The 46,789-nt window shown below is 65.3% G+C and carries 39 protein-coding genes; 9 read left to right on the plus strand and 30 right to left on the minus strand.

All coding sequences use genetic code 11. The features are described from left to right. The 3 genes from JaAD80_RS06930 to JaAD80_RS06940 all read left to right on the plus strand — a co-directional run. The coding region (locus tag JaAD80_RS06930) for a FecR domain-containing protein (RefSeq protein WP_102293501.1) at window positions 1-724 on the plus strand (724 nt) is incomplete at its 5' end. Window positions 725-816: 92 nt separating this feature from the next. Further along, window positions 817-3,291, plus strand: a complete 2,475-nt coding sequence (locus JaAD80_RS06935) for a TonB-dependent siderophore receptor (RefSeq protein WP_102293502.1) — start codon at window positions 817-819, stop codon at window positions 3,289-3,291. Beyond that, window positions 3,291-4,505 (plus strand): PepSY domain-containing protein, encoded by a 1,215-nt coding sequence (locus JaAD80_RS06940; RefSeq protein ID WP_102293503.1) that lies wholly within the window; start codon window positions 3,291-3,293, stop codon window positions 4,503-4,505. The genes JaAD80_RS06935 and JaAD80_RS06940 overlap by 1 nt, the downstream gene beginning before the upstream one ends. Here the strand turns inward: JaAD80_RS06940 and JaAD80_RS06945 are convergent. Further along, window positions 4,494-5,051, minus strand: a complete 558-nt coding sequence (locus JaAD80_RS06945) for an RNA 2'-phosphotransferase (RefSeq protein ID WP_102293504.1) — start codon at window positions 5,049-5,051, stop codon at window positions 4,494-4,496. The genes JaAD80_RS06940 and JaAD80_RS06945 overlap by 12 nt on opposite strands. A 17-nt stretch (window positions 5,052-5,068) precedes the next feature. Further along, a complete protein-coding gene (locus tag JaAD80_RS06950; RefSeq protein ID WP_102293505.1) occupies window positions 5,069-7,147 on the minus strand; it encodes a TonB-dependent receptor in 2,079 nt (692 codons plus the stop codon). Window positions 7,148-7,278: 131 nt separating this feature from the next. Here JaAD80_RS06950 and JaAD80_RS06955 point away from each other — a divergent pair, with 131 nt between their 5' ends. Next, window positions 7,279-8,505 (plus strand): response regulator, encoded by a 1,227-nt coding sequence (locus JaAD80_RS06955; RefSeq protein WP_102293506.1) that lies wholly within the window; start codon window positions 7,279-7,281, stop codon window positions 8,503-8,505. On the opposite strand, the gene JaAD80_RS06960 is transcribed toward JaAD80_RS06955, so the two are convergent. Next, window positions 8,490-8,870 carry an immunity 22 family protein gene (locus JaAD80_RS06960; protein WP_102293507.1) on the minus strand — a complete coding sequence of 127 codons (381 nt, stop codon included), beginning with the start codon at window positions 8,868-8,870 and terminating at the stop codon, window positions 8,490-8,492. The genes JaAD80_RS06955 and JaAD80_RS06960 overlap by 16 nt on opposite strands. A 2-nt stretch (window positions 8,871-8,872) precedes the next feature. Beyond that, the gene (locus JaAD80_RS06965) at window positions 8,873-11,566 is read right to left on the minus strand and encodes a polysaccharide deacetylase family protein (RefSeq protein ID WP_102293508.1); all 2,694 of its coding nucleotides are present in this window, start codon (window positions 11,564-11,566) and stop codon (window positions 8,873-8,875) included. 161 nt (window positions 11,567-11,727) lie between these two features. Between JaAD80_RS06965 and JaAD80_RS31385 the strand changes: the two genes are divergently transcribed. Then, the gene (locus JaAD80_RS31385; protein WP_255206395.1) at window positions 11,728-11,850 is read left to right on the plus strand and encodes a hypothetical protein; all 123 of its coding nucleotides are present in this window, start codon (window positions 11,728-11,730) and stop codon (window positions 11,848-11,850) included. Between the two features lie 22 nt (window positions 11,851-11,872). On the opposite strand, the gene JaAD80_RS06970 is transcribed toward JaAD80_RS31385, so the two are convergent. From JaAD80_RS06970 to JaAD80_RS07005, 8 genes are read right to left on the minus strand one after another with little or no spacing between them, the layout of a single operon-like run. Then, window positions 11,873-12,937, minus strand: coding sequence for an ABC transporter substrate-binding protein (locus tag JaAD80_RS06970; protein WP_180979330.1), 1,065 nt, complete (start codon window positions 12,935-12,937; stop codon window positions 11,873-11,875). A gap of 48 nt (window positions 12,938-12,985) precedes the next feature. Further along, window positions 12,986-14,044 (minus strand): ABC transporter substrate-binding protein, encoded by a 1,059-nt coding sequence (locus JaAD80_RS06975; RefSeq protein WP_102293510.1) that lies wholly within the window; start codon window positions 14,042-14,044, stop codon window positions 12,986-12,988. 39 nt (window positions 14,045-14,083) lie between these two features. After that, window positions 14,084-14,980 carry an ABC transporter ATP-binding protein gene (locus tag JaAD80_RS06980; RefSeq protein WP_102293511.1) on the minus strand — a complete coding sequence of 299 codons (897 nt, stop codon included), beginning with the start codon at window positions 14,978-14,980 and terminating at the stop codon, window positions 14,084-14,086. Beyond that, window positions 14,977-16,245, minus strand: coding sequence for an MFS transporter (locus tag JaAD80_RS06985; RefSeq protein ID WP_146012284.1), 1,269 nt, complete (start codon window positions 16,243-16,245; stop codon window positions 14,977-14,979). Before JaAD80_RS06985 ends, JaAD80_RS06980 begins: the two co-directional genes overlap by 4 nt. A gap of 4 nt (window positions 16,246-16,249) precedes the next feature. After that, entirely contained in the window at window positions 16,250-17,014 is a 765-nt protein-coding gene (locus JaAD80_RS06990; RefSeq protein ID WP_102293513.1) for an ABC transporter permease, read from the minus strand. After that, window positions 17,011-17,871, minus strand: coding sequence for an ABC transporter permease (locus JaAD80_RS06995; protein WP_102293514.1), 861 nt, complete (start codon window positions 17,869-17,871; stop codon window positions 17,011-17,013). The genes JaAD80_RS06990 and JaAD80_RS06995 overlap by 4 nt, the downstream gene beginning before the upstream one ends. Continuing rightward, window positions 17,868-18,941 carry an ABC transporter substrate-binding protein gene (locus JaAD80_RS07000; RefSeq protein WP_102293515.1) on the minus strand — a complete coding sequence of 358 codons (1,074 nt, stop codon included), beginning with the start codon at window positions 18,939-18,941 and terminating at the stop codon, window positions 17,868-17,870. The genes JaAD80_RS06995 and JaAD80_RS07000 overlap by 4 nt, the downstream gene beginning before the upstream one ends. A gap of 22 nt (window positions 18,942-18,963) precedes the next feature. Further along, window positions 18,964-19,713, minus strand: coding sequence for a class II aldolase/adducin family protein (locus tag JaAD80_RS07005; RefSeq protein WP_102293534.1), 750 nt, complete (start codon window positions 19,711-19,713; stop codon window positions 18,964-18,966). 260 nt (window positions 19,714-19,973) lie between these two features. On the opposite strand from JaAD80_RS07005, the gene JaAD80_RS07010 reads away from it, so the two are divergent. Further along, window positions 19,974-21,026 carry an ABC transporter substrate-binding protein gene (locus JaAD80_RS07010; protein WP_102293516.1) on the plus strand — a complete coding sequence of 351 codons (1,053 nt, stop codon included), beginning with the start codon at window positions 19,974-19,976 and terminating at the stop codon, window positions 21,024-21,026. Window positions 21,027-21,141: 115 nt separating this feature from the next. On the opposite strand, the gene JaAD80_RS07015 is transcribed toward JaAD80_RS07010, so the two are convergent. The 4 genes from JaAD80_RS07015 to JaAD80_RS07030 form a co-directional block, all read right to left on the minus strand. Beyond that, a complete protein-coding gene (locus tag JaAD80_RS07015; protein WP_102293517.1) occupies window positions 21,142-23,514 on the minus strand; it encodes a TonB-dependent receptor in 2,373 nt (790 codons plus the stop codon). 222 nt (window positions 23,515-23,736) lie between these two features. Then, the gene (locus tag JaAD80_RS07020) at window positions 23,737-24,891 is read right to left on the minus strand and encodes an LLM class flavin-dependent oxidoreductase (protein ID WP_102293518.1); all 1,155 of its coding nucleotides are present in this window, start codon (window positions 24,889-24,891) and stop codon (window positions 23,737-23,739) included. 28 nt (window positions 24,892-24,919) lie between these two features. Continuing rightward, window positions 24,920-25,999: an LLM class flavin-dependent oxidoreductase gene (locus JaAD80_RS07025; RefSeq protein ID WP_102293519.1), complete on the minus strand. Its 1,080-nt coding sequence runs from the start codon at window positions 25,997-25,999 to the stop codon at window positions 24,920-24,922. 233 nt (window positions 26,000-26,232) lie between these two features. After that, the gene (locus tag JaAD80_RS07030) at window positions 26,233-27,441 is read right to left on the minus strand and encodes a sigma-54-dependent Fis family transcriptional regulator (RefSeq protein WP_102293520.1); all 1,209 of its coding nucleotides are present in this window, start codon (window positions 27,439-27,441) and stop codon (window positions 26,233-26,235) included. Between the two features lie 179 nt (window positions 27,442-27,620). On the opposite strand from JaAD80_RS07030, the gene JaAD80_RS07035 reads away from it, so the two are divergent. Next, window positions 27,621-28,958 (plus strand): LLM class flavin-dependent oxidoreductase, encoded by a 1,338-nt coding sequence (locus JaAD80_RS07035; protein ID WP_102293521.1) that lies wholly within the window; start codon window positions 27,621-27,623, stop codon window positions 28,956-28,958. A gap of 3 nt (window positions 28,959-28,961) precedes the next feature. Here the strand turns inward: JaAD80_RS07035 and hmgA are convergent, their stop codons facing one another. The 13 genes from hmgA to JaAD80_RS07095 form a co-directional block, all read right to left on the minus strand. After that, entirely contained in the window at window positions 28,962-30,263 is a 1,302-nt protein-coding gene (gene hmgA / locus JaAD80_RS07040; protein ID WP_102293522.1) for a homogentisate 1,2-dioxygenase, read from the minus strand. After that, the gene (locus JaAD80_RS07045) at window positions 30,260-30,445 is read right to left on the minus strand and encodes a hypothetical protein (RefSeq protein ID WP_102293523.1); all 186 of its coding nucleotides are present in this window, start codon (window positions 30,443-30,445) and stop codon (window positions 30,260-30,262) included. Before JaAD80_RS07045 ends, hmgA begins: the two co-directional genes overlap by 4 nt. Continuing rightward, window positions 30,442-32,214, minus strand: coding sequence for an FAD-dependent oxidoreductase (locus tag JaAD80_RS07050; RefSeq protein ID WP_102293524.1), 1,773 nt, complete (start codon window positions 32,212-32,214; stop codon window positions 30,442-30,444). Before JaAD80_RS07050 ends, JaAD80_RS07045 begins: the two co-directional genes overlap by 4 nt. Window positions 32,215-32,244: 30 nt before the next feature. Then, window positions 32,245-33,573, minus strand: a complete 1,329-nt coding sequence (locus JaAD80_RS07055; RefSeq protein WP_258002847.1) for an MFS transporter — start codon at window positions 33,571-33,573, stop codon at window positions 32,245-32,247. Between the two features lie 175 nt (window positions 33,574-33,748). Beyond that, window positions 33,749-34,567: a helix-turn-helix transcriptional regulator gene (locus JaAD80_RS07060; RefSeq protein WP_102293525.1), complete on the minus strand. Its 819-nt coding sequence runs from the start codon at window positions 34,565-34,567 to the stop codon at window positions 33,749-33,751. 9 nt (window positions 34,568-34,576) lie between these two features. Then, a complete protein-coding gene (gene msrA / locus JaAD80_RS07065) occupies window positions 34,577-35,086 on the minus strand; it encodes a peptide-methionine (S)-S-oxide reductase MsrA (RefSeq protein ID WP_102293526.1) in 510 nt (169 codons plus the stop codon). 33 nt (window positions 35,087-35,119) lie between these two features. Next, complete coding sequence (locus JaAD80_RS07070) at window positions 35,120-36,487, minus strand: MBL fold metallo-hydrolase (RefSeq protein WP_102293527.1); 1,368 nt, start codon at window positions 36,485-36,487, stop codon at window positions 35,120-35,122. Between the two features lie 114 nt (window positions 36,488-36,601). Beyond that, window positions 36,602-37,576 (minus strand): porphobilinogen synthase, encoded by a 975-nt coding sequence (gene hemB / locus JaAD80_RS07075; RefSeq protein WP_102293528.1) that lies wholly within the window; start codon window positions 37,574-37,576, stop codon window positions 36,602-36,604. 87 nt (window positions 37,577-37,663) lie between these two features. Then, complete coding sequence (locus JaAD80_RS07080) at window positions 37,664-38,623, minus strand: DUF535 family protein (RefSeq protein WP_102293529.1); 960 nt, start codon at window positions 38,621-38,623, stop codon at window positions 37,664-37,666. Window positions 38,624-38,802: 179 nt separating this feature from the next. After that, window positions 38,803-39,717, minus strand: a complete 915-nt coding sequence (locus tag JaAD80_RS07085; RefSeq protein WP_146012285.1) for an acyltransferase — start codon at window positions 39,715-39,717, stop codon at window positions 38,803-38,805. Further along, window positions 39,701-40,009, minus strand: a complete 309-nt coding sequence (locus JaAD80_RS30160) for a hypothetical protein (RefSeq protein WP_146012286.1) — start codon at window positions 40,007-40,009, stop codon at window positions 39,701-39,703. Before JaAD80_RS30160 ends, JaAD80_RS07085 begins: the two co-directional genes overlap by 17 nt. A 175-nt stretch (window positions 40,010-40,184) precedes the next feature. Then, window positions 40,185-41,537 (minus strand): cell wall metabolism sensor histidine kinase WalK, encoded by a 1,353-nt coding sequence (locus JaAD80_RS07090; RefSeq protein ID WP_102293531.1) that lies wholly within the window; start codon window positions 41,535-41,537, stop codon window positions 40,185-40,187. Further along, a complete protein-coding gene (locus tag JaAD80_RS07095) occupies window positions 41,530-42,216 on the minus strand; it encodes a winged helix-turn-helix domain-containing protein (RefSeq protein WP_071077124.1) in 687 nt (228 codons plus the stop codon). The genes JaAD80_RS07090 and JaAD80_RS07095 overlap by 8 nt, the downstream gene beginning before the upstream one ends. A 364-nt stretch (window positions 42,217-42,580) precedes the next feature. On the opposite strand from JaAD80_RS07095, the gene JaAD80_RS07100 reads away from it, so the two are divergent. Together JaAD80_RS07100 and JaAD80_RS07105 are read left to right on the plus strand one after the other, a co-directional pair. After that, window positions 42,581-43,357 carry a YdiY family protein gene (locus JaAD80_RS07100; protein ID WP_102293532.1) on the plus strand — a complete coding sequence of 259 codons (777 nt, stop codon included), beginning with the start codon at window positions 42,581-42,583 and terminating at the stop codon, window positions 43,355-43,357. Window positions 43,358-43,371: 14 nt separating this feature from the next. Beyond that, window positions 43,372-45,252, plus strand: coding sequence for a triacylglycerol lipase (locus tag JaAD80_RS07105; protein WP_102293533.1), 1,881 nt, complete (start codon window positions 43,372-43,374; stop codon window positions 45,250-45,252). 422 nt (window positions 45,253-45,674) lie between these two features. On the opposite strand, the gene JaAD80_RS07110 is transcribed toward JaAD80_RS07105, so the two are convergent. After that, window positions 45,675-46,670, minus strand: coding sequence for an HD domain-containing phosphohydrolase (locus JaAD80_RS07110; protein ID WP_102293536.1), 996 nt, complete (start codon window positions 46,668-46,670; stop codon window positions 45,675-45,677). Window positions 46,671-46,789: the final 119 nt, after the last annotated feature.

Below are 46,789 nucleotides of genomic sequence, written 5' to 3' on the forward strand. Positions count from 1 at the left end.
GCAGCTGCTGGGCCTGATCGCGGCCGGCGGCGGCACGGCCCTGCTGGGACACGAAACGGGCCTGTGGCAGCGCGTCAGTAGCGACCATCGCACGGCAGTGGGCGAGACGCGCGCCATCGTGCTGGCCGACGGCACGCAAGTGGTGCTCGACACGGCCAGCGCCATCGACGTACGCTACAGCGCCGGCGAACGGCGCATCGTGCTGCGTGCGGGCGCCATCCTCGTCACCAGCGCGCATGAAACGGCGCCCGTGTACCGTGCGCTGCTGGTGGAAACGCCGCACGGCACGGCCACGGCGCTGGGCACGCGCTTTTCCGTGCGCATCGAAGACGGCGCCAGCCAGGTCGCCGTGTTCCAGGGCGCCGTGGCGCTGCGCCCATCGCAGGACGGCGCCACGCCAGTGCGGCTGCAGGCGGGCCAGCGCGCCGGTTACACGCGCCATGCCGTGCAGGCAGTGACGGGCGTGGAAGACAACGCCGCCGCCTGGACCCAGGGCAGCCTGGTGGCCGAGCGCATGCGGCTGGACGCGCTGCTGGCCGAACTGGGCCGTTACCGCCATGGCGTGCTGCGCTGCGACGCGGCCGTCGCCGGACTGCGCGTGACGGGCGTGTTTTCCTTGCGCGACACGGACCGCTCGCTGGCCAACCTGGCTGCCAGCCTGCCCGTGCAAGTGCGCTACCGCACGCGCTACTGGGTCGGCGTGGGTCCGCGCCCCGCCGCCTGAAAAATAAATGAAAAAAAGTTGAGGGTTTTGGCGTTTCGTTCGGAATACGGGAAGAAGCGATTTTTTCCCGCCACTTTCCAAGGATTTGCACCATGCCTCCTCGCCTGACCGCACCCGCGCGCAAACTGCGCCCGTTTCCCCTCGCCGCCGCCATCCAAGCCCTGTTCCTGGCTGGCGTCGCCGTGGGCAGCATGGCAATCACCGCCACCACAGCCCACGCGCAGACGGCTGGCAATGCGCAAACCAAGCGCCCGTACGCGATACCCGCCGGACCGCTGGAGCGCGCCTTGACCACGTTTGCCAGCGCGGCCGGCGTGGAACTGTCGGCCGACGCGGCGCTGTTGCACGGCAAGCGCAGCGGCGGCCTGGCGGGCAGCTACACGGTACGCCAGGGTTTCGAGGAACTGCTGCGCGGCCAGGGCGTGCGCCTGGTGGACGGCGCCGACGGCGCATATGCGCTGCGGGCGGCAATGGAAGCGACAACAGCGCCGGCAGGCACGCCGGGCCAGGCCAGCGCCACCCTGCCCGCCATCACCATCAATGCCAGCAGCGAACGCGAAACGGCGATCGGACCCGTGCGCGGCTACGTGGCACGGCGCGCCGCCTCGGCCACCAAGACCGACACGGCCCTGAAGGAAAACCCGCAGTCCGTTTCCGTCGTCACGGCCGATGAAATCAGCGACCGCAATGCCGAATCGCTCGATGAAACCCTGCGCTACACGGCCGGCGTGACGCCGAACCAGCGCCCGCTGGGCAGCGACGACTCCTCGCTGCTGCGCGGCTTTACCATCGAGACGAATGGCATCCTGCAGGATGGCTTGCGCAATTCGGGCCGCACCTTTGGCGCCTCGATCGAACCGTATGGGCTGGAACGCCTGGAAGTGCTGCGCGGCCCCGCCTCGGTGCTGTACGGGCAGATTCCACCGGGCGGCATGGTCAACGCCGTCAGCAAGCGTCCCAGCGCGGACGCCGTGCACGAAGTTGGCGTGGAATACGGCAGCTACCAGCGCCGCCAGCTGAAAGCGGACGTGGGCGGCGTGCTGGACGCCCCAGGCGCGTGGACTTACCGGGTCGTCATGCTGGGCCGAGAAGCCCATACGCGGCTGGACCGCGACCGCGACAACCGCCTGTACTTCGCTCCCTCGCTGACGTGGCAGGCCGGCCCCGCCACGCGGCTGACCCTGCTGGCCCGCTACGAGCAGGACAACCAGCAGTACGCGTTTCCCAACCAGCTGCTGGTGCCTGGCCCGCGCGGCCAGGTCGACCCGCGCGTCAACCTGATGGGTGACGATAACCGCTTCAAGCGCCGCAATACCATGCTGGGATACGAGTTCGAGCATCAATTCAACGATACCTGGTCGCTGCGCCAGAATCTGCGCTACACGCGCCTGAAGAACGACCGCACGGACATGTTTCCCGGAAGCCTGAACGACGATGGCACGGTGGAGCGCTATTTCATGCCTGTCGATACGGCCTCGAAAAGCCTGTTCGCCGATACGCAGCTTCAGGCGCGGTTCGCCACCGGCGGCCTGGTGCACCAGGTGCTGCTGGGCGTCGACTACGCGAATATCCGCAACACGGACGACTACCGCCACCAGAAGGGTTTTATCGAACCGATCGACCTGTACCAGCCCGTGTATGGCAAGCAGCCGCTGATCCCTGCCAAGGCGCCGACCCGCGCCAGCGCACCGTCGCGCCAGCTGGGCCTGTATGCGCAGGATCAGTTGAAATGGGACCGCTGGGTGGTCACGGCCGGCCTGCGTCGCGACAAGGCCACGCAGTCGCGCGACGTCACGGACCTCAATACCGGCGCCGTCAAACCCGACTTCCACCAGTCGCCTTCAGCCACCACGGGCCGCGTGGGCGCCGTCTACCTGTTCGATGGCGGCTGGGCGCCGTATGTTAGCTACGCCACCTCGTTCTCGCCCGAACTGGGCATCACGGCCAACGGCGACGCCTTGAAACCGTCGCGCGGCAAGCAGTTCGAAGCGGGGATCCGTTATGAACCCGTGGGCCAGCGCGCCAGCTACACGGCGGCAGTGTTCGACCTGGTGCGCGACAACGTCACCACCTCCGACATCGGCAACCCGGGCCGCCTGCAGCAAACGGGGAAAGTCGGTTCGCGCGGCGTGGAACTGGAAGCGCGCACGGAGTTCGCCAGCCGCCTGAGCCTGATCGCCCAGTACACCTATCTGGATACGGAAGTCAGGAAGAGCAATAACGGCGACCTGGGCCTGCAACAAGCGGGGGCGCCGCGCCACAGCGCCTCGGCCTGGGCGCGCCAGTCGTTCAACCTGGGTACGGCACTGCCCGCGTATGCGGCGCTGGGCATGCGTTTTCTCGGCGCCATGCGCTCGAACTCCGACGGCGAAAACCTCAACATCCGCAATGGCGGCATCACGCAGTGGGACGCGGCGCTGGGCGCGTCGCGCGGGCCGTGGCAATTTTCCCTCAACGTCAACAATGTGCTGAACAAGCAGACGCTGTATGACTGCGGCTACCTGCCGAACCTGTGCTACCGCAATGCGGAACGCACGGCCAATGTCAGCGCCATGTACCGCTTCTGATGCCATCGTTGCAAGTTCGGCCGGCATTGGCGGCGCTGCACCGCTATGCCGGCCTGCTGATGGCCGGCTTCCTTATCGTCGCCGGCGTGACGGGCAGCGCGCTCGCGTGGAAAGATGAACTGGAGGCAGCCATGCTGCCCGCCGTCTTCCGCGCCGCGCCGCCCACACCGGGCGCGGCGCCGCTCGACGCCCTGCTGCTGCGCGAGACGATCGCCGCGCGCTTTCCCCAGGCGCAGGTCAGCTATGCGCCGCTGTCGACGCCACAAGGCCACAGCATGGTGTTTTACCTGCGCCAGTCTGGCGACGTACCGCTGGCCAGCGACGAGGTGTTCGTCAATCCCTACACGGGCGCGTTACTTGGCCAGCGGCGCTGGGGCGAGATCAGCCAGGGCGCGATCAACCTGCTGCCCTTCATCGAGCGCCTGCATTACGCGCTGGCGCTGGGCGACACGGGCTTGCTGGTGTTTGGCCTGGTCGCCATCGTATGGAGCATCGACTGCTTCATCGGCGCCGCCCTCACCTTCCCCGCACTCTTGAAAAAACGCGCGCCGGGCACGAAACCGTGGCTGCTGCGCTGGCGCCCGTCCTGGCTGCTGCGCCGCCATGGCGGCAGCTATAAACTCGTATTCGACCTGCACCGCGCGGGCGGCCTGTGGCTGTGGGCCATGCTGCTGGTGTTTGCGTGGAGCGGCGTCGCCTTCAACCTGTACGGCGCCTATGCGGCCGTCATGCATCCGCTGTTTGCCCACCAGGGTGCCGAGGAGATCGTCGCGCAGCACACGCCGTCGCCGGGGCCGCCGCTGGACTGGCCAGCGGCCCGCGCGCAGGGCCGCCAGTTGATGGACGCGCTGGCGCGCCAGCACGCATTTTCCATCATCGAGGAAAACGCGCTGGCGTATGAACGCGCACTGGGCGTGTACAGCTACAACGTGCGCAGCAGCCGCGACGTGCGCGCCCACAAAGGCTTGACCACGGTCTTTTTCGACGCGGCCAGCGGCCGGCAACTGGCCGCCTGGCTGCCCACGGGCGCGGCCAGCGGCGACACCATCCGCAGCTGGATCAGCGCCCTGCACATGGCCTCGATGTGGGGCTGGCCCTTCAAGCTGTTCATCTGCGCCATGGGCCTGCTGGTGGCGGGCCTGAGCGTGACGGGCGTGCTGATCTGGCGCCGCAAGCGCCAGGGCAAAGCGAAGGCCAGGGCGCTAAGCCACTAGGCACGGAAAGCCGATGAATGCCACGGGCACGGCATCGGCCAGCCACACGCCATTGTCCGCCAGGTAAAACACGTGGCCCTGCGCCTGCATGGCGGCCGCGTCCACCGTCAGCACGACGGGCTTGCCATGGCGCGCGCCGACGCCTACGGCCGTTTCGCGGTTGCTGGACAGGTGCACATGGTTGCGCGAGCCGGGCAGCAAGCCGCCGGCGCGGATCGCGTCGACAAAGCGGCTGGCCGTGCCGTGGTACAGCACGGCCGGTGGCGTGGCGGGCGGCAGAGCGATATCGACGGCGGCCAAGGAGTGGCCCTGGTTGGCGCGGATGCGCAAGCCGTCGCCGCTGATGGCGTAGCGCGTCTTGCTGTCGCGCGCCACCACCTCGTCCAATTGTTCACGAGAAAGGCGGCGGCCATGTCGGGCCGATTGCACCAGCAGCTGGCCGATGTCGGCCCAGCCGTGTGGATCGAGCGCCAGGCCGATTTTCTCGGGCGAGTGGCGCAGGATGAGGGAAAGGAATTTGCTGGTTTGTACTAAATTATCGCTCATGCCACAGTGTAGCCTTGTCAGAAAGCATACGCCAGGCTCAGGCGCACGGAACGCGGTTCGACCGGATGGAAATGCCGGTCATTCACGCCCTCTGCCGCTTCGCCCGGCAGGCGCGAAGCATAGTAGTAATCGATGTCGCTGGCGCGCTTGTCGAACAGGTTGAACACGTCGAGCGAGACCCGCGTCTTGCGGTTCAGCTGGTAGGCCACCCGCGCATACGCCAGTGTGGTCGAGGCGGAGCGCACGCTATTGTCCTCGATCAAGGGACGGGGGCCGAAGTAGCGCAGCTGGAAGGCGCCCGACCATGGGCCCTGGTCCGTCACGGTCACGCCGAACGACGCCACCTTGTCGATCGAGCCGGGTATATAGTTGCCGGCAGGGTCGTTTTCCGCGTAGCGCGAGCGCGAAGCGGCCAGGTCCAGGTCGAACAGCAGCCACGGCGCGGCAATATAGTGATTGTTCCACTCGATGCCGTGGCGGCGGCTGGTGCGGCTGGCCTCCGTCTCGCCCGCGTCGCCGACGAACAGCAGCTCCGAGGCAATGTCGAGGCGCCACAGGGCCAGCGAGCTTTGCAAGCCCGGCAGCCATTCCGTGCGCGCGCCCAATTCCATGCCCTTGGTCGGCACCAGCGGCGTCACGGGCGTGGAAGCTGCGCCGTCCGGCAGGCGCGTCTGCGTCGTGCCGCGCGCGTCGTTGCTGTGGAAGCCCTTGCCGTAGTTCACGAAAAACTCCGTCTTGCTCCATGGCCCAAAAATCAAGGACAGTTTCGGCGACACCACGTGGTCGTTCGCCGTGCCGCTGTTACCCTCGATACTGCTGGCCACATTGAAACGGTAGGCGTCATAGCGCAAGCCCGCCACCGAACGCAGCCACGGCAGCCATTGCAGCGTGTTTTCGCCATACAGGCCGACGCTGCTCTCGCGCACCCGGTCTTCGCGCACCGTGCTGTGGCGGATGCGCTCCACCGTGTTGTACAGGCCCACGGGCGACAAGCGGTCGAAACGCGCCTGCACGCCCAGCTTGTTGCGCATGGCCAGGCCCGCCAACTCGGTGGTCCAGCTTTCGCTGGCGTTGACGCCCGCCACCGTGCGCCGCTCGCTTTGCTGGAACTGGTCGCCCTGTTGCGCATCGGCGAGGAAATACGTGAAATCGCTGTTGAGTTCCAGCTGCGAGCGGATCACGTAGGCATCGAATTCAAACAGGCGGTTCTGCGTGCGCTTGCGCATGGCATACGACAGGCTGTAGCGCGAGGTGTCGCCGCCATCGCTGGGCGCCAGGCTGCCAAAGCGGCCGATCAGGCCGGACTCCACGGCCCGCAGCGGCACCTGGTCGGTGGCGTTCCAGCTGTTTTTATACGCCATGCCCGTCACGCTGAACCCGTCGTCTTGCGTGCCCTGGCTATAGCGCAGCACGCCGCTATACTTGCGCACGCTCTCCGGCACGTCCCACGGACCGTTGTTGCGGTTCATTTCCAGGCCGAACAGCAAGGTGCCAGGTCCCGCATCAAGCGAATCGGCCACCACGCCGCGCAGATAACCGTGCTGGCCGATGGACAGGCTGGCCTGGCCCTGCGGCAACTTGTCGGCCAGGCGGATGCGGGCGCTGCCTGCCGAAGCGAAGTCGCCTTCGCCGGCGAAATACGGCCCCTTCTTGTAGTCGATGCGCTGTACCAGTTCGGGAATGAGGAAATTGAGGTCGGAATAGCCTTGTCCATGCGCATGCGTGCGCATGTTGACGGGCATGCCGTCCACATAGGTGGCGAAATCCGTTCCATGGTCGAGATTAAAGCCGCGCAAAAAATACTGATTGGCCTTGCCGTCGCCGCTGTGCTGCGTGACGATCAGCCCGGGCACGAATTCCAGCAGTTCACCCGTGCGCAAGGCGGGCCGGTTGACAATCAATTCAGTAGTGATGACGCCCTGGCTGGCCGCATCCGAGGTGCCGACAGCGTTATCGTAGTGGCCCGCCACGCGCACCGTACGCGACTCGTCGTCAGCCGGTGCCGCCGCATCTGCGCCTTGCGCCAGGGCCTGGCGCCCCACGCTCAACAATGCAAAGGCACAAGCTGCCACCCGTTTGCTTTTTATCAATCGCATCGCGTCTCCAGTTTTTATGATGTCAGTACGGGCCACTGGCCTGCTTACACCCCAGTACAGCCTATCCGATATATACGCGAACGGATAGCGTCCCGGATTCAGCCTTTTTTGCAAAAACAAAGGAACGCATCGTGGACCTGAGCGACAGCGCCGGCAAGACAAGGAAAACCGTGGCCGCCGCCGTGCGCAAGCGCGACGTGCTGCCCTACATCCTGCTGTTCATCCTGCTGGCCGGGCTGCTGGCCGTGCTGGCGGGTGCCATGCTGCCGCCCTACTACCACGCCGTTCCGGCCCTGCTGTGGAGCCTGGGTTTTTGCGTCAGCGGCATGCTGCTGGGCTTTTTGTTCGGCATCCCCCGCACCCTGCCTTCGGGCACCGTCAACATGGCGCCGCCCGAGGACCGGGGCAACGGCAAGAGCCGTGCCACGGACGATACCTCCGCCGCCCCCGGCAATGCAGATACGAATGCGGCCACCTCCAGCAATACCCTGTTCCTCGGCACGCCCACGCCCATGGAAATCAATTCCAACCTGGTGGAAGTGTCCGACTGGCTGACGAAAATCATTGTCGGCGTGGGCTTGATCGAACTCAAAAGCCTGCCTGGCAGCGCGCGCAGCATGGCCGCCTTCATCGCCCCCAGCCTGGCCACGGACACGCCAACGGCCATGGCCGTGGTGGGCGGCATCATGCTGTTCTTTTCCGTGCATGGTTTCCTGATCGGCTATTTGCTCACGCGCATTTATCTCTCCATCATGATCAAGCGCGCGGACAGCCTCGTGAAAAACGAGTCCGTACGCCTGGAAAGCGGCAAGGAAATCGAAGTGACGGAACTGAGCCGCTTGCAGCAAAAGTCGCTCGACGACATGCAGGAAGCCGTCACCCAGCTGCTGCTGGCCCATCCGCCGGACGGTGGCGCCGTCACGGCCCTGGCCGGCATGCCAACGGCGCAAAAGCCCGCCAGCCTGGTGCTGTGGCTGGACGACCACCCGCGCAACAATACCTTGCTGGTGGAACAGCTGGAACGGGACAATATCAAGGTGGACCAGGCCGTGTCGACGCGGCAGGCGCTGGCCATGCTGCAGCGCCGGCACTATGCGCTGCTGATCACGGACATGGCGCGCATGGAAAACGGGCGGCGCATCATGGATGCGGGCGTACGCACGGTACACGAAGTGCGCCAGGCCCAGCCAACACTACCCATCATCGTGTATTGCAGCAAGGATACGGTGGCCAGCTACGGCACGGAAGCGGAAGCGGCCGGCGCCCGCTTCATCACCACCTCGGGCACCAGTTTGCTGGCCACGGTCAACAAGCTGGTGCAAGAAGAGCGCCAGGACGGCGATCAGTCGACGCAGTAACAGTAGCTGCCCACGTGGCGCAGCGAGCTGCGCTCGGGATGCGCCAGCTGATTCGGTGCAAACACGCAGACGGCCGTGTCGGCCAGCAAGTGTTGCCCATCCGCGTCCGCGCACGCCTGCGCCAGCCAGCTGTCGGGATACGACACGCCATCGAGCAATTGCGCCAGCGGGGCCGGCGACGCCAGCATGGCACTTTCAAAACAGGCAGGCTCATAGTGCGTGAGCCCCGTTTCCACGAAGAATGGCGACGGCACGGCATCGCCATCTTCCGTGTACGCGGGCGACAAATATGCCTGCAGCGCTTCCCAGCTGGCGAAGCGCCCGCTGCAGGCAAACACGTGGACGACAGGCAAGCTGTTGCCCACGCTTACAGCTTCTCCATCTTTTGCCGCACGGTGGGCGCCATCGAAGCCGTCGGCGCCAGTTCCAGATACGTCTTGTACGCCGCCTTGGCCTTGGCGGCATCGCCGGCCTTGGCATAGGCGTCGCCCAGGTTCAGGTAGGCAATGGCGCGCGACGGGTCCATCTTGACGGTGTTTTCAAACCAGCGGGCCGCTTCGCGGTATTTTTCCTGCTTGTAGAAAACAAAGCCCAGGTTGTTGGCCGCCAGCGCGAAGTCGGGACGCAGTTTCAGCGCTTCCGTAAATTGCGCTTCCGCCTGCGCATACTGTTTCTCCTTGTACAGCTGCAAGCCGCGGTCGTTGGCCCGCTGCGCCAGCTGGCGTGCCGAAGTGGGCACGGCGCCCGGCGTGACGATCTTCTGTTCGCCCCCCTGCAAGTCCTTCACCGTCACGCTGGCGGTGGCCGGCTTGGCGTCCAGCTTGCTGTTCAGGGCGATGGCTTCCGTCGACAGTTGCGCCGTGTTCGGGCTGAGGAATTCCGTCTCGCCTGGCAATTCAAAGACGAAATCCCCCCCTTCCGAACCAGGCAAGCTGCCAAACGCGGGGGTCTGGTTCGATACGCTGGAGACGGCCGGCGCCACGTAGGCGGCCAGTTCCGTCGCCGTGATGAGGCCGTCGCCGTTCAGATCGCCCTTGCCCGCCAGGCCTTGCAGCAAGGTCCACGTAAACACGGAATGGCCGTTCGGCCCGCCGTCGGCCACCAGCTGGTCGCCGCCGCCCGCCGTCAGCATTTGCCGGCCGATGCGCTTGGCGTTGTCTCGCAGGAAAGAGCTGGAACCGGCGCCGCGCGTCAGGCCCAGGCCGCTGTAACAGGCATCCATGACAAAGAACGCATGCTTGGCCGTCAGGGACTCCGCGATATTCTGGATTTCCGTCATCGGTATCGCATCCGTGGCGAACTGGTCCGGGTCGGAATCGACGGGCACGATGTAGCCGAGGTCGCGCCCCGAACTGAGCTTGCGCGTGGCGCCGTGGCCGGCGAAAAACACGAAGATGCGGTCATTCTTTTGCACGCCGCCATGCGCCAGCTTGTCGTGGAAGGCGGCCAAGATGTTGTTGCGCGTCGCTTCGCCATTCTTCAGCGTCACGACCCTTTCGGGCGCAAAGGCGAATTTCTCGATCAGGGTTTCGCGGATGCCCTGCGCGTCGCGCACCGCATACTGCAGTTTCGGCCACTTGGCATAATCGTCGATGCCGATCACCACGGCCCAGGAATTGGCGTAGCCGGTGGTGACGGGCACTTTTTCCGGCGCAGGCGCCGTGCTTTTCGCCACCTGGAAACTCGTGCCATCCCAGCCAGCGAATTGATAGCCTTCGGCGATCAGCTTGTCCAGCACGGCCGGCAAGGCCTTTACCGTGCGTTCATGGATGTCATGGAACAGGATGATGCCGCGCCCCGCCTTGTCGACGGAGGCCAGCACCCGGTTGGTGATCGAACTGGGCACGGGGTCGGCCCAGTCCAGCGAATCGATATTCCACATCACGGATTTCAAATGCGCATCGGCCAGCGCGGCCATGCCTTCGCTGTTGCGCGCGCCATACGGGAAGCGGAACAGCGCGGCCCGTTCGGGGCTGATGGCTTTTAATAAAGTGTCGGTGCCGAGGATTTCGCCTTTCAGCTTGTCGCCCGTCTGCTTGGATAACTGTGCATGGCTGAAACTGTGGTTGCCCACGGCATAGCCCTCTTTCATCAGCTTGCGGCTCACTTCCGCGCCCGCGTTCAGCTTGGCGTGGCCTTCCGCGTCGAGCGATCCAAGGTTGCGGCCCACGTTGAAGAACACGGCCGGCACGCCATACTGTTTCAGGATGGCGCTGATTTCTTCCGTGTAGCGGCGGTGCGGGCCGTCGTCAAAGGTCAGCACGATGGTTTTCTTCGGCAAGCCCAGGCCGAAGATTTCCGCTTCCTCTTTCTTTGGCACGGGCTTGGCTTCGGGTACAGAACCGGCCGGGGGCACGGCATACGGCACGACAATGCCGTTTTCCTTCAGAATCTGTTCGCGGCTGTAGAGCTTTTTCAGCTGCGCCACGTAATCGTCCCACCGTTCGCGCTTGAGTTCGATGGCGCGCTGGCCCAGGTTGCCGAAGATTTGCCGGATTTCCTTCTCGTAATTGCGCTCGATCTCGCCCAGCGCCTCGAGGTCTTCGGAAATGCGCTTGTGCAGCTTGATGGCCGGCAAGGACGAGTCCTTCGCCACGTCGGCCAGCATGCTTTGCAGCAGCTCGCGGAACGCCAGGCGATCCGCGTCGTACAGGCCGGGATCGGATTCGATATACGTCAATAAAGTGTCGAGCGCTTCGAAGCGGCCAGGATTGGTGGGCGCCGTCAGCTGGTCGAGCGCCGCATCGAGCCTGGCGATGCGTTCCTGGTTTTCATGGAACAGCGCCTGCCCCACCTTGCGCGCTTCGTCGCGCGCCCCTTCCGGCAAGCTTTGTTCGTCGGCCAGCAGCACGATGATCTTGCGGAAATTGGCCAGCAAGTCGCGGAACTGGGCGGCCACGGCGGCCGTGTCGGCTGCGCCCTGCGGCGTGGCGGCTGGCTGGCCGGCGCCGGACGCGGGCGGCGTCGCCGTGGCGGCGGAACGCGTGTACGTATAAATGCCGGCGCCAGCGGCGAGTGCCACGACAACGGTGGCGGCGATCTTGAGCGGCTTGGAAGTCACAGGCTTGTCATTCCCTTCACATACTATGCATAAAATTCGATGGCGCCGAAGCGCGGTATGCATAATTGTAGAGCACGCTTGGCAAAATGCTCATCCCGCACGGTGAATTTGAGCAATAATACGGCCGCAAGCCTCAGAATGAAGTGAAAACAGGAAAGACGATGCACAAGAAACTCTGCGCCGCGGCGCTGATGCTGGGCGTGGCCCTGATGCTGCTGCAACTGCGCGCGCATGCGGGTGATGACGTGATCAATGTGGCGGGACGCGTGTGCCTGCCGCACTGAGCCACGCGACCACCTTCCTGCACTACACCTTGGCCGGTTCCCAGTAATTGCCCAGACCCAGCTTTTTCAAGCCAGCCGCGACAAAACGCGGTTCCAGCAACTCTTCCGCCGTCAGTGGCTGGCGGATCAGCTTTTGTTCCTGCGCAAACGCCAGCACCCGGCGGTAATGCCGGTAGACGGCGTCGTCGTACAGGGGCGACCAGCGCTCCTTCCACTGCAAGCCCGGATCGTCGTAGCTGCGCCTTACCACGCTGTCGGGTGTGCCGTTGCGCGTGCCATCCTTGATGATCGCCTCGCGGTTGCCATCGAGCGCCGCCCAGTGCTGGGCCCGCAGCCAGGCTACGGCCACCAGTTCCGCGATGTCGGGATGGGCTTGCGTAAAGTCGCGGCGGGCCCATAGTTCCGCCCGCATTTTGCGTTCCGGCAAACCCTTGCTGGACCAGATGATGCGGCCGATGCCCTTGTCTTCCAGCGGATAGCCATTGATCATGAACAAGGCATCGACGGCGCCCGTGGCCAGCGCAGCCGTGCCAGGCTTCAAATCCATATTGATCAAGCGAAAATCCGTGGGCGACATGCGCTGGTCGGCGATCAGCTGGCGCAAGCCCAGTTCCCACGGCCGGCCCCGGTGCACGCTGATGCGCTTGCCCTTCAGGTCGGCCAAAGAGGTGGCGCGCGAACTGGTGGGCACCAGCAGGAACTGGTCCGTGCCCCGCCCCGCCGGCACGATCACCTGCGTGCGCACGCCGCCCGCGTTGAGGATGACGGACGGCAAATCGCCGTACGCGGCCATGTCGATGCGCCCGCTGGCGAAGGCCTCGTTCATGGTCGCGCCCGTGTCACCCGTGACGGGCAGCCATTCCAGCCGCACGCCCCGTTGCCTGAGTTCACGTGCCAGCCAGCCTTCCTGCTGCACCCGGTAAGCGATGCCGCCCAGTTCCGCCTTGCCGTTTTCCGCAAAGCCCGTCGAGGCGATGCGCAGGGCCGCCAGCGGTGCCCCTGCCCCTTTTGCTGTCGACACTGCCGACACTGCCTGTCCCGCCAGGGGCAGCAAGGCCAGCCCTCCCATCAGCGTACGTCGCCGCATTGCATTCTCCTCATCATCAAGCATGGCCACTGTTGACGTGCTTCCCGCTCAAGCCGCCCGGCGCGTCTGCGCCAGCGCCACCTCAAACGGACGGGGATCGATCCAGGCGCGCACGTCGACCTTGCTGGGCAGGAAGTTCCAGCGGAACAGGAAATCGCTGAAATCCTGCAAGCCGGCGACCGACGTTTCCGCCAGGTCCGTGTCCAGACGCAGATGCGCATCCTTGCCGTAGGCCACTTGCACCCAGTGCTCGCTGGCATTCGATTCGCGCGCCAGGAAACGTCGCGTCTCGTCCGCGTGACCGCGTGCCCACGCTTCGGCCCGCAGCACCTGGTCGACCAGGGTCACAGCGGAATTGAAATGGTTGTCGAGCAGGTGCGCGTCAACGCTCAAGGTGCGCGGCGTGCCATTGTTGGCACGGATCAAGGGTTCCGGATGGATGCCCGTATCGATCACCGTGTGCAAGCCGAACTGCTGCGCCAGCTGCGCGGCCGAAGCGCCTTTCAGGAAGATGGCATCCACCTCGCCCCGCAACAGTCCCAGCAATTCCGGGCTTTGGCCGCCGCGCCGCGCGCCGCTAAAAAGATTCGTTGCCGCGCCCTTCTCCGGCGGCGTTTCGCTCTGGCCCGTGTTGACCACATAATCGACCAGTTCCACGTCAGCAACCGCCAGCCCTTCCAGGCTCAGGGCGTTTTCCAGCCCCCGCAAGGCTTGCGCGCGCGCAAAGTCGATCTGCGCCCTGGCCCACAGGGGCAAGCCGAAACGCCGCCCCTTCAAGTCGCGCACCGTCTGGATGCCGCTGCCAGGCAAGGTCAGTATCAGCTGGGTTTCATCCGACCACGACAGGCCGATGACGCGCGTTTCGCGTCCCGCCGCGCGGGCCCACAGGGCGGGAATATTGCCGCCGTGCCGTACGGAATTTTGCAGGGTATGGTCGAAATGCGATTCGCGCACGGCTTCCTGGTCCGACTCGCGCAAGGAGCGCAAGCTGGTGCCGTCGGCGCGCAGGGCATCTTCCAGCCATCCCTGCTGCAGAGAAATTCCCAGGCCCGTCGGGACGGGGCAGCGCGTGTACCACAGGGTGTCGAGTGCGTTGTTATTGCTCATCGTGTATCTCCAGAGTGGGTGAACCGGTCAAAAAGGAAACTACAGCGCCATCCTGCGCGCCCATTCATTGCCATCCCACAAGCTGCTGGGGTGTTCTTCCTGCGCCACGGGCGCGTTCGACTCGTCGAGGTCGCTGAAATCCGCATGCAGACCATCGCGGATGGCAACAAAACCAGCCGAACCGCGCTGGCGCGGGTGGGCCAGAGGCACCTCCTGCACCCGGCGCACCTTGCCGGGGCGCGCGTCGAGCACGACGATGCGGTCGGCCAGGTAGACGGCTTCATCGATGTCATGCGTGACCATCACCATGGTGATGCCCTCGTCCTGCCACAAACGGCGCAGTTCTTGCTGCAAACGCAAGCGGGTCAGCGCGTCGAGCGCGCCCAGCGGTTCGTCCAGCAGCAGCACGTCGGGCCGCCCGACGAGGGCGCGGGCAATCGCCGCCCGCTGCGACATGCCGCCGGATAACTGATGCGGATAGGCATCCGCATAGCCGTCGAGGCCCACGCGCGCGATTTCCGCCGCCACGCGGGCATCGCGCTCGGCCAGCGGCACCTTGGTATTGCTGAAGGCCACGGCCACGTTCTGCTGCACCGTCAGCCACGGGAACAGGCGGTGGTCCTGGAACACGAGACCCCGGCGTAGATCGGTGCCACGAATCGGCACGCCGTCATGCAACAGCAAGCCCGTGTGATCCGTGTCCAGGCCTGCCAGCAGGCGCAGCAAGGTGGACTTGCCGCAGCCCGAGGCGCCCACGATGGCAACGAATTCGCCCGGTGCGATGGTCAGCGCAATATCCTCGAGCACGGGCAGCGGCGCGCCTTTCAGCGCAAACGACTTGCTCACGTGCTGCACCTGCAAGCCGCCGCTCAGGTGCTGCTTGTGCGGCGACAGGGCTGAAGGAGACAAGGCCGAAGGAGAAACGAAATCATTCATGGCGCACTCTCTGAGGTTGGGGCGAGGGAAGAAACGGCGGCGGGCGGCGCCCGGCGCAGCCAGCGGCTGCAGTGGAACACCAGCCAGGCGGCCAGCCAGGGAGCCAGCCAGATCAGAAACACATTGCGCAAGCCCGTCAGGTCGGCCAGGCGGCCCGCCGCCAGCGCGCCGGCCGTGCCGCCGACCATGCCGAACAGGGTCAGATGGGCCGAGACCCTGGCCTTGTCGACGGGCGCGCGGGCGATATTGTCCGTATTGACGAGGTTATTCACGCCCAGGCCCAGGCCCAGCAGCACGGAGGCGGCCAGGTAGGCGATACTGCTGGGCCACAAGCCGAGGATCAGCAAGGCAGCCATGATGGCCAGGTGCGCGCCAGCGTACAGCTGCGCGCGGTAGCTGCTGGCCAGCACAAATTGCCCCAGGAACAGCAGCACCAGCACGCAGCTCAGTCCCTGCACGGCCATCAGCCAGACGGCGTGATGCGCAGGCCAGTGCAGCACGCGGATGGCCAGCAAGATGGAAAACACGCCCACACTGGAGGCCGTGAAGCTGGCGAGTATCTCGAACAGATACGTGGTGCGCACGATGGGCAGGCGCAGCAGTTCGCCCAGGCTGGCGGCGCCGGGCACGCCAGCATGTGCTGCGTGCTTGCGCGGTGACGTACTGCTCGGTAAAGTACTGTTGGGTAATACGTGCCAGCCCAGCACGGCCAGGATGGCGAACATCAGGGCCGAGATCAAAAATCCCGCTTTCAGGCCCAGCTGCGCGATCAGATAATTGCCGCACAAGGGTCCGAGGAACTGCATGCCGAGGATCAAGGTTCCCTTGTACCAGCCCGCCTTGCCCTGCCCCAGTTCCGGCAGGCGCACGAGAAACACGGTGCTCATGGCAACGATGCGCAGGGAAATGCACAGCCCTACCAAAAACATCAGCAGGGCCACCCATTGCCAGCCGGGCAGCCACGGCAGCACGCAAAAAGCCAGCGCCAGGCTCAGGCTGACACAAGCATACAAATGCCTGGGGTTGCCGCGCGACAGAATGTAGCCAGCCGGTATGGTACCGAGCGCCATGGCCAGGGTTTCCGCGCTGCTGATCGCGGCCAGCTGGAAGTTGCTCACGTGCAGATGCAAGCCCAGCAAGGTGGCCAGCACCTTGTTCATGCCGATGGTCACGCCGGACAACAAGGTCAGGCCGATAAAGCGCAGCAAGAAGGCGCGCAGTTCTCCTTCTCGGGCGCTGATGGCCGCGTCTACGGTCAATGGCAACGATTCACTCACTGCTGCGCCCCTTCACCAGCAGGCGCGCCAGACGCGCAAACGCCACGTTCATCGCTTGCGCCAGCAGCGCAATCACGAGCACGGCCAGCAGGACGACGTCCATGCGGCCCGATACTTCGCCATTGAGCAGCAAGGAACCCATGCCGGGGCCGGCTGAAAACAGCAGTTCGCCGCCCAGGCACGCGAGCCAGGCAAACGCCAGCGCATGCGTGACGCCCGTGACAATGGCCGGCATGGCGCCCGGCAACAGAATCTGGCGCAGTGTCTGCCAGCGCGTCAGGGTCAGCACCTGCCCCACTTCGCGCAAGCGCCCTTCCACCTGGCGCATGCCCGCATAGGTGTTGAGCACGGTGGGATAAAAGGCGGCGATGGCGATCACCAGCAGCTTGGCGCCGTCGCCATTGCCTACCCACAAGCCCAGCAACGGTATCAGGCCCAGCAACGGTACCTGGCGGATGCTGTGGAACAGCGGGCCGATGAGCCTATCCGCCAGCGGCGACTGCGCCATCAGCGCCCCCGTGACGATGCCGGCGCTGCCGCCCAGCAGCAAGCCGGCCAGGGTGCGGCCCAGGCTGGCGCGCAGATGCACCCACAGCTCACCCGTCAAGACCAGGTCGCGCAAGCTGTACGCCAGGTCGCCCAAGGAGACAAAAATGTAGGCGGCGGCCGCGCCTTGGCCGGAAGCCCATTGCCAGGCTCCCAGCAAGGCCAGCGGCAGCAGCGCGCCCTTGAAGATCAGTATCAGACGCTGCTTCATTTGGACTCCCCACCGCGTTTCCAGCGCATCAGCCGCGCTTCCAGCGCATGGCAAAGCCGGTCCAGCCCAAAGCCGATGACGCCCGTCAGCACCACGCCCACCATCACCACGTCGAGGCGGAACATTTGCCGGCCCATTTCCATCATCTGCCCCAGGCCGCTGTCGGCGGCCAGCAATTCCGCGCCTACCAGCACCATCCACGAACGCGACAGGGCGATGCGCATGCCAGTCAGCGCGGCCGGCACGATGGCGGGCAAGACGATCAGGCGGATGCGCTGCCAGCGCGAGAAGCAATACACTTGCGCCACCTCGAAGTAACGCGCAGACAAGTTGCGGATGGCGTCATGCACGGCCAGCGCGACGATAAAGAAACTGGCCTTGGCAACAATAAACACCTTGAAACTCTCGCCTATGCCGAACAGCAAGATAAACAGGGGAATCAGGGCCACGGTCGGCAGCTGGCGCAAGACATTGAACGTGGGATCGACATAGCTGCGCAAGCCAGGAGACAGACCCAGCAAGACGCCAAACGCCAGGCCAACACTGGCGCCCAGGCCGAATCCGGCCAGCAGGCGGAACAGGCTGATGCCCAGGTGCTGGCCCAGTTCGCCGCTCTCGGCCAGGTCGCGGGCCGTCAGCAGCACTTGCCATGGCGACATCAATATGTGCGCGGGCATCCACTCGAACGTGGTGGCCGCCGTCCACAACAGCAGCAAGGCGAGCGGCGACGCCCAGACGGACCAGGGCGAGCGGATAAAGCGCCGCAGCCATGGCGTGCGTGCGGCCGCCGCTGGCGCCGGCGGGTGCTGCTTGCGCTGGGCGCGCGGCAAGGCAATGGCGTTGACGATGGAACTCATGGCGTCCAGTAAGTTTGCAATTTCAGCTGCGCCAGCGCCTGGTTGACGAACTGCGGCGCGAACAGGCTGTCCACTTGCAGGGGCCGCGCGATCAGGCCCGCGCTCTTTGCGTATGCCGCCTCGCCCACATAATGCTGGCGCAAACTGGCCGTAAACAACGGCGACCAGCGCGCCTGCCACGGCGTATGGTCGCCCGCCAGTTCACGCCGCACCACGCTTTCCACCTGGCCCGCCGCCGCCTCGGTGCGCACATATTCGTCTTCGCCGCCGGCGCCGGCAGCGCGGTGGTGCTCGCGCACATAGGCTGTGACCACCAGCTGGGCCAGTTGCGGATAGCTTTTCAGGAAACCGCTGTCGGCCCACAGCTCGGCGCGCATCTTCCAGTCCTGCGGCGGCGCCTTGCTGGACCAGATGATCTTGCCGACCTTTTTATCTTCCAGCAGGAATGCGTCGCTGAGGGTAAAAAAGGCGTCCGCGCCGCCCGTCGCCACGGCCGCCGCGCCCGCCTGCGGATTGAGGTTGAGGATTTTCACATCGCGCAGGCTCATGCCATTGGCTTCCAGCAGGCGCGCGAACGGGTATTCCCACGGCCGGCCCCGGTGCAAGGCGATCTTCTTGCCTTTCAGGTCCTTGATCGATTTCGCCGTGGAACCGTTCGGCACCACCAGGTAGGTATTGTTGGCGCTGCCGCCCGGCAAAATCAGCCGCGTCTGCAAGCCCGAGGCATTGGCGATAATCGAAGGCAAGTCGCCATACTGGGCCAGGTCGATCGAGTGGTTGGCAAACGCCTCGTTGACCTGTGTCGCCACCGAATTGGTGGTGACAGGCACCCATTCCAGCTTCACGCCCAGCTTGCCCAGCTCGGCCGCCAGCCAGCCTTGTGACGCCACCTGGGCGGCCGAACCGGCAAACACGGTCTTGCCGGACGGCGCCGTGCGCGCCACGACGGCGATGCGCACGGCGGCCGGCAATGGCTCGGCCGCCGCCGCGATGGCTGGCGCCAGCAGGCTGGCTGCCAGGGCGCTGGCGAATATTTTGCGCCAGTTCACACGTAAGAATTGCAATGACATCGTGGGCCTGTTCTTGAAAGGGTTACACCAGGTCGGTGGCAGGTAACAAAGACAGCGCGCGCGCAGTGTCGATCAGCTTGCTCATCTTCCATTGCTGCAGCAGCACGCCGGGTCCGAAGTCGCGCGAGCCGCCGATGGCTTCGGCCGCGATCTGGATTTTTGCCCCCTCTTCCAGCAGCAGGATGAATTCGGCCAGCTTCAGCAAGCCCTGCTTGCCCCACACGGTGGCGCCGCCGTTCGCTTCCAGGATGGCCGTGGCATGCGTGTTGCGGGCGATTTCACCGAGGATGAAATCGACTTCCGGCTGGCGGCGGTCGATATAGATGGGGATTTCGCGGATCAGCTGGAAGCGCTGCACGGGCACGTAGCGGATCGGCAGCGTGCGGTGCGTCTGTGCCCAGGCGCCCAGGGAGGGCGAATGCACGTGCGAAATCGACGTCACTTCCGGCCGCTCGCGGAACAGTTTCAGATAACGCGCGCCGCCGTTGTTGGCGTCGCCCACGATCACCGTGCCATCGAGCGCCAGCACGGCCGCCTTCAGCGGCTGGCCGCGACGGAACGGCCCCGGATCGTTGACCACCACCACCTTGTCGCCGCCAGGGGTGCGCTCGACAAAGCCCACCGTGCCGTTGGCCGTCAGGCTGCCCGTCTCGCGCAAGCCATCGAAGGCCGTCTGCGCATCGCGCCGCACCTGCTCCACGAAGGCCAGTTCGGCCGCCGTCAATTCCTGCGCCAGTACTTGTTGTGCTTCCGCTTGTGCCACGTCCGTCATGTCATGCTCCATTCTTTGGGGTTGAGGTTGGGGTCAGTCCTGCCTCTACTTTCGCAAGACGCGTGCCAGCGCTGGCACCGGGGAAATGCTGGAGCGCTGCTGCCTGCGCAACAGCGGCTGCTGGCGTGGCAGCAGTGTTGCGGACGCCCGCTGTCGGCCAGCCAGCACGCGGCGTCCGCAGTCTGACCCGGCGGGCCAGACCCCGGCATCAGGCATGTTTCGTGCAGCGTTCGGTCTTCCTCCCACCACCAAGGAATTCCATGACCACCGCAACATCCCCCGCCGTCGATACCGTCTGGTTCACCCGCTGCCCCGTGCCCACGGCCACGGGCCTGGCATACAAGCTGGGCTGGCTGGACGAAGAATTCGCCCGCGACGGCATCGCCCTGAAAACCCTGCAGGAAGTGGGCGGTGAACTGGCGCACCATCATTACGACCACGGCCTGTCCACGCTCGTGCGCGAAGGCGGCAACCTGCTGGCCCTGCCCGCCCGCGCGCAGGGAGCGCCGACGCGGCTGATCGGCCTGACCTGGATCGACGAATGGCAAGCCATCCTCGTGCGCCCCGGTTCCGGCATCACGACGCCCGCGCAGCTGCAGGGCAAGCGCCTGGCACTGCCTGCATTTCGCGCCGAGGATTTGCGCGACAACCGGCGCGGACGCAGCATCGCGCGCGGCATGAGCCTGGCCGGCTACAAGGGCGTGCTGGCGTCCGCCGGCCTCACCCTCGACGATGTGCAGCTGGTGGAAGTGGGCGCCGACGCCCAGGCATCCGCCAAGCTAGGCGCGGGCCTGTGGCAAGGCATCGCGCCGCTGCTGCGCGGCGAAGTCGATGCCGTGTACGTCAAAGGCGCGGCGGCGGCCGAGGCGGCCCGCGCGGCGGGGCTGCAAGTGGGCATCGACATTGACGCCCTGCCCAACCGGCGCTTCCGCGTGAATAACGGCACGCCGCGTCCGATCACCGTGCATGCATCCATGCTGGGACAGCATTTCGAACTGGTCGTGCGCTTTCTCACGCAGACCCTGCGCGCCGCGCACTGGGCCCGCAGCCACCAGGCCGAGGTGCTGGCCATCCTGCAGGGCGAGACGCGGGCCGGCGCCGATGCCGTGGCCGAAGCTTATCGGGACGGCTTTCATCTGGCCCTGGCGCCCGACCTGTCCGAGGACAAAGTGGCGCTGTTCCGCCAGCAAAAGAACTTCCAGCTGCAGCATGGTTTTCTCGACCACGACGTGGATATCGATGCGTGGATCGACGGGCGGCCTTTGGCCGAGGCGCAGCGGCGGCTGGAGGCGCTGCTGCGGGTAGCGGCCTAGTTTGGTGTTGTCGGCTTACGCTGCGCTAAGCCGACCTACCGCTGCGTCAAGCCGGCCTACGGGAGAACGCAATGGCCGGCGAGTACGCCGGCCTTTTCACATCAGTCAATCGCCATCAGAACTGCACCGTGTACGACGCCCCCACCGTGCGGCCCTGGCCGATGATGACGGTGTCGCCATTCACGGCACCGGGCACGAAGCTGGTCAGGGTGTGGTTGCGGTAAACCTTGTCGGCCAGGTTGTTCGCATATGCCGTGATCCGGTGCTTGCCGCCCGCGAACACATACGACAGGCGCGCGTTGGCCAGCGCGAAGCCGCCCTGGTTCAGCAAGTCGCGCGCGGCGCTTTGCGGGTCGACATAGTAGAACTGCTTCGACGTGTAGCGCACGTCGCCGCTGAAGACCAGCTGCGCGCCATTGCCCAGCGGGTAGCGGTAGTCGGCCGCCAGCAGGGCTGTCACATGGGGCGAGCGCACGAATTCATTGCCGGAGCGGTCGCCGCCATTGTTCTGGATGGCGAAATCGTCGAATTCCGTGCGCAGCAGGCCGATATTGGCGTTGATGTGCAGGTTGTCCGTCGGCTGCGCCTCGAGCTCGAATTCCGCACCATTCACGTGGGCCTTGCGCACGTTTTGCAGGTAATTGACGCTTTGCGTGGGGTCGCCGTTGTACACGCCCGTGATATTGACTTGCACGTTCTTGTAATCATAGTGAAAAACGTTGGCGTTGAAATTCAAACGCCCATCCAGCCACTCCGACTTGATGCCCGCTTCGAAGGAGTTCAGGGTTTCGGGCTTGACCGTATTGAGCGCCCGCACGTCCGTCGCGCTGGTGTTGTAGCCGCCCGACTTGATGCCATGCGCGTATTTCAGATAGCCGCGCAGGGTGCGGCTGAAACGGTATTCCGGCGTCACATCATAGGTCAGCGCATTCCAGGTGGTCGACGGCTTAGACGTGAAGTTGTTGTTGGCGACCGAGGCGGCCGTGTAATTGCCGCCCTGGACCGTGTTCCACCAGTTGGCCGGGTCGCCGAACGTCACCGTGTTCGATGCGGCCTGCACGCGCCGCAAGTCCAGGTCCTTGGTTTCCGTCGTCCAGCGCAGGCCGAACGTGGACAGGAACTGCTCGCTGAAGTTGACGGTGGTGCTGCCGAAGATGGCCGCGCTGCGCGCCTTGTGCTGATAAATGCTGCGGTTGTAGCCGACGGGTTGCGTGCTGCCCGCCAGCGCCGGCACCGTGCCGTTGGGCAGGCGCGCGCCGGCCGAATCGGAATCGATCTTTTCATTGAAGTAAAACAGGCCGGCCACCCAGCTCACGGCGCCGTTCTGCGGCGACGTCAGGCGCAGTTCCTGCGACACTTGCCGGCTGCTTGCCTTGGAACGGCTGCGCCCCACTTCCAGCGGCGTGTTGTCGCTGTCACCCGTCGCTTCGTTCCTGAAATTTTCATAGCCGGTGATCGACGTCAGGGTCAGCTCGCCCAGTGCGTATTCCAGGTTCAGCTGCGCACCGCCCTGTTGTACGTCGCTGTCGGCCGGCGCGTTCGTGCTCACATCATCCGGGTTGGTACTGGGGATGTAGCCGTTGCGGTAGACGCCATTCGCGCCATAGCTGGCCACCGTGGTGGTGGCACCTTTGGTGGTGTAGTCGCGGTAATGCAGGTTCAGATTGGCCGTCAGGTCGCGGCCAATCAGCGCCTTGAGCTGGCCGCGAATGGCGCTGTCCTTGAGCTTTCCATCGCGCTCGCCCGTAAACTGATTGTGAAAGCGGCCCTTGTCCTGCTGCTCCGTGTGGAAGGACAAGCGCCCCGCCAGCACCTCGTCGACCAGCGCACCGCCGATGGCGCCTTCGGCCAGCTTGGTGTCGTAGCTGCCGTAGTCAAGCTTGGCGTAGCCGCTGGACTTGAACGAAGGCTTGCGCGAAATGACGTTGATGGCGCCGCCCGTCGTGTTCTTGCCCCACAAAGTGCCTTGCGGACCGCGCAGCACTTCCACCCGGTCCAGGTCGAACAGGGGAAAGCCCGTGGCGCTGGAATTGCTGATGTAGACATCGTCGAGGTAAAAGCCGACGGGATTCGGAAAGTCGATCTGCTGCTGGCCCGCACCGACGCCGCGTATCCACCAGCGCGGACGGCCATGCTGCTGCGTGCCGGCCGAGGCGTTCGGCACGTAATTGAGGATTTCGCTGGCCGAGCGGCCGATGCCCGTGTCGAGCAGCTCCTTGCCGCCCAATACCGTGATCGCGCTGGGCACCTTCTGTGCCGATTCCTCGCGCTTTTGCGCCGTCACCGTCACCGATTGCAATGCGGCACCCTCGCCCCCGCCATTCGCGTCGGCCGTGGCTACGGCATCGGCGGCAGGCGTTTCGGCGCAAGCCAGACCGGGGGCAAGCAGCAGGCCGCCGATGGCAAAGGCCGAGCGCAGCGCGCGGCGCACTGGCGTCAAATGAAGAGGAGATGGGAAGAAGGCGGCGGGTGCAGTCGAACGGCGCATGGGTAATTATCCTTGAGTAAAGTCAAAACGCGAGATGGTGATGACTTACATTGCAAGGCGCATGCCCGCTGCCGCAGCGCAGCAAAAGAGAACATAAGTGCTTGATTTTAAAGGAAGGCTATCATGTTGATAGTGCTGTTGATTTGGCAGCAGCGGCAGTGCCGCGTGCTGCCTGCGCGACAGCAGGCGGTGGTCCTGCTGTCGCGGCAACAGGTGTGAAGCTCAGGCGGCGCGCAACAACGCCGATGTATGCCCGCGCACCAGCGGCAGCACTTCTTCGCCTACGCGGTAGGCTTCTTCCAGGTGCGGCGTGCTGGCCAGGATGAAGGCGTCGGCGCCCAGTTGCACCAGTTCGTCCAGGCGTTCGGCCACCTGCTGGTAGCTGCCGACAATGCCCTGCGTCTGGCCGCCGCGCAGCAGGTTGAAGCCCGACCAGATGTTCGGCGCCGTGATCAAGTCCTTGTAGCTGTTCAAGGTGGTCGGACGGTTGCCCCGCTGGCGCGCCGCGCCCACCGAGTCGCCGCCATCGGTGCCGAGGAACTGGCGCAAGATAGCGGGGTCCACGGCGTCAAAACCCTTGCGCACTTCATCCCACGCTTCTTCTTCCGTGGCGCGGGCTACGATGTCGACGCGCACGGCGCACTTGATCTTGCGGCCCAAGAGCGCCGTTTTTTCATGCACGCGGGCGAATTTCTCGCGCAGCTGCTCGAACGGTTCCAGCCACGTCAGGTAGTAATCGGCATGCTTCGAGGCGGAACCGAGGGCCGCGTCGGAGGAGCCGGAAAAATAAATCTCGGGGAAATCCTGCTCCGACAGCGGTGTGGCCAGGCCCGCGTCTTCCACCTGATAGAACTTTCCCTGGTAGGAAAACGGCCCGCCGCGCCACACGCCGCGCACCACGTCGAGAAACTCCGTGGTGCGCGTGTAGCGGTCGTCGTGGCCGGCCGAATCTCCCCACCACAGCTGCGCCGGGCCGCCGCCGCCCGTGATCACGTTGTACAGGGCGCGGCCGCCCGTGGCCCGCTGCAGGCTGGCCGTCATGCGCGCGGCCACCACTGGGTTCAAAAAGCCGGGCTGGAACGGGATCATGAAGCGGAAGGTGCGCGTCTCGCGCGCCAGCAGCGCGGAGATGGCCCACGGTTCGTCCGTCATCGGGAAAGACGGTATCAACCCGCCCTGGAAGCCCGATAGTTCAGCGGCGCGGGCGATTTCCGCCAGGTAGTCGATATAGCTAAAACCGTCGGCGCCGCCGCCACCGAGGCCGGCCTGGCGCAAGTTGTCATTGCCGGGAAACCAGTCGCCGCGAAACGGTGTGCGAGCGCGGTGCGAACTCGGTTCGCCATGCGTGGGGATGCGCCAGAAAAAATCGATTGCCATGTCGTGGTACTCCTTCAAATTAGGGGATTCAGGCCGCTTGTCGTTGCGTGTTCAACGCTGCCCGCACCAGCGGCAGCACGTGTTCGCCGACGCGGTAGGCTTCCTCAAAATGGGGGATGGCTGCCAGCACGAAGCTGGAGACACCCGCCTGCGCATACGCTTCCAGCGCCGCAGCGACTTGCCCATAGCTGCCGACCAGGGCGCCGTGGGCACCCGTCTGCGCTTGCGCAAAGCCGGGCCAGAAGGCTGCGGCACCGGCATCGAATGGCGTATCGTCGGGCAATCCTGCCCCGCTGCGGTAGCGGCGTGCATCGCGCAGGGCTTCCTCGAAGGTTTCGCGGGCCAGCACGTCGATGCGCAAGCCCGCCGCCACGTCGTGGCCCAGCTGGCGCGCCTGCGCTTGCAGACTGTCGATGACAGGCTGCAGATCCGCCAGCGGCGCCGCGTCGAACACATGCACGTCGGCCTGGCGCGCCGACAGGGCCAGCGCCTCCTGGCTGTCCCCCGTCAGATAGATGCCGTTGACGGGGTGGTTCGCCAGCGGCCCCTTGAAGCCTCCGCCCTGCACCTCGAAGAACTTGCCCTTGAAACTGAACGGCGAAGTACCTTGCACGCCGCGCGCCACCGTAATGAATTCATCGATGCGCGGCAAGATGTCAGCGTCCGGAGCCACATCGCCCTGGCGCCGGCGCGCTGCCGCATCGCCGCCATGGCCGATCTGCCAGGCGAAGCGCCCGCCCGTGAAGCGCTGAAAGCTGACGGCGTTCTTTGCCGCATACACGGCCGAGCCCCAGGCCGCATCGAATTCCGCGATCAGTTTCACATGCCGCGTGCTGCGCGCCAGATAGCCGGCGACGATCCAGCTTTCATCGCCCTGCGTATCGTGGCGTATCTGGATGCCGTCGAAGCCGGAAAGGTCGGCCGCGCGGGCGATCTGGTGCAGGTAATCGAGATAATTGAAGGGCGGACGCGCGCCGCGCGGGTCGCTCACGCCCGCCTGCAAGGGACTGGGCGCGCCGGCAGCGCGTTCGCCACGGCGCGTGATGCCGGGCGCCGCGTAGCGGCCGTCCCCGCCGGTGGGCAATTGCCAAATGAATTCGATGGTCATGCATGGACTCCTGTCGTGGGTCGAGAAAAAGGCCGCCGCGCATCGTGCGTAGCGATCTGCCCTTCTCTCCTCGCAGAAAACATGCCATGCGCAGCAGGCCCGCCAGCACCCTGCGCTGTTGATTTGGCAGCAATTGGCTGCACCCATGGCAGCAGCGTGCTGCGCGCGCAGCAGGCATAAAAAAGCCGGAGCCCGCATCGCTGCGGGTCCGGCTGCACAAGGCGCAAGGGCGGCTAGTCGATGGCGCCCGCCTTTTTCAGGAAGGTGCGCAGGATGTTGCGGCTGACGTTCAGGTGTTTGGCCGTGCGCACCTGGTTACGCTCGTTGCGCTCCCACGCGGCGCGTACCAGTTCCTGCTGCAAGGCCTCGAATGCCACGACTTCACCCGAGTCGAGCAAGGCTTGCCAGGCGCGGGCGAAGCGCTCGGCGGCGAGCATATCGTCCTGCACCGCCGCGCCATGGGCGGCATAGGCGATGTCGGCGCCGCCAGCCCAGGCGTCCGGTACGGGCACCGGGGCAGCAGCGGGTACGGCAACAGCAGACGAGAGCGGCGCGCGCTGCCAGCCCGACAAGCTCAAATCATCGGCCCGCACTTCGCCGCTGCGGCACACGAGCAGCGCGCGGTGGATGACATTTTCCAGTTCGCGGATATTGCCCGGCCAGGGGTAGGCCAGCAAGGTTTGCTGCGCGTCCGGCCCCAGTTCCACCTCGCCCAGGTGCAATCGCTGCGCGTAGATGGCCATGAAGTGGCGCGTCAGCGGCATGATGTCGCCTGGACGTTCGCGCAGGGGGCGCAGCGGCAGGCCGATCACCTGCAGCCGGTAATACAGGTCTTCGCGGAAGCGCCCCGCACGCACAGCTTCGGCCAGGTCCACATTGGTGGCAGCGATCAGGCGCACGTCGATGGGAATGGCGCGCCGCGCTCCCAGGCGCACCACTTCGCGCTCCTGCAGCACGCGCAGCAGCTTGACCTGCATCGCCAGCGGCAAGTCGCCGATTTCATCGAGAAACAGGGTGCCGCCACTGGCCGTCTCGAACCAGCCAGGTTTGCCCTGCTGGGCGCCCGTAAAAGCGCCTTTTTCATAGCCAAACAACTCGCTCTCGACCAGGGTTTCGGAAAATGCGCCGCAGTTGATCGCCACAAAGGTCTGCTCGGCGCGCCCGCTCAAGCCGTGCACATGGCGCGCAATCAGTTCTTTTCCAGTCCCCGTTTCACCCGTGATCAGCACCGTCGCCTCGCTGGGCGCGATGCGTTCGATCAGCTCGTGCAGCTGGCGTGAGCGGGGGTCGGCAAAGACAAAGGCCGTGGCGCGCACCAGCAAGCTCATTTGCTGCGCGTCACGGAAGGCGACCAGCGCGCCGTCATCGCCGGCACTGGCGCCACGGGCAAGGTGGGCGCTGCGCGCGAAATCGCTGCTGAAGTTGTGGGCTAAGAGTTCCATGGGCCGACTATACCGCGCGCCATCTCCGGGCGTGAACGAATCGTGCCGCGCTAGCTTATCCGGATTTTGCATATGTGGCTGCGGCTCCGCTTCTGCTCCACTCCCGCTCCAGTGCTGGCCCGAAGCTTGCATATAAATAGGGAAACGCCATGTCGCCAACCCACCACGGAGCTTCTGCCATGCCAGCACGCCAGCTTGTCCTGAATGTTTTTTTACAACGCCACGGCCACCATCCGGCCGCCTGGCGCCATCCGTCGGCCAGCGCCAGCGGGCGGCCCGACCTGGCCTGGTGGCTGCGCGCGGCCCAGCTGGCCGAGGCGGCCAAGTTCGACAGTTTCTTCATCGCCGACTTCATTGGCCGCGCCGGCGACGTCACGCCCGAGACAGGCCGCGCCGCCATCGGCCTGCCCTTCGAGCCCTTCACCCTGCTGTCGGCGATTGCCGCCGTCACCCGGCATATCGGCCTGATCGCCACCGTCAACACCAATTACGAACACCCGTACCACGTGGCACGCAAATTCAGTTCGCTCGACCACCTGAGCGGCGGGCGCGCAGGCTGGAACGTCGTATCCTCGTTCGGCGAACACACGGCGCGCAATTTCGGTATCGGTGAAGCACGCAGCCACGGGGAGCGCTATGCGCGCGCCGATGAGTTCGTCGCCTTGTCCAAGGCCTTGTGGGATAGCTGGGACGACGACGCCTTCGACCGGCCGGACCGCGCCAATGGCCAGTTCTACCAGCCGGCAGCAGGCCATCCGCAGGACTTCCGCGGAGATTACTTCGCCTCGCAAGGCTTGCTGGACTTGCCCCGCCCCGTGCAGGGCCACCCCGTGCTGGTCCAGGCGGGCAATTCCGAAACGGGCCGCGAGTTTGCCGCGCGGCTGGCCGAGATGGTGTACTGCTCCGCCACCTCGCTGCCCGTGGCGCAGGCGTATTACACGGACGTGAAGGGCCGCATGGTCAAATACGGCCGCGCCGAAGAGCAATTGAAGGTCACGCCGGGACTATCGGTGGTGGTGGCTGGATCGGACCAGCAGGCGCAAGACCAGTTCGGCGAGCTGCAAACGCTGGTAGACTTCAGCAAGCTGGAATTTGGCGGCTTCGATTTGTCCGGCTACCCGCTCGATGGGCCGCTGCCCGACCTTCCCTACCAGGCGGCAGAAAACGGCAAGGGGCGTTTCCAGCAGCAGCTGGAACTGGCCCGCCGCGACAATCTCACTTTGCGCCAGCTGGTGCTGCGCTTTCAGGTCGCGCGTGGCCATTTGCAAGCGATCGGCTCCGTCAAGACGGTGGCCGACCTGATGGAGCAGTGGTTCGTGGAACGGGGCGCCGACGGTTTCAATGTCGTGCCGCCGCTGCTGCCGCAAGGCTTCGAGGACTTTACGCGGCTGGTGGTGCCGGAACTGCAGCGGCGCGGCCTGTTCCGCACCGAATATGCCAGCAGCACCCTGCGCGGCCACCTGGGACTGGCGCGGCCCGCCAACCCGCATACGCTGGCGCGAGCACGGGCCGCGTAACCATTACTGCTGCGGATCGAAATGCTTGCGCAAGCCTTGCCAGCACTCGAAGTAATCCGGTTGCAGCAGGCCGCTGTTCATGGCGAACGCCGTGGGCTTGATGATGGTGCGCGTCTCGAACATGAAGGCCATGGTATCGCCCACTTTCACGGGCGTGGCCGTATCACTGTGCGATGCCTTCTCGAACGTCTGCGCATCGGGGCCGTGGCCGGACATGCAGTTGTGCAGGCTGGCGCCGCCCGGCACGAAGCCGGCCGCCTTGGCGTCGTACACGCCGTGGATCAGTCCCATGAATTCGCTGGCCACGTTGCGGTGGAACCAGGGCGGCCTGAACGTGTGCTCGGCCGCCAGCCAGCGCGGCGGGAAGATGGCGAAGTCGATGGCGCCGAACAGCGGATTTTCGCTGGGCGCCTGCAGCACGAGGAAGATCGACGGGTCGGGATGGTCGTAGCTGATCGAGCCGATGGTGTTGAAGCAGCGCAGATCGTATTTGTACGGCGCGTAATTGCCATGCCAGGCCACCACGTCCAGCGGCGAATGGTCGAGGGTCGTGCGCCACAGGTGGCCGCCGAACTTGGCCAGCAGTTCGCATGCGCCGTCGATATCCTCGTAGGCCGCGTGCGGCGTGAGGAAGTCGCGGCTGTTGGCCAGGCCGTTCGAGCCGATGGGGCCCATGTCCGGCAGGCGAAAGGCCGTGCCGAAGTTTTCGCACACATAGCCGCGCGCCGCGCCATCGGGCAGGGTCACGCGGAAACGCACGCCGCGGGGGATCACGGCGATTTCCTGCGGCTCCAGCTCGATCAAGCCCAGTTCCGTGGCGATCGCCAGCCTGCCCTCCTGCGGCACCACCAGCAGTTCGCCATCGGCCGAGTAAAAGTAGCGCTGCATGGAACGGTTGGCGGCATACACGTGGATGGCGCAGCCGCTCATCGCTTCCGCGCTGCCATTGCCCGCCATGGTGTGCCAGCCATCGATGAAGTCGACCGGCGTGGCACTGTCGGGCAGCGGCAGCGGGTTCCAGCGCAGCTGGTTTGGCGGCGTCGGCGGCATGGCATGGAAATCGCTGACGATGCGCGTGTTGTCGGCCAGCGTGAATGGCGGATGCTGGCTGGCGGGACGGATGCGGTACAGCCACGAGCGGCGGTTCTGTGCGCGCGGCGCCGTGAAGGCCGTGCCCGACAATTGTTCCGCATACAGGCCCAGCGGCGCCTGCTGCGGCGAATTCTGCCCCTGCGGCAAGGCGCCGGGCACGGCTTCCGTGGCAAATTCGTTGCCGAAGCCGCTCTGGTAGCCGGCGCCTATCATGCCCGCTCCGCCAGGCCGTCGGCCGCGTCGCGCAGCAAGCATTGCACCACGTCAGCCTTGCCGATGGCGCCCATGGCCAGCAGGGCAAAGCGGGCCAGGAACAGGGGTGAACGCTGCTCGCCCAGGCCGCCCATGGTGTGGCACAGCTCGGTGTACAAATTATCCAGTTCGATGTCGGTCATGCTGCCTCCTTAATAACTTTTATTAATCCGCTGCGCAAAGTGCCGGGGTCAGACCCGCCGGGGGGGCACACCCCAATGGGGCATGTCCCGATCCCGAAGGGACTGACCCCGGATTTAGCCAGCGCTGCCGCCACCTGCCCCGCCTGCACCTGCCGCCAGCGCGCCAGCACGTGCCCGTCCGGGCGCACCAGGTAATAGCTGCCGGGCTGCGCATCAAACAGCGAGAATACCTGCGCCGTGTGGTCCCAGGCGCCCTCTTGCGCTCCACTGCCGGCGATCGCCACGGTCGTCAGTGGCAATGCATCGCCCAGCGCCAGCAGTTCGGCTGGCACGGCGCCGTCCTCGCTGAAGTACAGGCCCGTGAAATCGCCATCCGGGCGTTTCAGCAAATCGGTAATATACCCCGCCTGCTGCACGCCGTCTTGCAACAGCGCCAGCGGACATTCGGGCAGGACCGTGCCCGGCGCGGGGCCGGCAGAAAACGCGTCCACGTCCGGCGCGTTCAGGGCTGACTGCGCATACGCGATGGCGCTCGTCTGGCGCGGGTTGATCAGCGAGCGCACCTGCGCATGCTTGCCCGCCAGGCCCAGCACGGCTGTGCGCATCAGCTCGAAGGCAAACGTGGGCGGCGCCATGAATTCCGTGCTTTTGCCACCGTGGCGCAGGTTTTCATGGGCAGCGAATACGCGCTCGTCGGAATAGCTGTCCAGCAAGCCGTGCGGCGCCTGGCCCTTGACGACATACGCGAGCTTCCAGGCCAGGTTGTCCGCATCATCGATGCCCGAGTTCGCCCCGCGCACGCCAAAGATGGGGACCAGATGGGCCGCGTCGCCCGCGAACAGCACACGGCCGTGCCGGTATTTCTCCAGGGTCAGCGCGTTGGCTTTGTAGATGGTGATCCACACGGGATGCCACGGCTGTGTTTCCCCCATCATGGCCAGCAGGCTGTCGACGCGGGGCGCCACGTTTTCCAGCAGCACGGCCGCCTGCGCATCCTCGTCGTCGCGCAGCTGGTAATCGACGCGCCAGATGTCGTCCGGCTGCTTGTGCACCAGCACGGTCGAGCCGGGATTCGACGGCGGGTCGAAATACGCGAGGCGCTCCGTCGGGCGCGCGCTCTTCAGGTGGATGTCGACGATGACATAGCGCCCTTCATAGCTGGTGCCCTGCAGTTTGAGGCCCAGCGCCTCGCGCACCACGCTGCGCCCGCCATCGGCCGCCACCAGCCAGTCCGTCTCGATCTGGTAGGTCTGCTCCGGCGTGGCCAGGCTGACCGTGGCGCCATCGGCGCGCTGCGCCACGCCGGTCACGCGCGTCTGCCAGCGGATATCGATCAGCCCGGACTGGCGTTCGGCCGCGTCGAGCAGGAATTGCTCGATATGGTATTGCGCCAGGTTGACCATCGGCGGCAGCTTCTGGTTCGCGTCCTGCGGCATGCTGAAATGCAGCACTTCTTCTTCGCGGTAAAAGCTGCGTCCGCCTGCCCACGGCAAGCCCTTTGCCAGGAAGCCGTCAAGCGCGCCCAGGCGTTCGATGATTTCCAGGCTGCGCCGCGAGATGCAGATGGCGCGGCTGCCCGTGCAGACGCCATCGTCCGCTTCGATCAGCACTGAAGGCACGCCGTGGCGGGCCAGGCCCAGGGCCGTGGCCAGGCCCACCGGGCCGCCGCCGACTATCAGCACGGGCACGTGCTGCGTGGCGGCGCCGGCTGGTTTGCCGGGCGGATAAACCTTCGGCACATGGGGATAAGGGTGGAATGTAGCGCTCATGATGGTTCCTTTCGACAATATTCGACTAGCTTATTTGCCGCTGCGCGCGATGGGCAGGGTCAGCACGATGGCCGCGCCCGCCACCAGCAGCACGCTGGCATACAGCAGGCCGGTGGAAAAGCTGTGTGTCAAATCCTTCAGCCAGCCTACCACGACAGGGTTCAGCGCCGAGCCGATATTGCCGGTGGCATTGATGACGGCGATGCCGATGGCGCGCGCGCCCAGGCTCAATGCGCGGTCCGGCGTGGTCCAGAAAACGGACATGGCGGTATAGGCGCCCGTCGAGGCCATGCACACGCCCAGCAGCTGCAGCACGGGATTGCCGGAATACGCGGTCAACAGCCAGCCAAAGGCCGACAGCAGCATGGGCCAGACGATGTGCCAGCGGCGCTCCTGCAGGCGGTCCGAACGGCGGCCCCACACGATCATGCCGATGACGGTGCACACTTGCGGGATGGCCGCCAGCAAGCCGATCTGCGTGTTGCTGGCATTGCTGTTAAAACTTTTCACGATCAGCGGCGTCCACACGGCCACCATCGCCAGGGTGTTCACCAGGCAAAAATAGGCGATGCCGAATTTCAATACCGTGGGAGACAGCATTTCCGCCAGCACAGAGACCTTTTTCTGCGGTGCGCCGTGCGCCGCAGCCGGCTTGTGCTCGGCGGCCAGCATGCGCGCCAGCACCTGCTGTTCCAGCTTGCTCAGCCAGTTCGCCCTGTTGGGAGAATCGTCGAGGTAGCCGTACACGGCCAGGCCCAGGAATACGGACGGCATGCCTTCGAGCAGGAACAGCCATTGCCAGCCTTTCAAGCCCCAGTGGCCATCGAGACCCAGGATCAGGCCCGACAGGGCCGAACCGATGGCGGCCGTCACGGGCATGGCGATCATGAACAGGGCATTGGCGCGCGCGCGGTAGGCGCTGGGAAACCAGTATGTCAGGTACAGCAGCATGCCGGGCAGAAAACCCGCCTCCGTCACGCCCACCAGGAAGCGCAGCGCATACAGGCTGGCCGGGCCGCTGGCGAACAGGGTCGCCGTCGAGGCCAGGCCCCAGGCAATCATCATGCTGCCTATCCATTTGCGGGCGCCGATGCGCGCCAGCACGATGTTGCTGGGAATGCTGCAGGCGATGTAGGCGATATAAAACAGGGTGGTGGCAAAGCCGAACTGGGTGCCGGACAGGCCCAGATCCTGCATCATGGTCAGGCCGGCGAAGCCGATGTTGATGCGGTCCAGGAAGGAAAACACGAACAGCAGGAACAGAAATCCCAGCAGATGGCGCGATACCTTGCGCATTACCTGCTGTTCCAGTTGGTAGGCGGCCGCGTCGGGAACGGGCGCAGTGGTGGCGATGGTCATGCTGGTCTCCATAGGGTGTCGCCCTCCCCTTGCTGTTTTTATTGGGTGAGAGCGGCCGGGTGATCCCGGCTTGAAACACAGTATGCAGACGGCGGTGCCGGCGGCTGTCCCCATTTTGGGGACATTTTGCGGGCAAAACAGTCAAAAAGGCGCAGTCGTCGCTACGCCAAAGGAACTAGGCCGGTGCTGGCGCCATGCACAGCGCAAACAGCTGCCGCTGGCTGGAAACGCCCAGGCGCTTGTACGCGCGCTTCTGATAGGTAATCACGCTCGATGGCTGCACGCCCATGATGTCGGCGATCTCGGCTGCGGTGAGTCCTTCGAGCACGCAACGCAGCACATCGAGTTCGCGCTTGCTCAGGGCGGGACAATGCTGGCGCAGCCGTGCCAGCATCATCGGCGCGACGCCCTGCGTCGCCTGCCCCTTCAAGCCGTAGTGGTGCTTGACGGCATGCGCAAACAGCGGCGACAGCGTTTCAATGGCGGCGATCTCGCCGGGCTGGAACTGGCCCTGGCTGCTATCGCGGTAAAAATTGACGGACAGCCAGATATCGCCGGCCGGCTGCACCAGTAGCGATAGCCGGTCCGAAACATTCGGTTTTTGATAGCAGGCGGCGCGGTAGCCGGGATGGTCGATTTCGTCGCTCGCTTGCTGGTGCAAGACGATGGCGGGATCGATTTTCAGCCCCGGCACCGGCGCGATCACGCGCTGGTTGCCATCGAGCGCATAGTAGTGACGCGCGTAGCTCTCGGCAATATCTTGCAAAAAACGTCCGCCGCGCCGGTCGGCCACGGCCACCGTGCGGGGGCGGTTGCCGAATTCATAGGCAAAGATGGTGCACTGGGCAATGGGCGCGGCCGTGCTGACCGTCTTCAGGATGGCCCCGGCGACGGCATTCACGTCCGCATGGCCGATGGCGGCCATCAGCTCCAGGGTACGCCCGAAGTCCAGCAGGCCTTCCGCAGGCCGCCGTTCGACGCGCCAGTAACGCATGCCTGCTCCTTATTGCGCGCGCTGCGGCAAGACCCAGTCCGGCCGGATGTAATGGCAGGTGTAGCCGTGCGGCAAGCGCTGCAGATAATCCTGGTGCTCGGGTTCCGCTTCCCAGAACGGGCCGGCCGGCGCCACTTCCGTCACCACCTTGCCGGGCCACAGGCCGGAAGCGTCGACATCGCGGATGGTGTCTTCGGCCACGCGCTTCTGCGCGTCGCTGGTGTAGTAGATGGCCGAACGGTAGCTGGTGCCGCGGTCGTTGCCCTGGCGGTTTTCCGTGCTCGGGTCATGGATCTGGAAGAAAAATTCCAGGATCTTGCGGTAGCTGATGGTTTGTGGGTCGAAGACGATCTCGATCGCTTCCGCATGCGTGCCGTGGTTGCGGTAGGTGGCATTGGCCACGTCGCCGCCGCTGTAGCCCACGCGCGTGGCGATCACGCCCGGATAGCGGCGCAGCAGGTCTTGCACGCCCCAGAAGCAGCCGCCGGCCAGGATCGCGGTCTCGTTGTCATGTGCCATGGTGTCTTTCCCCTTGATTCAGAAGCAGCTATCTTACCGCGTCGCGCCATTTCCTTCAGGACGGGCCACAAGCCGCTGCAGCTGCGCCGCCTGGTAGGCGCCGATGGCGTCGTTGAACAGGCAGCGGATCAGCGGGTCGTCAACGATGTCGGCCTCTTCCAGTTCGGCACGCGTGGCGGCGTCGAAATCGCCATCGTTGATGCGCATGTACATCGACGTCAGCGATTCGCCCAGCACCAGCGCCGCATGGCATTTCACCAGCGGCACCTCGGTGGTCCATCCTGGCGCCTCGCCCGTGTCCGGCACGAGGTCGATCAAGTCGCCATGCGTGCGGTAATGCAGGACGGTGGCCGCGCCGTCGTGGCCGTACAGGGCCAGGCGCCACAGGCGCGGTGGCTGGAAGTAGCTGTCGTCTGGCAGCTCCATGGCGCGGTAGCGTTCGAGCAAGCCATGACGGCAAAAGTCCAGCACCAGCGCCGTGTCGGCCTCGCTCAAGGGCGCGAAATGGCGGGCGATATCGGCCGTGGCCGGCGGCGGCGCGTCCGGCCGGTAGTCGAAATCGACATCCTGCGGCCCCACGGGAATGACCCATGGCAGCGGCGCGGCCGGCGTGATGCCGTGCGCATCGAGCAGCACGGCCGTGCCAGGATCGAGACGGAAGATGTGCGCCTCGGGCATGGCCTTGCCGATTTCCTCGGCAAAGCGCCGGTAGCTGATCGGGAACATCGCATGGTTGTACCAGGACCAGTCTTCCTGCACGAACTGGCAGGAGCTGGGCACGAGGTAACGGGGTGCCAGCGCGCGCAGCTGCGGCACCCAGTCGTCCGGCAATTCCACCGGGCCGCGCGTTGCCAGCGACGGCGCGATGACGGCGACCTCGCGCATGGTCTGGAATGGCCACAACACCATGTCCCACGGTCCCAGGGCGGCCAGCTGCTCCAGGGTCTCGGGGCCGATCCAGGAATCGACCACGTTAAGCACATGCATGCCCGCCGCGCGCACCTGGAACAGCGAGTCGACATCGTCATCGAGCGCCCGGCGCGGCGTCACCTCGATGGCGCCCACGCGCACCGGCACGTCGACATGCAGCCGCTGCACCTGCGTAAACCCCAGCGCGCGCAGCATCGCGAACAGTTCGTCGAAGACGCAGTACAGATAGATCGGCGTGGCGCGGTCCAGCACATCAAGGCTGTCGAGCGAGCAGTGGTCGTCGTGGAAGTGCGAGATGAAGACGGCATCCCAGCCCAGCCGGCGCACGGCATCGAGGTCGAAACGCACGGCCGGAAACGCGTGGCAGTTGCGGCTGAACGGATTTTCAACGATGGGATCAAAGGCGATGGCCGTGCCTTCGCATTCGAAGACATAGCCGGCGTGCAGGATGCGGGAGATTTTCAGGGGCATGATGAGGGCTGAATAAACCCAAATGCGAGTACCGGGGTCGGACCCTGAGGGTCCGACCCCAGAATTTGCTTCTGGGGTAAAGATTGACACTAAAGCTACGCCACCGGCAGAAACTTAATACGGATTATTCAGCACATCCATCGCAAAATACGTAAAGATCATGTCCGCGCCCGCGCGCTTGATGGCGCCCAGGGTTTCCTGCACCACGCGGCGCTCGTCGATGGCGCCGGCTTGCGCGGCGAACTTGATCATCGCGTATTCGCCGCTGACCTGGTAGGCGCCGATCGGCAAGCGCGTCACTTCGCGCAGGTCGCGGATGATGTCCAGGTAGGCGCCGGCCGGCTTGACCATCAGCGCGTCGGCGCCTTCGGCTTCGTCGATCAACGATTCGCGGATCGCTTCGCGGCGGTTCATCGGGTCCATCTGGTAGGTCTTGCGGTCGCCCTTCAGGGTGCTGCCGGCGGCGTCGCGGAACGGGCCATACAGGCCGGAAGCGAACTTGGTCGAATACGCCATCACGGGCGTGTCCTGGAAACCGGCCGCGTCGAGCGCGCTGCGGATGGCCGCCACCTGGCCATCCATGGCGGCCGACGGGGCGATGATGTCGGCGCCCGCCTGTGCCGCGATGACGGCCTGCTTGCCCAGGTTCAGCACCGTGCTGTCATTGTCGACCGTGTCGCCATGCAGGATGCCGCAATGGCCGTGGTCCGTGTATTCGCAGAAGCAGGTGTCGGACATGACCACCATTTCCGGCACGGCGTCCTTGATGATGCGCGACATGCGCGCCACCAGGCCGTCCGGGTTCAGGGTGTCCGTGCCGTGGCTATCCTTGTGGTGCGAAATGCCGAAGGTCATGACGGAACGCAGGCCGGCGCGCGCATAGCGTTCCACTTCCTGTGCCAGCTTCGCTTCGGGAATGCGGCGCACGCCGGGCATGGAGGTGATGTCGATGAAATCGCTGGCGCCTTCGTCGACAAAGATCGGCAGGACCAGGTCGCGCGGGTTGATCTCGGTCTCGCGGAACAGCTCGCGCAGTTGCGGGGTCGCGCGCAGGCGGCGCATGCGCGAAGTGGGGAATTGTGCTGGCATGGTAACTGGCTTCAGGTTAAGGACGCCCGCAAGTATACGCCGATCAAGGCGCTTGCGCCGGGCCGCCCGGCAAAAAAGCTGCCCAGGTCAAGAAACGCCGGCCCGCAGCGGCGCCCGATGGCCATGCGGCGCGACCGCCGGCTGGTTCAGCAAGGCAGACAGTTGCCGCCGCATGTCGGCCGCCAGCTGCACCAGCATGGCGCCGCGGCGACGCGCATCGGCGCGTTTCTTCGATGGCAGCAGCTGCAGATCCGGCATGCGGCATGGCCCGCACGGCAGCCGGTAATTGCCGTCGCTGGTCGGCAGCGCGTGCAGCTCCTGCCACGCCTGGTCGTAATCGCAGGAGATGTGGCGGCGCCGGCGCCAGTTCAGCGCGATGCGGTTGGCATTGCTGACCAGGCCAAGGTGGTCGCAGCCAAAAAAATCGCCGAGGTCGCGCAAGGCGGCCACCATCAGGTTTTTCGGCCGGCAGCCGTGCAGCGCCCGCGTGGCATCGCGCACGGCCTGCGCGCCGGCGGGCGAACGCAAGCCCTGCAGCGCGCCCAGCGCAATGGCCACGCCGCCAGGCTGGCCAGGCTGCGAGCGGAACAGGAAGCTGGCCAGGTACAGCGGCACGCCGTCGCGCGTCAGGCGCAAACACAGTTCGCCTTCGCGGTGGCTGTCGTGGATGGCCGTCAGCTGCAGGCGGTACGTGGCGCCATCCTTGCCCTCGACGCTGGCCAGCACCAGGGCGCGGCGCGCCACGTACTCCACCAGCGGCCGCGCACCCGCCTGCCACAGGAAGCGGTAATGCCCGCGCAGCAGGTCCACCCTGGCCGCGCACCCAAGGCGGCGGTTCGCGTAGGGCCGGTAGATTTTATACAGCAGGCTGGGATGGTCTTGCGCCAGCGCCGCCAGGCCCGGCGTGGCGGCGATGAAGGCCTGCCAGCGCGCGCGCTGCACGGGAAAGACCAGCGCGCCCAGCGCGGCCTTGAGACGGTGGCCATGCTGGCGCGAAGGCGGCTGCGGCAGCGCTGCGGGTTCCCCGGTGACGGTAAAAGTAGGCATGCGAACGGCTCTGGGACGGATCTGGCAAACAAGACGCGACCGTGGCCGCGGACTGCCCGGCGCAGGCGGCTGCACGCATGCAGCCGCTCTGCGACGGGTAGAGCGGATGATAGGGTGGGGTCTCGAGGAAGGGGGTTACAAGTTGGTAATGTGCCGGCAAGCGGGCGGGCGCCGGGCATTTACGTGGGGGTGACCTGCCCCAGGACCACGGGCCGCCGGCCGTAGCGCTGCACCAGCCAGCGCCGCGCCGGCACTTCCAGCAGACGGTAGCTGAGGCTGCTGGCGATGATCAGCACGAAGCCGAACACGCCCGCCTTGAGCAGCACGGACAGCAAATCGGTACCGGGAAATGCCAGGCGCAGCGGCTTTTGCAGCAGCAGCGACAGCGGGATGTGCAGCAGGTAGACGGCATACGAAATATCGCCCAGGAAAGCCGACACGCGGCCCTCTAACAGGGCCGGCCGCCAGCGCGCAAACAGCCAGATCAGCATCGGCAGCACGCCCATGACGGTGAACGCCAGCGGCGCTACCCTGTCCGCGCAGCCATGCAGGCCGATGGCGGCCAGGGCCAGGGCGGTCAGCGCGGCAAAGTACAGCAGGATGCGCGCATCCTGCCTACACTGGAACAGCAGCAAGCCGCCAGAAAAGCCCAGCACGCCGCGCAGCATGCCCTCCAGTAAATCGCTGTTGTTAAACCCATGCAGGTAGCGGTCCATGCTGATCGCCATGCTCCACAGGCAAATGCACGAGAGCAGGTGGATGGCCATTTTCCAACCCAGGCTGCGCAAGCCCTGACGCACGGCGCAGTACCACAGCACGTTCAGGACGACCTCGACAAAAATTGTCCAGCCCGGTTGATTCAGGGGAAAGCCCAAGCCATCGTTGAACAGGCATGGCAGCATCAGCGCATTGGGCACGACGCAGCGCAATTCGGCGATGCCGTCACCCTTGCCGAACCACATTTTCGACAGGAAGACCAGGAAAGCCAGCGCCAGACAAACGATATACAAGGGGTACAGGCGGGCCATGCGCTGCAGGATGAAGGCCGGCGCCGGCATGCCCTGGCCGATGCGTGCCTCATAGCTGTAGGCCATGACCCAGCCCGACAGCAGGAAGAAAAAAATCGACGGCCAGGTCGGCGTGCGGAATGGCAAAACCAAACAGTCCGGGCAGGTGGTAGACCACCACTGCAATGGCGGCGATGCCGCGCAAGCCGTCGAGCGACACGATGCGCGTGCTGGCCGCGCCCTGACCTGTGCCCTGGCCTGTGCCCTGACCTGTGCTATGACCTGTATTGCCTGCTGCAAGCATGTGACGTCCCTGCCTGGTGAAAGAGAACGGCAGCAATGAAGCGCCTGGCAACGGACGCATGGCAATGAAGGACACGCATCCGGCACAGGTCGAAACAGTGCCAAAAATGCATTGTAATGTCTTTTTTATAATTTCTGTGATTTAATTTTTTGACAAGCTGGCAAGTACAAGAAAATACCGGCAAACACAGGCGTGCTGCTGCCGGCGACAACACCGGCAGGAAGCGTTTGCAGGAGGGAAATGGCGCGAGCTAGCGGCGCAAGCGCAGCCGTACGCGCAAGCCCGGCGCCGCATCCTCGATCTGCAGCTTGCCGCCATGCAGCGTGGCAATGGCGGCGACGATGGACAGGCCCAGGCCATTGCCGGGCAGATGGCGGCTCTTGTCGAGCCGGTAAAAGCGCTGCGTCAGCTTCGGCAATTCGCCGCCCGGCACGCCGGGGCCGTTGTCGCGCACGGCCAGCCAGCGGCCATCGGCATCGCTGCCGGCCGACACTTCCACCGTGGCGCCCTGCCCCGCGTACTTGATGGCGTTGTCGACCAGGCTGGCCAGCGCGCTGCCCAGCAAGTTGCGGTCGCCGCGCGCCGGCACGCCCTCGCCATACATCTGCACCAGCAGCACGCCCCGTTCATCGGCCGTGGCCTCATACATTTCCACGATGTCGGCACCGATCTGCTGCAGGTCGATGTCGCTGAAATTCTCGGGACGCATGCCCGATTCGGCCGCCGCGATCTGCAGCAGCTTGTCGAACACGCGCGTCAGGTCGTCGATATCGTCGATGGCCGCCTGCGCCGCGCTTGCATGGCCGGCCAGCGTGCGCTCCTGGCGCAAGGCGCCATCGAGCTTGTTGCGGATGCGTCCCAGCGGCGTGCGCAAATCGTGGGCGATGGCGTTCGACACATGGCGCACGCCTTCCATCAGGTGTTCGATGCGGTCGAGCATGCGGTTGATGTCGCGGCTCAGCAAGCCGAATTCATCTTCGCTGGCGACGGGAATGCGCCGGCTCAGGTCCCCCGCCTCGATCTCGCCCGCCGTGCGGCGGATCTGCCCGATGCGCGCTTCGAGCTGGCGGCGGAACAGCCAGGCGCCTGCCACCACCAGCAGGATGGCCACGCCGCCGCCATACGCCAGCGAGCGCAGCACCAGGGCGCGGATCGACTTGCCCTCCTCCATGTCGCGCCCGACGAACAGGCGCGCGCCGCCCTCGAGGTCGCGGATCAGCAGGCGTGCAGGCACGCGCCGCCCTTCGCGCGTCACGTCGCGGTGCAGCAGATGGCCCACGGGACTGTCCGCGTCGGGCCAGGACGACAGGTTGCCGGCCACGCGCCGTCCATCGGCGTCCGTCAGCAGGAAGATCTCCGTGTCGCTGTCGGTGCGGTCGGTCAGCAGATGGGCGATTTCCGCCATCGTGCGGCTGGCGTCGTCCGGCTGGTACAGGGCGGCCAGGCGCTCGGAGAGCAAGGTCAGCTTGCGGTCCACGCTGCGATCGAGCACGCCGATGGTGCCAAAATAGAAGACGGCGCAGACGATGCTGATCGAGACGACCACCAGCACGCCGTAGCCGAGGGCCAGGCGCGCCGCGATCGAGCGGTGCAGGCTACGCACCGTCAAGCACGCCCAGGGTGTAGCCGACGCCGCGCACGGTGTGGATCAAGGGCGGCGAAAATTCCTTGTCTACCTTGGTGCGCAAGCGGCTCACCTGCACGTCGATGACATTGGTCTGCGGGTCGAAATGGTAGTCCCACACGGCTTCGAGCAGCATGGCGCGGGTGACGGACTGGCCCTGGTGGCGCATCAGGTATTCGAGCAGGCGGAACTCGCGCGGCTGCAGCGCGATCTGCCGGTTCGCGCGCGTCACGCGCATGGTGCGCATGTCGAGCACCAAGTCGGCCACCTGCAGCTGCGTCGATTCGGGCACGGGCGCCGCGCGCCGCAGCAGCGCCTCGATGCGCGCCAGCAGTTCGGCGATGGCGAAAGGTTTCGACAGATAATCGTCGCCGCCGCTGCGCAGGCCGCGCACGCGCTCGTCGACGCTGGACAGGGCCGACAGCACCAGCACCGGCGTATTGCGGCCCATGCCGCGCAGGCGCGCGACGATGGCCAGGCCGTCGATCTCGCCCGGCAGCAGGCGGTCGAGCACCAGCGCGTCCCAGTCTTCGCCGCAGGCCAGGCGCATGCCGTCGATGCCATTGTCGCAGGCCGTCACGTCGTGGCCCGCCTCGCGCAGGCCGGCACAAATATAGCGGGAAGTTTCGGCTTCGTCTTCGATGACCAGGCAGCGCACGGTGGTTCCTTTACAAATCGGGGCGGCAAATATGCGCAGCATACGCCAGGCGCGCGACACTTGCCAGTTCCGCGGCCCGGCACAGGCAAGAGCGCATTTGCCAGGCAGTTCGCAGGGGCGGCGCGCGGACATGCCAGGCTGGCAAGATTGCGCCCGCTCCGGCAGCATTCCTGCGCGCGAGCGCGTGCGGCGAACGATGGCAGGGTCGGGTACAATACGGCCTCGACAATGATGATTGGCCGCGCACCCGCGCGCATTCCCAGCGCTTTCCGGCACGCTGCGGCCGGCATCGACACCACTGCCACTACACGCGACTAACGAACAGCAGGCACGCCCGGCGCGCGCCACAGACAAGCATACAGCCATGAAATCGACCCACTCTCTCGCACTGGCGCTGGCCATGGCCATCACCTGCGGCGGCGCCGCTGCCAAAGATACCAAGCAAAGCCTGCTGTTCGATGAAATCCCCATCGGCAGCTGGAGCACCTCCGCCGAACTGGGCGCCATCACCACCTCGGGCAATACGGTCGGCACCTCCGTCACCGGCAAGATCGACGCGCGCCAGGAACTCGATGACTGGAGCAACCAGTACATCTTCAGCGGCTACTTCAAGGAAGACGAGACGACAAACGACGATGGCACGAAGATCCGCGAACGCTCGGCCGAACGCTTTTCCGCCTCCGCCAAGGCCGCCTACAAGCTGATGTCCGACAATGAAAAACTGTTCGTGCTCGCTTCGCACGTGAACGACAAGTTCGGCGCCTACACCAAGTACTCGACCCTGGCCGTCGGTCACGGCTCGCGCTGGTACCAGTCGAGCGACAAGAGCGTCGACGTGGAAATCGGTCCAGGCTATTTCAGCGGCACCAACGATGCGGGCGAATCGGAACACGGCCTGACGGTGCGCGGCGCGGCCGCCATGAAATGGAAGATCAGCCAGTCGGCGATGTTTACGCAGACGGTCAGCGTGGAACGCGGCACCTCGAACACCCACTCGATCGCCGAAACAGCGCTCAGCACCAAGATCAACGGCACCATGCAGATGAAGGCCGCCTTCAGCGCGCGCAACGACACGCGCGTGCCGGACGATAAAAAGAATACGGATACACAGACCTCGCTGACCCTGGTCTACTCCTTCTGAGGCGCGCCACCACCATGCTGATGCCGATGCGGCGCCTGCGCCTGTGCGCCCTGCTGTGTGCTGCGGCGCTGCTGAGCGGCTGCGCCGCCGTCACCGTCAGCGCCATCTCGCCGGCCGACTACCTGCAGCAGCGCCGCGGCGATATCCTCACGACGGGAAAATTAAGTGCCGCGGCCAGCGAAGTGCTGCGCATCATCGGCAGCGACATCGCCGCCTGCGAAGCCAACACGGGCAGCTGCCGCGCCGACCTGGCCCGCTCAGAACTGCTCAGCGACGAGCAGCGCCTGGCGACCCTATCCGAGCTGTGGCTGGAAAGCGCCCTGGCCGAGGAAAAACAGGGTGGCCACGCCAGCGCCGAGCTGCTAGCCGCCTGGCTCGAATCGGCCCGCTACGCGTATGCCTACCTGTTCTACACGGCACGCACGCCGGGCCAGCGCGCGTTCGAGGAACGCCAGACGCAAATCCGCGACTATTACAACTACGCCGTGCAGAAAGCCGTCGGCAACCTGTTCCGCCACCGTGGCGAATACCGCCCCGACGGCCACGTGATCCGCGTCGCCGGCTGGGAAATCGACAGCGAATTGTCGGCGCTGCGCCTGCCCGCGGACGGCACCCTGCCGGACGAACTGCTGCCGGCCACCTCGCTGTCGTTTTCCGGCGTGCGCAATGTGTACCGGCGCGACGGCTTCGGCGCCGACCTGGTGGCCGTCATGCCCAAGCCCCGCAAATCGGCAGACGGTTATGTGCCGTACCAGGAAACCCGCTTCCCCGTCGTCACGGCACTGATCCGCTTTGAAGGCAGCAGCCTGCAGGAGGTACTGGCCACGCAGCAGCTGCTGGTGATGCTGGTCGACCCGACACGCAGCGAAACGGCGCGCCTGGCCGGCCAGGACCTGCCCGTGGCGGCCAACTTCACGGCCGGCTATGGCCTGTGGCTGGCCCGTTCCGGCTTTGGCGTGCAGGCACTGCGCACGCTGTTTGGCCGCGCCGACGGCATCTCGCGCCCGCAGGTACACCTGATGCAGCCGTATGATCCGGCCAAGCGCACCATCGTCATGCTGCACGGCCTGGCCAGCAGTCCGGAAGCGTGGATCAACGTGGCAAATGAACTGATGGGCGACGAACAGCTGCGCCGCCGCTACCAGATCTGGCAGGTGTACTACCCCAGCAACGCCCCGCTGGCGGCGAATAACGCGGCCATCCGCCAGGCGCTGCAGGCGACGTTGGCGCAGTTCGACCCGTCGGCCAAGGCGGCGGCCGCGAACGACATGGTCTTGATCGGCCACAGCATGGGCGGCGTGCTGGCGCGCCTGATGGTCTCGGACGCCAATACCACGCTGCTCGACGCCATCACGGAAGAATACAATTTGAAGGGCAAGAAGGCGGAAAAAGTGCGCGCCGGCCTGGCGCCCTACCTGAATTTCACGGCCATGCCGCAGGTGAACCGCGCCATCTTCATCGCCGCGCCGCACCGCGGCACCTCGTTCGCCAACCACAAGGTGGCGCGCTGGATCGCCAACCTGATCACACTGCCCATCAACATGCTCGACCAGCTGTCCGACGCGGCCGGCAGCCTGGCGCAGCTCGACACGGGCAGCAGCGAGCCGCTGCGCATCCCCAACAGCATCGATAACCTCAGCGACAAGGACCCGTTCGTGCGCCTGGTGGCCGACCTGCCCATCAGCCCGAAAGTGCGCTACCACTCCATCATGGGCAACGACACGCCGGACCTGCCGCTGGCCGAATCGAGCGACGGCGTGGTGCCCTACGCCAGCGCCCACCTCGACGGTGCCCTGTCGGAAAAAGTCATCCCGTCGTGGCACAGCGTGCAGGAAAGCCCGCAGGCGATCCTGGAGATACGGCGGATTTTACGCCAGCCCGACACATTGCCATGAGCGGGCGTAGGTCGGATTAGGCGAAGCCGTAATCCGACAACATTGTTAGCTTCACTGTGGGCAGCGCCAACAACGTTGTCGGATTACGCGGGGCTTTGCCCCGCCAAGCCGACCTGCCAGGCTACCAACACAGCCTCACACCGGCTCGCGCCACTTGTCCTTGATCTCCAGCATGGCCGAGGCCGCAAGCGGTAATCCGACAACATTATTGGCCACGCCCATGGTGATGTCGGCTTACGCGCTCCGCGCTAAGCCGACCTACCCGACTGGTGCCCATGGTTGGGCTGGCAGCCGCAGGTCGGATTAGGCGAAGCCGTAATCCGACAACATTGTTAGCTTCACTGTGGGCAGCGCCAACAACGTTGTCGGATTACGCAGGGCTTTGCCCCGCCAAGCCGACCTGCCAGGCTACCGACACAGCCTCACACCGGCTCGCGCCACTTGTCCTTGATCTCCAGCATGGCCGGCAGCTGTTCGATGAACAATGCCAGCAGTTGCGGATCGAAATGCGTGCCACTGTCGCGCTGCATGGTGGCAATCGCATCTGCCACCGTCCAGGCGGGCTTGTACGGGCGTTCGCTGGTCAGGGCGTCGAAGACGTCCGCGATGGCGACGATGCGGCCTTCGTGGGGAATCTCTTCTCCCTTCAAGCCTTGCGGATAGCCGCTGCCATCCCATTTTTCGTGGTGCGTCAGGGCGATGGTGCGGGCCATTTTCAGCAGGCCCCCCGCGTGCTCGCCGATGATGGCCGCGCCGATTTGCGCATGGCTGCGCATGACTTGCCATTCGTCCGCATCGAGCTTGCCCGGCTTTTGCAGGATGGCGTCGGGGATGCCGATCTTGCCCACGTCGTGCATGGGCGCCGCATTCAGCAAATCTTCCGCCTGGGCCGCGCTGTAGCCGGCCGCCAAGGCCAGCTGGCGCGCGTAATAGCTCATGCGGATGACGTGCATGCCCGTCTCGTTGTCCTTGTATTCGGCCGCCTGGCCCAGGGTCTGGATCACCTGCAGGCGCGAGCGGCGCAATTCCTCGGCATCGACCAGCGACAAGTGCGTGCGCACGCGGGCACGCACGATGGGCGGGCTGACGGGCTTGGTGATGTAGTCGACGGCGCCGGCGTCAAAGCCGTCCGCCTCGTCCTTCACATCGCACAGGGCCGTCACAAAAATGACGGGGATGGACGCGGTGGCCGGCAAGGCTTTCAGCTGGCGGCACACTTCATAGCCCGTCATGCCGGGCATCATGATGTCAAGCAGGATCAGCTCGACGGGATTGTTCTGCGCCAGTTCCAGCGCCTTCTCGCCATCCTTGGCGTACAGCAGGCGGTAATCGTCCTGCAGGATCTGGCGCAGCACCTGCAGATTCGTCGCTTCATCGTCGACCAGCAGCAGGATCGGTTTGTCTTCGTGTAAGGTCATCGTTAGCCCAAAATCAGGAAAGTTCGGCAGGCGTATCGCTTGCCAGCCAGTCCAGCAACTGGCGCAGCACGCCGGCGCGCGCGCAAATTCAAAGTCATCGATGCGCTGGCCAGCGCCTG

The sequence above is a fragment of the Janthinobacterium sp. AD80 genome (assembly GCF_002878455.1).
Lineage (GTDB): Bacteria > Pseudomonadota > Gammaproteobacteria > Burkholderiales > Burkholderiaceae_D > Janthinobacterium.

What these genes read in the sequence shown, in the direction of transcription:
- JaAD80_RS07035 (WP_102293521.1), top strand. Translation starts at nt 27,621, where the DNA reads ATGCCAGCACGCCAGCTTGTCCTGAATGTTTTTTTACAACGCCACGGC.
- JaAD80_RS06995 (WP_102293514.1), bottom strand. Translation starts at nt 17,871, where the DNA reads ATGAGTTCCATCGTCAACGCCATTGCCTTGCCGCGCGCCCAGCGCAAG.
- JaAD80_RS07015 (WP_102293517.1), bottom strand. Translation starts at nt 23,514, where the DNA reads ATGCGCCGTTCGACTGCACCCGCCGCCTTCTTCCCATCTCCTCTTCAT.
- JaAD80_RS07060 (WP_102293525.1), bottom strand. Translation starts at nt 34,567, where the DNA reads ATGCGTTACTGGCGCGTCGAACGGCGGCCTGCGGAAGGCCTGCTGGAC.
- msrA (WP_102293526.1), bottom strand. Translation starts at nt 35,086, where the DNA reads ATGGCACATGACAACGAGACCGCGATCCTGGCCGGCGGCTGCTTCTGG.
- JaAD80_RS06975 (WP_102293510.1), bottom strand. Translation starts at nt 14,044, where the DNA reads ATGAGCAATAACAACGCACTCGACACCCTGTGGTACACGCGCTGCCCC.
- JaAD80_RS07005 (WP_102293534.1), bottom strand. Translation starts at nt 19,713, where the DNA reads ATGACGGACGTGGCACAAGCGGAAGCACAACAAGTACTGGCGCAGGAA.
- JaAD80_RS07100 (WP_102293532.1), top strand. Translation starts at nt 42,581, where the DNA reads ATGAAATCGACCCACTCTCTCGCACTGGCGCTGGCCATGGCCATCACC.
- JaAD80_RS07070 (WP_102293527.1), bottom strand. Translation starts at nt 36,487, where the DNA reads ATGCCCCTGAAAATCTCCCGCATCCTGCACGCCGGCTATGTCTTCGAA.
- JaAD80_RS07110 (WP_102293536.1), bottom strand. Translation starts at nt 46,670, where the DNA reads ATGACCTTACACGAAGACAAACCGATCCTGCTGCTGGTCGACGATGAA.
- JaAD80_RS07050 (WP_102293524.1), bottom strand. Translation starts at nt 32,214, where the DNA reads ATGAGCGCTACATTCCACCCTTATCCCCATGTGCCGAAGGTTTATCCG.
- JaAD80_RS07045 (WP_102293523.1), bottom strand. Translation starts at nt 30,445, where the DNA reads ATGACCGACATCGAACTGGATAATTTGTACACCGAGCTGTGCCACACC.
- JaAD80_RS06980 (WP_102293511.1), bottom strand. Translation starts at nt 14,980, where the DNA reads ATGAATGATTTCGTTTCTCCTTCGGCCTTGTCTCCTTCAGCCCTGTCG.
- JaAD80_RS07030 (WP_102293520.1), bottom strand. Translation starts at nt 27,441, where the DNA reads ATGGAACTCTTAGCCCACAACTTCAGCAGCGATTTCGCGCGCAGCGCC.
- JaAD80_RS06970 (WP_180979330.1), bottom strand. Translation starts at nt 12,937, where the DNA reads ATGCGGCGACGTACGCTGATGGGAGGGCTGGCCTTGCTGCCCCTGGCG.
- JaAD80_RS06950 (WP_102293505.1), bottom strand. Translation starts at nt 7,147, where the DNA reads ATGCGATTGATAAAAAGCAAACGGGTGGCAGCTTGTGCCTTTGCATTG.
- JaAD80_RS31385 (WP_255206395.1), top strand. Translation starts at nt 11,728, where the DNA reads ATGCACAAGAAACTCTGCGCCGCGGCGCTGATGCTGGGCGTGGCCCTG.
- JaAD80_RS07105 (WP_102293533.1), top strand. Translation starts at nt 43,372, where the DNA reads ATGCTGATGCCGATGCGGCGCCTGCGCCTGTGCGCCCTGCTGTGTGCT.
- JaAD80_RS07010 (WP_102293516.1), top strand. Translation starts at nt 19,974, where the DNA reads ATGACCACCGCAACATCCCCCGCCGTCGATACCGTCTGGTTCACCCGC.
- JaAD80_RS07025 (WP_102293519.1), bottom strand. Translation starts at nt 25,999, where the DNA reads ATGACCATCGAATTCATTTGGCAATTGCCCACCGGCGGGGACGGCCGC.
- JaAD80_RS06935 (WP_102293502.1), top strand. Translation starts at nt 817, where the DNA reads ATGCCTCCTCGCCTGACCGCACCCGCGCGCAAACTGCGCCCGTTTCCC.
- JaAD80_RS07055 (WP_258002847.1), bottom strand. Translation starts at nt 33,573, where the DNA reads ATGACCATCGCCACCACTGCGCCCGTTCCCGACGCGGCCGCCTACCAA.
- JaAD80_RS07080 (WP_102293529.1), bottom strand. Translation starts at nt 38,623, where the DNA reads ATGCCTACTTTTACCGTCACCGGGGAACCCGCAGCGCTGCCGCAGCCG.
- JaAD80_RS07020 (WP_102293518.1), bottom strand. Translation starts at nt 24,891, where the DNA reads ATGGCAATCGATTTTTTCTGGCGCATCCCCACGCATGGCGAACCGAGT.
- hmgA (WP_102293522.1), bottom strand. Translation starts at nt 30,263, where the DNA reads ATGATAGGCGCCGGCTACCAGAGCGGCTTCGGCAACGAATTTGCCACG.
- hemB (WP_102293528.1), bottom strand. Translation starts at nt 37,576, where the DNA reads ATGCCAGCACAATTCCCCACTTCGCGCATGCGCCGCCTGCGCGCGACC.
- JaAD80_RS07085 (WP_146012285.1), bottom strand. Translation starts at nt 39,717, where the DNA reads ATGGCCTACAGCTATGAGGCACGCATCGGCCAGGGCATGCCGGCGCCG.
- JaAD80_RS06990 (WP_102293513.1), bottom strand. Translation starts at nt 17,014, where the DNA reads ATGAAGCAGCGTCTGATACTGATCTTCAAGGGCGCGCTGCTGCCGCTG.
- JaAD80_RS06945 (WP_102293504.1), bottom strand. Translation starts at nt 5,051, where the DNA reads ATGAGCGATAATTTAGTACAAACCAGCAAATTCCTTTCCCTCATCCTG.
- JaAD80_RS07000 (WP_102293515.1), bottom strand. Translation starts at nt 18,941, where the DNA reads ATGTCATTGCAATTCTTACGTGTGAACTGGCGCAAAATATTCGCCAGC.
- JaAD80_RS06940 (WP_102293503.1), top strand. Translation starts at nt 3,291, where the DNA reads ATGCCATCGTTGCAAGTTCGGCCGGCATTGGCGGCGCTGCACCGCTAT.